This window comes from Terriglobus sp. 2YAB30_2, assembly GCF_052114765.1.
Classification (GTDB): Bacteria; Acidobacteriota; Terriglobia; order Terriglobales; family Acidobacteriaceae; genus Terriglobus.
Genome location: NZ_JBFRFJ010000012.1, coordinates 115,344 through 172,171, shown reverse-complemented (window position 1 = coordinate 172,171; position 56,828 = coordinate 115,344). Strand labels below are relative to the sequence as shown.

Sequence of the window (56,828 nt, the reverse complement as noted above, 5' to 3'; positions counted from 1 at the left end):
AGAAACCGCATCGAACGATGCTTCAACAGACTCAAACAGTTCAGAAGGTTCGCCACAAGATACTGCAAATACGCTGCTTGCTTCGCTGCTACCGTCGCCCTCGCATGCTCGTGGTTACACCTCCAGCAATTTGTCGATACACCCTAGTTGCTAGTTGGCCTATCGACAAGCGCGGGAGCCACAACGCTGGGTGCCCCATTCACGCAAAAGCGTGAGTGGGATATTCGAGCGAAGCTCGAACCGTCTTTTTGTTTGTCATTTCGTAGCGACCAGAGGAAGCGGAGAAATCCGCTTCTCTACCCCATACTTTTCTGTCCGTAACCAAAGTGAGAGAAGCGATCTCGCTTCGCGAGATATCCCCCCCCATTGCTACGCAATGGATGGGGCACCCGTCCGAGGTTCGCCTTCGATGCCCCTGGCGCTATTCAACTATTGAACTATTCAACCTGTTCCCAAACAGCGCCCTAGGCCCCGCCATTAAAAACCGGTAAATAATGAGGGGGATGTGCTGCAGGTCAGCTCCGAGCGAGTCGGCCTGGCCATCCGTGAGGATCGCTCCCTGTTCCATCGCGAACCAGTTGAAGCCGGTCGACAGCGCGGCCAGCAGAAAACTGGCAACCAGGCTGCCGCGAATCTTCTGGGGTGAGACCCAGGTGTGCACCACATACTGCACGCCGACGAGCGCTGCGGGAATCGCCACCAGCATGATCAACGCCGTGGCCCAGAGTGGGCGGGCATCGCGCAGACGTTGAATGATGGAGCCAAGAAAACCGCCCAATCCAGCGGCAAATACAGCTTCGGTCAGCATGGCGCCGAGCGCCTGGCCGGCGGCGGCGTGATGGTCAGAGATAAAGAAGATGGGCGCGCGTAGCGCTGCACTGAAGAGAGCTGCCTTCCAGTTCCACTCCCTGAGGAGGTGCTGGCCGGGGTTGCGGAGAATATCCACCAGGGCGCCGTGAAGCGTGGTGGAGGGTGGCGCTGAAGATTCCGTGATCATGCAGGCTACACACAGCATAGACGGAGGACTGTTACGCTAGCTTGCATGAGGCAGCGCGTCGCCTATTTTCCGGACTCTTTTCATGAAGTCAATGGCGTCGCCCATACCAGCCGCAACTTCCAGGCCTTTGCCGAACGTCACCAACTTCCCTTTCTGTGTGTCCGCGCCGGATCGCGGGAGATTGCTTTTGAAGAGCACGGCAGCGTGCAGACGCTGGAGCTGCGGCGCAGCTTCGCTTCCGTTCCCATGGAACGCGACCTGGCCTTCGATACCCTCTTCCTGCGCCATATGCGCACGGTGCGGCTACGGCTGGAGACCTTCCGCCCCGACATCATCCACATCACCGGTCCCAGCGAACAGGGCATCCTCGGCGCCATCTTCGCCTGGCGAATGGGCATTCCGCTGGCGGCAAGCTGGCACACCAACGTGCACGAATATGCTGCCCGCCGTGCTGAATGGCTGACGCGTTTCTTCTCTCCCCGCGCCAAAGAAGCGACCGAACGTACGGTACAAGACGCGGCATTGAACGCCACGGCCCGGTTCTATCGCCTGGCCAAGGTCCTCTTCGCGCCCAACGATGAGCTGTGCACGCTGCTCACCAACGCCACCGGCAAGCCCTGTCACCTGATGCAACGGGGGGTGGAGACCGCTACCTTCTCTCCCGCATATCGCACCCGTCCGCTCGACGACAAAGAGTTTGTTCTCGGCTTCGTCGGCCGGCTCTCCGTGGAGAAGAACGTTGCACTGCTGCCCGTCATTCAGCGCGCCCTCGAATCACGGGGCATCACCAACTTCCGGTTCCTGGTCATCGGTCATGGCTCAGAAGACGCTCTGCTCAAAGCCGCCCTGCCCCGGGCCGAGTTTCCCGGCGTCCTGAAGGGCGCAGCCCTTGCCACCGCCTACGCCGACATGGATGTGATGGTCTTCCCGTCGCATACCGACACCTTCGGCAACGTCGTGCTGGAAGCACTCGCCAGCGGAGTACCCGCTGTCGTCACACCGGACGGCGGCCCCAAGTACATCGTGCGTAACGACGAGACCGGCTACATCGCCACCGATGAAGGTTTCCCTGACGCCATCGAACGCCTTCTACGCGAGCCCACCACCCTGGCCCGTATGCGCCTTGCGGCACGCGAGTATGCCTTGCATTGCAGCTGGGATGCGGTGTTTGAGCGAGTGTACGACGCTTATGGCAAGTTGAATGGTGGAATAGTTGAATAGTCGAATGGTAGTTCTGGGTGAGCTATAAGACTTCGCCTCACCGCAGCATCACCATTCAACTATTCAACCAATCAACCATTCAACTAATAATGAATTTCCCCGATATACACGCCGTACGGCTCCAGCTTGACGGCATCGAGGTTCATTGGTCCCATGCCGTAGTCGCTGCGCATCAGGCTGCGCAGGAACTGGCCGCGGAGACCGAGCTTCGCGATCTCGCTCTTCAGATGCAGCGTGACCGGTTTATCAGAGAAGTTGCAGGCCACTACGACTGCCGGTGAGGTGGCAGTTACTCCCTGATGTTTGCGAACCCAGACGAGCGCGTTGTCTGCATCGTGGTTCAAGAAGATCTGCTGGCCTTCGCGCATGGCGCGCCGGCTGCGTCGTAGCGCAATCAACTGCTCGTACCACTTCAGCAGCGATCGGTCGTCTTTCTGCTCGGCCTCGACGTTCACCGTCATCGACGACGTCGGAATCGGCAGCCAGGTCTTTGCCGCTTTGCTGAAGCCGGCTTCCGCTCCGCCATCCCACTGCATTGGAGTCCGCTCGCCGTCGCGGCCCTTCTCTTTTGGCCAACCAAGAACGCCGATCGGATCTTTTACATCCTCTTTACGTTCCGGTGTTGCTGTGACCATGCCGAGCTCCTGCCCGTAATACAGCAGCGATGCGGAGCGCGAGGTCAGCAGAATCGTCGCCAGCACACGTGCAATCTCTTTGTTGTGTTGGCCATCTCCATAGCGATCCCAACTACGCGGATTGTCGTGATTGTCGAAGACCAGCAAAGGCGCGTTGCCGTGGAGCTGTGTCTGCGCCGCCTCCAGCTTCTCGCGGAAGGCAGTGACATCCAGCTTGTTGGTGAAGCCCACGCCTGTATCCATGGGCAGTTGCAGCTCGTCGTTCTTTGCGCCATACCAACCGGCGAGTTCTGCGGCACTCTTCGTGTAGATCTCACCGACCAGAAGACGCTGCCCCGGTGCATTGTTGATCACAGAGCGCAACTCCCGCAGCATGCCGTGTATCTCCGGCAACCCCATCTGCGGCGAGTGGTCGACGTTGGGGTCTCCGAAGGCATTCGTTCCCGGAGACTCCTTCGCATCAGCCAGCGATGGGTCTTCGAGCAAGGTATCGATGGCATCGAGCCGGAAGCCGGCGACGCCACGATTGAGCCAGAAACGCGCCACATCGAACATCGCCTGCCTCACTGCCGCGTTACGCCAGTTCAGGTCAGGCTGTTGCGGATAGAAGCAGTGGTAGTAAAACTGTCCGGTCTTCTCGTCGTATTGCCAGGCCGAGTGACCGAAGAGGCTCTGCCAGTTGTTCGGCGGTGCGGGCTTGCCGTCGGCACCCGCTCCTTTGCCATCGCGCCACACGTACCAGTCACGCTTTGGGTTGTCCTTGCTCGATGCCGATTCCACAAACCACGCGTGCTTATCGGAGGTGTGGTTGAGCACCAGATCCATCAGGACACGGATATTGCGGCGGCTTGCCTCCTGCACCAGGTTGTCGAAGTCCTCCATGGTGCCGTACTGCGGATCGATGGCCGTATAGTCCGAGATGTCGTAGCCGAAATCGACCTGCGGGGAGGGATAGATAGGAGTGAGCCAGATGGCGTCTACTCCAAGTGATTGCAAGTAATCCAGCCGCTGCGTAATCCCCTTCAGATCACCAATGCCGTCGCCGTTGGAATCCTGGAAGCTGCGGGGATAGATCTCATAGATGACAGCATGCTGCCACCATGGATCGGAAGACATGCCCGAGCCCGCCCAGCCAGGACGGGACAACATCTGCGCACCTGCGCTCAGGGAAGACGCCAGCGCAGCGACTGCCAACATGCGGCGAAGGAAGACCATAGAGCAGTTCTCCTAAAGGTGTAGAGCGAAGTGTCTTGCAGTCTGCGCCGTTTTCCTCCGAAGAAAACGGCATCCACAGATTTCTCCAACACCACAGTATTAGGAGAATTGCTCTAGCTATTCAACCTTACTTTTGTTGGACGCAATCTGCACGCGTCGCGTGGTTATGGGAAATCAATTCGATACCTTAGCCTGCCCGGCTGCCATCCGCTGCTGAAGGGTTGCAAGCTGGAGGTGAATGCGGTCCATATCCTTTTGCGTCACATGGTTCTCGCCGGCAGGAGCGTCGGCATAAAAGTGCACCAGGTGTTCCAGAACGGTTGGGGGCACGGGCTCGGCGTTCGGTTTCAGATATTCGTGCAACAGCCGCTCATGGGTCTGATCGGACAGGCGATATTGCCCGAGCCGCATTAGATCGCCAGTGTCGAGATTCGCACCGCCCAACGCCAGTGCAACAGTGGAGATCTCTGCCTTATCGGCTTGGCCATTGCCGGATGCAAGCTGCTTCAGATACTCGCCATAGCGGTCGACGGTCTGATTCACGCTTTTGATGTAGCCATCCTGCTGTGTCGCGTTGGGAATCGTCGGCTTTAGCACCTTCAGGGGACCGATCTTCGGCAGCAGCTTCACCAGAAAAGCCAGAAAGCGGGTTCCGAAGCTCGGCTTCGAGTAATCGCGCCCCCACGACTTTTCGAACTCCGTGCGCCGAAGCCGATAGATGAACTTGCGTTTGTTGAAGCCCGGATTCTCCTTCTCAATCTGCTTCGCATAGGCGGTCGCGGCGACGACCGTCATCTTTGGGATGAGCTCTGAGACCGCGTTGCGATAGGTGGTAATGGCATGGTCTTCATCGTGCAACAGGTCCTTGAGCTTCATTCCATAGGTCTCTTCAAAAGCACGGTCGAGCAACGGCTTCGCAACCTGAAAGCCGATGAAGTCACGGTAGTTGTCCTGGGAGTAGCGGCCATGCGCAACCTCTACAACGTCGAAACCAAACTCCGTACGGACATGCGCGACCTTGGCCTGTTCGTAGGTCACCACATCTCCATACTTCTTTTTCAGCTTTGGATTTTCTTCCGCGGTCAGCCGGTTGATATAAGGATGGCCCACCGCATCGGCCGTATAGTGCGCCAGCGCTCCCAGTGCAAACGCCAGCTCATCCGCATTGGAAGCATCGTGTAACAAAGCCTCAACGAAGGCGCCTGTCCTGACGTAATGGAGCATGTCCGAATAGAACTTGTTCCCAAATGGGTAGTAGCCCAGATCCTGGATTAAACAGCCTCCGTAGGCATAGGAGTGTGCTTCCCGCAGTTGATCGGCTGTCAGCCCGGGGTAGCGGGCCTGCAGCAGGGGGACCAGATAGGGTGTCCATGCCATGTCGACGACTTCCTCATGCGACAACACACTGTAAGCATTTGCCGCAGTTGCGCCTAGAAATGGAAGCAACAACGACAAACACACAACGCGGATAAACCCCTGGAAGGATCGAAGAGCCATGACGTTTTTCATGACATAAGATGCAGATTCCGGAAAAGGCGCATCGCAGGCAACACCAGCCTGAGGAGCATGTGTCTTATGAGATCGGAGGTGAACTATGTCTTCCACGATTCTCCCGGCCCTTTTCCTCGTTTCCGCGGTGGCTGTCGCACAACAGACCGCACCAAATAGCGTAGGAAGCCAGGGCACCAGCACCCAGGTTCAACAGGGCACACAAACCCAGGTGCAGGGTGCACAGAGGAGCAACAATACTACGGCCCAGGCAGTACAGGCCACTAACCTTGATGCGGAACTGAAATCGAGCCTCGATTCCAAGAAAGCGAAGCAGGGCGATCAGGTGACAGCCGTCACCAAGTCGGCGGCGGTCTTGAACAACGGCACCACCCTCCCCAAGGGTACGACCTTGATCGGCCACGTCACCGATGCTGCCGCCTACACCAAACAGGCGGGTACGGGTTCTGTGACATTGCTCTTCGATCAGGCCAAAACCAAAGAAGGCAATACCATCCCCATCTACGCCGTCGTACGCGATCTGAAGCCATCCCTGATGTCTCAGTACCAGATGAGCCAGACCGGCGGCAATGCTGATCCCGGCATGGCAGCGCCTGCACCGGCTCCTGACCCCTCGGGTGGCGGTGGAGCTGCTCCCTCGGCCGGCGGTGTGGTCGGCAATACCGTGGGCGGAGTGCGTGGGGCAACAACGAACACCGTGAACCGTGCCGGCCAGACGGTAGGCGGTGCGACGAATACAGTCGGCGGCGCGGCTAATGGAGCCGGAGAGGCTGTAGGCTCAACGGCCGGCCAGGTCTCCGGCGCTGGAACCGTTGGAGCAAACGGAGCCGTTCAGACAGCGATTCCGGGCGTGATGCTCTCCGGCGCTGCCGATGCCTCCAATTCCGGCACTGTGGCCGCTAGCGGACAGAACGTGCACGTCGACAGCGGCTCGCAGATGACACTTGCCGTCGCCGCACGGCAGTAAATCCCACGGAAACTGCGGTGGGGAGTGAACCGGCCGCGGCATTTGCAGTTTGACTGCGATGCCGCGGCCTCTATACTCAAACCACAGTTTCCAGATGGGTACACTTCAGACCAGCCAGTTCAAGATGACGGCGCTCCAGAACTACCTTCTGGACAACGCCTACGACGAGATGTTCGCCTCGCCCGAGGCGCTGCATCCTCATTACCAGTTATTGCTGAATCACTTTACGTCTCTCCCACACGCCGAGCTGCAGCGCCGCAAACAGGCTGCCGATCTTTCCTTTCTGAACCAGGGCATCACCTTCACGGTCTACGGCCGAGAGGAAGGCACCGAGCGCATCTTCCCGTATGACCTTCTGCCTCGGGTCATTACGGCGCAGGAGTGGGCAACGGTGGAACGCGGCCTGACGCAGCGGATTACCGCGCTGAATCTCTTTCTGCGCGATATTTACCACGAGGGACGCATCCTGGCCGATGGCATTGTGCCGCGCGAGGTCGTCTACTCCTGCAAGCAGTTCCGCCGCCAGATGGTGGGTCTGCAGGTGCCGCGCAATATCTATATCGCGGTCACCGGCACCGACCTCATCCGCCTGGAGAACGGGGAGTTCGTCGTTCTGGAAGACAATCTGCGCGTCCCCTCGGGCGTGAGCTATATGCTCACCAACCGGCGCGTGATGAAGCGTATCTTCCCGCAGCTCTTCCGCAGCTATAACGTACGCCCGATCGAGCAGTACACGCAGTTGCTGCTGGGCACACTGCGTTCACTGGCGCCTGAAGGCCGTCCTGAGCCAAATATCGTGCTGCTGACGCCAGGCGTCTTCAACTCCGCCTACTACGAGCACGCCTACCTCGCGCGCCAGATGGGCATTGAACTGGTGGAAGGCCGCGACCTGGTCACCCACGACAACGTCGTCTATATGCGGACAACCTCTGGTCTGCGCCGTGTCGATGTGATCTACCGCCGCGTGGACGATGACTTCATCGATCCGCTGGCCTTTCGGGGTGATTCCATCCTCGGTGTCGCCGGTCTGTTCAATGCCTATCGCGCCGGCAACGTAACCCTCGCAAATGCCTTCGGCACCGGCGTGGCTGACGACAAAGCGCTCTATGCCTACGTTCCCGACATCATCAAGTACTACCTGAGCGAAGAGCCGGTGCTGAAGAATGTGGAGACCTTTCTCTGCGCCCGCGAGAAGGAGCGCAAACATGTGCTCGCCAACCTGGACAAGTTTGTCGTCAAGGCCGTTGGCGAAAGCGGAGGCTACGGCATGCTGGTGGGGCCGCAATCCACCGCGGCGCAGCGCGAGGAGTTCGCGCGGCGCATCGAGGCCGACCCCCGGAATTACATCGGCCAACCGACGATCAGCTTCTCCCGCGCTCCATGTATGTTCGACGATCAGCTCGAGCCGCGCCACGTGGATCTGCGCCCGTATGTGCTCTACGGCGATAAGGTCAGCATCGTCCCCGGCGGCCTGACACGCGTGGCGTTGCGTAAAGGATCGCTTGTCGTCAACTCGTCGCAGGGCGGCGGCAGCAAAGACACCTGGGTGTTGAGCTAAGGAGAGATCATGCTATCCCGCGTTGCAGACAGTCTCTACTGGATGAGCCGTTACCTCGAGCGCGCTGAGCACACCACACGTCTGCTCGATGTGAATCTCAATCTCATGCTCGATGAGTCTTCTTCAGGCGCCGATCATCGCTGGCAGCGCATGGTGGCGGCTCTCGGCCGCCCGGCGGGAGAGGCATGGGACGACGACGATCCGTACAAGCTTTCGCACGCCCTTACCTTCGATATAACCAACCGCATCTCAGTGCTCTCCTGCATCATCGCGGCGCGAGAGAATGCGCGCCACGTCCGCGAGCAAATCTCCACCGAGATGTGGCATCGGCTCAACTCTCTCTATCTCGCCGTCACCCGGCCTGAGATGCACAGCGATATGCATGCCGAAGCCCTGCTGAACGGAGCCCAGGAACCGGGCGAGTTTCTGCAGTCCGTAATGGAAGCCGTCCATCAGTTCCAGGGCGTGACCGACTCCACTATGTCACATGGCGAGGGATGGCATTTCATCCAGGTAGGCCGCTACATCGAACGCGCCTCCGCCACCGCCATGCTGTTGGAGGCATATCACCACGATCTGTGGAAGCATCCGGAACGCATTCCCGAAGGCAACGAATACCTCGAGTACATGGGGCTGCTGCGTAGCGCCACGGCCTTTGAGGCGTATTGCAAGGTCTACACCGCCGACCTCACACCCGAGCGCATCCTTGAGTTTCTGCTGCTCGATGAGAACTTTCCACATTCGCTCCGCTTCTCGATCGAAAGCCTGGTCAGCGCACTGGATGCGATTCAGCGAGAGAGCGGCAAGTCACGCACTGAAAACCTCACACGGCTTGCGGGCCGCCTGCAGGCAAGCCTGCGCTACTCCAGCGTCGAGGAGATTCTGCGAGGAGATGTCGTAGGTTACCTGCAGGACATTCTGCGGGAATGCCGCGACATCCATTCCGCAATCTACGAGCTGTACATCGATTACTCGATTCAAACCGCACTGGCGGGCTAAGGGAAAAAGAAGGAAACGCGATGTACTATTCAGTCCGCCATCTGACGAAGTTCCTCTACAGCGACCCGGTAAGCGAGTCCATCATGGAGACGCGGATGCATCCGCGCTCGGACTCCAACCAGCGCTGCCTCAACTTTCAGCTCTCAGTCACACCGCGCTGCCGCGTCTTCAGCTACCGCGATCATCTGGCCAACAACGTCCATCACTTCGATATTCCCGGGCAACACACGCAGCTTGTGATTGTCGCTGAGTCTCTGGTGGAGATCGCCCCGATACCGCAAGTGCCTGCATTTCTCGCGCCGGATGCATGGAAGGAGCTCGATTATCTGATCGAGCAGGGCGACTACTGGGAGATGCTCTTCCCCAGCGAATTTGCGATACCGACGCCGGCGCTGGACGAGCTTGCGGAAAACCTGGAAGTGACGCGCCGCGACGATCCGCTGCTGGTACTGCATGAGCTGAATGAGCGGCTCTATAAGTACTTCGACTACAAGCCCAAGTCCACCAAGGTGGATTCGCCGATCGACGTCGCCATCAACCATCGCATGGGTGTATGCCAGGACTTCGCGCACATCATGATCGCGCTGGTACGTTCGAAGCTGCGAATTCCCTGCCGCTACGTCTCCGGCTATCTCTTTCACGGCAACGAAGATCATGACCGCTCGGTCGCGTCGGCCACGCACGCGTGGATCGAAGCCCTGGTGCCGCAGCTCGGATGGGTGGGTTTCGATCCCACCAACTGGCTCATCGCCGGTGACCGTCATATCCGCACAGCTATCGGTCGTGACTATGCTGATGTGCCGCCGACGCATGGAATCTTCCGGGGCCTTGCCAACTCAGAGCTGACCGTCGCTGTCCGCGTGACGCAGAGCGAAGGTACACCCCTGCTCGATCAGGAGCTGCCGGTGCCGGAAGATTGGTCGATCCTGGTGGAGAGGGCGCAACAGCCGCCATCACCGCCGTTGGTGAACCTCACACAGCTTCAACAGGCACAGCAGCAACAACAGTAAATACGGAGCCCATCATGCACTTCGTAAAGGCCGCACTCCTCTGCACGCTGCTGAGCGTGCCCGTTGTCGCCGCGACACCGACCCCGGCGGCTATGGACCGCGATCTGCTCGAAGTCTCCGTGACGAAGCTGCATACGCTCTACCGCACACATACTTATACCGTCCGGCAGGTCACGGAGTGGTACCTCGCGCGTATTGAGAAGTACAACCCAACATATAAGCCGATCCTCGAGCTTGACCGCGAAGGAGCTTTGAAGCGCGCCGACCAGGAAGATGCCGAGGCCAGGCCTCCGGCCGCGCTGGCCGCAAAGCTGAAGGCGCAGCCGCTCTGGGGTGTTCCCATTGTCATCAAGGCCAACACGAGCATCGAAGGCCGCGTGACCAGCGATGGATGGACCGGCTTCCTGCAACCCGGGCATGAGCTGATTGCGCCGCGCGACGCGCAGATTGTGGCGCACTTCAAATCCGCGGGCGCCGTCATTCTTGGCCACACCAACATGCCGGACTTCGCCGCAAGCGACACCAACAACAGCAGCGCCGGCGGGCGTACCGGCAACGCCTACAACGTGCGCTACTCTCCCGGCGGCTCCTCCGGTGGAACCGCGACCGCCGTCGCGGCGAACCTCGCGCTTCTGGGCCAGGGTACCGATACCTCAAACTCCATCCGCAATCCAGCCTCGACCGATTCGCTCGTCGGCTTTCTGCCCACACGCGGCCTGGTCAGCATTGCCGGCATCGCACCGCTGGACTGGCTGATGGACGATACCGGACCGCTGGCGCGCAATGTCACCGATGCCGCCATCGCACTGGAAGTGATGGCAGGCGAAGACAAGCTGGACGAGCGTACCGCCGGCTCAGCCGCCAAGGAGACGCCTCACTTCACGCAGTATCTGAAAGCCGATGCGCTGAAGGGCAAACGCTTCGGTGTGCCAAGTTTCATCCTCAACAACCAGGGCACCGCGCTCAGCTCGACAGGCGCTACACGCAGTCTTGCTCTTCGGCCGGAAACACAGGCTGCTTTTCTGAAAGCCATCGAGGGCCTACGCGCCGCGGGAGCGACCATCGTTGAGGACGACACCATTCTTCCGGCAAGTTTCGAGACCCTGCTTCGTGCCATCAGCACCGGACCCTATCGCGCTGAAGGGTTTGAAGATTTTCTGAGAGACTTCGGACCCACCGAGTACAAATCCCCAGCGGCCTTCGAACAGGCTACCGGTCAGAAGCTGCCGGGCTTTCTCTTAGGTCAGGGCCGTAGCAATGCGCCTGCGACTTCGCAACGCCGTCTGGAAGATGATCCGAAGGCCAAAGAAATCTTCTGGGATCCGCAGGCAAAGGCACTGGCTGCATACGACGAGACGCTCGAACGCCTTCACCTGGACGGCATGGTCTATCCCGCACTGCAGATGCCGCCGAACGATGAGATCGCTCCGCAACCTGACGGGAAGCCGTCCACCGGACCGCACAGCAACACCGGCTGGGTAAATCGAATCGGCGTTCCCGCCGTCGTAGTACCCGGTGGCTTTTATGACAATGGCCTTCCCTTTGGCCTCGAGATCAGCGGCAAGGCGTGGCAGGACGGTGCTCTGCTCGGCTACGCATATGCGTATGAACAGAAGACACACCACCGGAAGCCACCTGTGCTAGCGATGGAATAGACAATCTCGACTTGCTGGAGAACCTTATTTGGATTGGAACCGCATGTGAGTCCGCCCACAGCGGCGACAACGCCATGGCTTTAGACCAACAAGGGAAGCAATAATTTCAAATAAACCGCTCGCCGGGCGACGTTCCAACGTCACGCCGATGCAGTTTGAACATTCTCTACTACTCATGGATACAGGACGTGCTCCGATCTTCAAGTCTCTATTTCAACCGAGACGGATACAAGGCAAATAAAGCGATAAACCTAAGTGTCTTTGATGCGATGGAAGAGGGATGAGCACCCGGTAAATTTTTGTATTTTTGGTAACCAGGGCAGGAGAGGTACTACATTGCTTAGTTAGTAATCTACCAGATTCTACCGTTCGCTATCCAACACTGAATCAAGGGTTTCACCCCAGTCCACCCTGCGAGCGTGCTTATAGCTTTTATCCCGCTTCCGGATTACAGGCTGGGTCATCGATCCATCGGCATTGCAGAGTTTCAATGAGATCAAACCACGGTTGATCTTCGGACGCATCAGCACACGCGAACCGTGCCCCACTGGGCGTTCGCGACCTACAGCCAGGTAGAGGAACTTTTCATCCTCCCATGGCACATCCCCCTGCTTCACCAGGCGGTGCATGCGGCTGCGCTCGACTCTTTCGGCGAAGTGACACCAGTCGGGACTCACGAGAGGACAAGCGAAGGCGTGCGGACAGGGGGCAAGCATCTGTGCCCCGGCCTGCAGCAGAGCGGTCCGAGCCTCCAGGATTCGCTGCCATCCGGCGGGAGTACCGGGCTCTACCAGCAACAGCACGCCGGCCGTTGCCGACCATAGGCGCTCAACCAGCAGACGCTGGGCGAGAGCGGAGAGCTCCGAAAGAACATACGCACAGGTCACCAAGTCGAAGCGGTTGTTGATTGCAACCGAAGCCAGGTCCCCAGTCTGCCACTCTGCTGCGATGCCGGACGCCGCAACCAACGGCTCCCCGGCCTGGCGGATGGGACCGCTGCCTTCAAGTAGAAGAGCCTGCTGCAGCGATGGCCACACGTCGCCGGCAGCCAGCGCGGCTGTTCCGGGCCCGCTACCGGCATCGAGCTGCGTTGCCGGGGCAAACTCCGGATATACGTCTGCCGTCTCCGCCATGGCGCGGCGGACGGCGCTGAAGGTTGCGGGAAAGCGGACGGCGAGGTAGGCCGCGGCAGCCAGATCAGTACTCAAATGAGCGCTGGCAGTCGGTGCCTCCGTGCGGTACCGTTGTGAGAGCACTTCGGCCGCCTGCTGCAACCGCTTGAGCGGAAGCCCTTCTAATTGTTGTTCCACCGCTTGGCGGATCTTGGCAGGTACCTGCATCCTATTGAAAAATGGGACTTCGAGCTTCTTCCAGAGGGTAATAGCCGGAAAGTTGCATTGCTGGGCCCCTTAGCGAGACCTACGATGAAGAACGTTATGAAACACGAAAATCCTCCCCATACTGAGCATATCCCGATGAAGGGTGGACTTGCCCGGGCGCTGGAGCGCGGGGAGTTGACACTTCACTTTCAACCGAAGATCGACATGAAGCCGACGGAAGGCGCGACCGGCGTTGTCATAGGGTATGAAGCCCTGTTGCGTTGGCAGAACCCGATCGTCGGCTCCATCTCGCCGGGCGACTTTCTCTCCTGGGCTGAGCGCAGCAACGAAGTCCGCACCGTAGGCTACTGGGTTGCCGATCAGGCCCTGCGGCAGCTGGCCGCATGGCGGGCGAGCGGACTTGCGACACCGCATACGCGCGTCTCCATCAATCTTCTGGGTCGGCAGTTGAACGATCCCCTGCTGCTCGATGAGCTGCTCGCCGCCGTGGAGCGTCATCGTCTGAAGGCGGACGATCTCGAGCTTGAGGTCACCGAAGCCACCCTGGACGAAGAAGCTGCAGGCCTGAATGCGCTACGTCAGCTCAAGGATGCGGGTTTCCGCATTCATCTCGATGACTTCGGCGCGGGCTACTCTTCGTTGAGCTACCTGCATCGCTTCCCCTTCGACTGCGTGAAGATCGATCGCACCGTGGTTGCGGACATGGATCGTGAATCGCAGAGTCTGTCGCTGACCAAAACGGTCGTGGCTCTGGGCCAGAAGCTTCGCCTGCAGGTGATTGCCGAGGGCATCGAAACCGCGGAACACGTGAACATGCTGCTCGAGATGGGATGCCATCTCGGCCAGGGCTTCTACTTCGCTCGTCCCATGCCGGCCGTAGCGATTGAGCGCTGGCTGCTGGCGGAACCAACCCAGCAAACGGCGTAAAATCGCCGCATGTCCCGAACTCCGTCCACCATGGTGGCGCTGGGCACAGTTGCCCCGCCGTTTGAGCTTACCGATGTAATCACCGGCAAAGCCGTTGGCCGCGATGATGTTGGCGCAGACGCCAAAGGCCTGCTGGTGATGTTCGTCTGCCCGCATTGCCCGTATGTCAAACATATCGAGGCAGAGCTGGGCCGTATCGGCAAGGACTATCAAGGCAAGATCGGCATCGTGGCGATCAATGCCAACGACGTCAGCCAGTACCCCGAAGACAGTCCCGAACACATGAAGGAGCAGGCCAGCCTCAATGGCTGGACCTTCCCCTATCTCTATGACGAAATGCAGGAGGTCGCTCGCAGCTATGACGCAGCCTGCACGCCCGACCTCTTCCTCTTCGATGCCGACCAGAAGCTGGTCTATCGCGGTCAACTGGACGATAGCCGCCCGCGGCGGAAGGACTTTGGCAACGATCTTCCGGTAACCGGCAAGGACCTGCGCGCGGCGATCGATATGGTACTGGCAGGCAAGCGCCCTGACCCGAACCAGAAGTTCTCGATTGGCTGCAGCATCAAGTGGAAGGCCAAGTAAAGACAGCTCGGCGATGATCACGATCCGACCTGTCACCGAAGACGACGCAACCGAGCTAGCCCGGCTCGCAGGCGAGCTGGGCTATTCCACTACACCTACTGAGATCGCGGAACGCATCGCGCGCCAGGCAAAGGTGCCGGGACGCGCTGTCTTTGTCGCCCGCGATGGAGACCAGGTTGCGGGATACATCGATCTCTCCACTGAGATGCACCTGCACACGGCACCCAAAGGCCGCATCGATGGCCTGGTGGTCAGCGAGAGCGTCCGTGGCAAAGGTGTCGGCGCGCTGCTATGTCGCCATGCGGAAGAGTGGGCGAGACGGCAGGGCCTGAAGACAATGATGCTGACCTCGCGTTCTACACGCGAACGGGCACATGCCTTCTACGAACGTGACGGCTACCGGCGCACGAAGACCTCATACCTCTTCGAGAAAGATCTGTAGATCGGAGACCGCTACATCCGAGATTAGAACTGAACACTCAGCGCAGGGCGCGTGAGTTCTTTGCGATAAGTCGCCAGTGCTAATGCCGGGAAGTACATCCGGTACAGGTGATAGCTGAGATAGAAGACATTGGGGAAACCAGTACCCGTTGTCAGAGCTTCATCCCAATCACCATCGGCTCGCTGATTATCCAGCAGCCACTGCACGCCCTTCTGCACTTGCGATGAGCGGGTTTTCCCGCAAGCCATCAATCCCACCAGGGCCCATGCTGTTTGGGTGGGCGTGCTCTGTGCAGCAACAAAGCGGTCGACCTCGTAGCTGACACAGCTCTCACCCCAGCCGCCATCCTCGTTCTGCACTGACAGCAGCCACCGTGCCGCCTTTTCGACTGCGCTATGCGCACGGGCGTCTCCAGTGGCAATCAGACCGCGCATCGCCAGGAAGGTGCCGTAGACGTAGTTCACGCCCCAGCGTCCGTACCAGCTTCCATTCTGTTCCTGTGAGCTGAGCAGGTACTGCACTCCCTTTACGATTGCGGGATGCTTCGGCCCGAGACCGCGCTTACTCAGAGCCTCCAACACGCGGCCGGTGATATCGGCACAGGTGGGGTCGAGCATGGCATTGTGATCGGCGAAAGGAACCTTGTTCAGCAGTTGCCAGTCGTTATCGACATCGAAGGCGGCCCATCCTCCGTCTGCCGATTGCATGCCGAGAAGCCAGTCGATCGCGCGTTGCTCCGCACGTGCCTGGCGCTCGGGATTGGAGGCGCGGATATGCTGCAGCGCGAGCAGCACCATCGCCGTGTCATCGATATCGGGATAGAAGTCGTTGGCGAACTCGAAGGCCCATCCGCTGGGACGAAGGTTCGGACGCTTCGCCGACCAGTCGCCCTTGCGCCTCACCTCTTTACGCAGCAACCAGTCGGCCGCGCGCGTCATTGCATCGGGGTCGATATCCCCGGTCTCGCCAAGAGCGAAAGCAGCAATGGCGGTATCCCACACCGGCGATTTACAGGGCTGAAACTCGATGGAGTCTTCGCGCTCCAGCAGCAGATCATCGAAGTGGCGGATCGCCTCGATCATGTCGGGCTGGTCGCGCTCATAGCCAAGAGAATCCATGGCCATGATGGCGTACATCATCGAGGGATAGATGGCGCCCAGCCCTTCGGAATGCTGCAGATGTTCCAGCATCCATCGCTCGGCGGCTGCAATGGCACGGCCGCGGATCTTCTGCACACCGCGGCGCTCCCAATGCTTGAGCAGTTTGTCGGCATGAAGAAAGAGCTCGGAGGTGAGATCCTTGCGCGGCATCGTGATCGGCGAGCCGGGATAGATCAGCTCCTGCAGCGTCATACCGAAGGGAGCCGTACGCTGGGCACCCAATCCCTGAATGATGGAGAGCGGCACGATGATAGTGCGCGTCCACGACGACATCTCGTAGAGAAAGCTGCCGGGCACGATCATGATCTCTGCCGGCACGGTCGGCACGAACTCACGAGGGAAGAGACCGAAGAGACTCAGGTTGATCTTCGTGTAGCTGTTGCATGCCTGCAGCCCGCCAATCTCCAGAATGCGCTCGCGAGCGGTGCGCATACACGGCGAGCCCACCTCTTCACCCATGATCTTGAGTGCGGTATAGGCCTTCACCGTAGCATTCACATCGGCTTCGCCCTGGGCGAAGAGATTCCATCCGCCGTCGGCTAGCTGGCAGGCCTTCAGATAACGGATGAGCTTCGCTGTACGCTGGGCGCGCGGGGGAGTCCACGCGCCGCCCTCCTTCGGTGGGAAGAGCCATAGCTGCAGCAACACGTAATCGGAGGCCAGTGTGGAGTCTGCGGTGAGGTCGCCACACCAGTAGCCGTCGACATGCTGCTTCCGCAGCAGAGCCTCGGCCGTCAACGACAACTGCTGCTCCAGCTGGGCGATGCTCTGCTGACTAAGCTCTTCGCTTTGTTGCTCTAATTCAAGACTACCGACGCTTACGATGGCTGGAGCGGCGCTGCCGAACTGCTCTCTCATCAGGCCTTCCCTCTCCTGCTCTTACGCTCGGATGTCGGCTGCGGTTCCGCGTTACACATCTCTTTCAATCGCGTCATAATCTGTGCCCGGCGCTCGCCGGTACAGATGGCGTCATCGAAGCCGAACATCTCGGTAAACCAAAGGCCATCTACCGCCAGCCGCACGATCGTCGCGGTAATGGGATCAATGCCGTCGTTCTCCAGTAACGCCTGCCAGCGCGCGTAAGCCTGACGCATGGGTTCGACGAGCTTCATATCCGTGGAGGCAGCGGCAATCGCCGAAGCAAAAACGTCCAGACGCTCTGGGGAGAGGCCCGCATCCAGCGCCCAGCGGCCTTCGAGTGACGCCAGAACAAAAGCCAGCGTGTTGCGCCCGGGTCTGTCAGGAAGCTCTGCCTTGGCTGTCGCGAGATCGCGATCGAAGTACTCGATGGTGCGCGCCACCAGTCCGGCGACCAGCTCTTCTTTGGAGGGAAAGTGATACAGCAGACCACCTTTGCTGACATTGGCCTTCTCGGCAACGCGGTCGAGGGTCAACTGCTGTGAGCCCTCTTTGCGAATCAGCGTCTCGGCACTTTTAAGGATTGTGTCCCGCTTGCTCATCTCGGAATCAGTATACCGTCCAGACGGTACAGTAAACCTTTTATCCGTAAGCCTCTATGCTGGAGCGAATGTTTGCTGACCTATCTCTCGCCCATCGGCTGGAGCTCGCCGAAGGCCATGCCTGCCTGGATTTCGCCCATACCCGCAAACGCCTGAACCCCGAGAGCAGCACCGCCTGGGACGCGGCGCATGGCGCCATTGCGGTCTTCGATGGGCCTGACTCTCCACTGACCCAGACCTTCGGCCTGGGCATCACAAGTCCGGATAGCCACGAAAAGAGCCTCGAAGCGTTGGAGGAGTTCTTCTTCTCACGCGGTGCTGCCGCCAATCACGAGGTCTCACCGCTAGCCGGTCTCGCGCTGCACCGACGGCTCTGCAAACGCCGCTATCAGCCGATCGAGATGAGCAGTGTGATGTATCAGCCCGCACATTGCCCCGAGATCCCGGCAGTGGTCGATGTGCGCATTGTGAAGCAGGACGAGGCCGAGCTCTGGGGCCGCGTCGGAGCGGATGCCTGGTCGGCGGACCATCCGGAGTTTCGTGAGTTCCTGCTGGATATGGGAAAGATCTCGACCAACCGGGAGAATACCCACTGCTTTCTGGCCATCATCGATGGCGAGCCGGCGGCGACGGCGGTGCTGCATGTGCACGGCGGTGTAGCGCTCTTTGCCGGCTCTGCAACTTTGCCCGCGCTGCGACGGCGTAGCGCTCAATCGGCGCTGCTCAATGCACGTATGCGTCATGCCTGTGCGCAGGGATGCGATCTGTTCATGATGGTGGCTGAGCCCGGCAGCACCTCGCAGCGTAATGCTGAACGCAATGGTTTCCGTATCGCTTATACGAGGACGAAGTGGCAGCTTGTACCACCGGCAGTTGGTTAATTTTCTTAAAGCCCTCAGCGGCTAAAGCCGCACATCGTTCAGCTCTGATGTGGCACGGCTAAAAGCCGTGCCCTTAAGCAAGGCATTCGCGCGTTGCGCGAACGGAGAAACGAAGTCTAAGGCGGCACTACAAATATGTATTGGAACTCAGCGGACGTTCCTCCATCGCGAGATCCAAGGCTTGAGGATGATTTTTGTTTTGCTTAAGGGCACGGCTTCCAGCCGTGCCGTAATAGTCAGGCAAATAACGCGGCTTTAGCCGCTGAGGTCACGTCGCACCTCAAGCCTCTCGTATAGAATTCACTCCTAAAAGCGAAACGCTCCCCGAAGGGAGCGTTTCCTGTTTCTTGATCACGCTTACGCGGTGACCGGCTCGGCGATTTCCTTGAGACGCTTCTCGAGCAGAGCTTCCAGTTCTTCGAGCGCCTTGGAGAAGCCCTCGATGCCTTCCTTCAGCTTGTCGTGGGCCATGCGGTCCTCGGCGTGCATCTTCTCGAAGGTGGCCTGATCGATCGAGATCTTCTCGATGTCCTCGGCCTTGGCCTTCTCGGCGTCCAGCTTCTTCTCAAGCGGAGCGTCCTTGGAGTCCAGCTCTTCGAGCAGCTTGGGCGAGATGGTCAAAAGGTCGCTTCCGGCCAGCTCAATGATCTCGCCGATGTTGCGGAAGCTGGCGCCCATCACCTGAGTCTTGTAACCGAACTTCTTGTAGTAGTTGTAGATGCGGGTGACCGACTGTACGCCGGGGTCATCGGCGCCGGTGTAGTCCTTGCCGGTGTCCTTCTTGTACCAGTCGAGGATCCGGCCAACGAACGGGGAGATCAGCGTGACCTTCGCTTCGGCGCAGGCGATGGCCTGGTGGAGACCGAAGAGCAGCGTCAGGTTGCAGTGGATGCCTTCCTTCTCCAACTCCTCAGCGGCCTTGATGCCTTCCCAGGTGGAGGCGATCTTGATCAGGATGCGTTCGCGGCCAATGCCGGCATCTTCGTACTGCTTGATGATGTCGTGGGCGACAGCGATCGTCTTCTCTTTGTCGTAGGAGAGGCGAGCGTCCACCTCGGTCGATACGCGGCCGGGAACGATCTCAAGAATCTTCCTGCCGAAGGCGACGGCAAGCGTCTTGAAGGCTTCGGCGGCAATCGCCTTATCGTCGGCGTTGGCGCCGGCCTTCTGCTTGGCTTCCTTCAGCACTTCGTCCACAATGTGCGAATAGGCGGGCATGTTGGCCGCGGCAGTGATCAGGGACGGGTTAGTGGTGGCGTCAGTCGGCTTAAATTTCTCCATCGACTGCATATCGCCGGTGTCGGCTACGACGGTTGTGTACTGCTTGAGCTGCTCCAAAAGGGTCGCCATTGGAAAGTTCTCCTCGCACTTTAAGACTACACCTTCCAAAGGAATAGCAGGTGTGGTCCTACCAGTACATTGCTCTTCCGCTAAAATCCATTGCCTCACCTACATTTCCACATCGACCGCAATATCTTGGGTTGCTTTCTAATCCATCGCAAGCTACTGTGGAGGAACTTCACGATGTGCAGGGAAAGACCGGTGGAAACCCGGCACTGTCCCGCAACGGTTAAAGTCCGAGCACCTGCCGTGAGGAATACGCAAATCATCGTCCCCGCGGAGGGAACGGCGTGGTCAGCGGCTCAGGTGCCTTTCTCGTGCTGGCACCCTGACAGCCCTCCTCCCCGCCACGTCCGCAGAGGCCGGTGACAAGGAGCTTCTGAGCGATGGCCACCCTCTCCAACCATCCCATTTCGCAGGCTACGCTGCATGATATGCATCCCGGTTTTCCCGCACCTGCCTCGGAAACCGCGGTCATGCATGTGCGCAAGCGCAACGGCTCGCTGGAACCGGTCGACGTCAACAAGATCGTGCGCGCGGTACAGCGCTGCGCCCAGGGACTGAATGGAGTCGATGCGATCCGTGTCGCATCCAAGACCATCGGCGGCCTGTACGATGGCGCAACCACACGGGAGCTGGACAAGATCTCCATCGATACCGCCGCGGCACTGATCGCCGAGGAGCCGCAGTACTCCCGCCTGGCGGCACGCCTGCTGCTGGCAACGATTCACAAAGAGGTCGCCAATCAGAACCTGCACTCCTTCTCGCAGTCCATCGCGTATGGAAACGCCGAGGGGGTAGTAAACAACGCCGTTGCCGAGTTCGTGAATACGCATGCGCGCAAGCTGAATCACGCCATCGATGACGAGTTCAGCGACCGTTTCGAGTACTTCGGCCTGCGCACTGTATATGACCGCTATCTCCTGCGCGATCCAATCTCGCGCAGCGTCATCGAAACACCGCAATACTTCTTCCTGCGCGTCTCCTGCGGCCTTGCCGGCACACCGGCGGAGGCGATTGAGTTCTATCGCCTGATGGCCTCGCACGAGTACATGCCGTCTTCACCGACGCTGTTCAACTCCGGCACCAAGCATCCGCAGATGTCGAGCTGCTATTTGCACGACTCTCCCTCGGACTCGCTGGAGTCGATCTACGACGCCTACAAGTCGGTCGCGATGCTCTCGAAGTTCTCCGGCGGCATCGGTCTCGCTTTCCACCGCGTCCGCAGCGAAGGCTCGCTGATCCGCGCCACCAACGGCCTGAGCAACGGCATTGTGCCGTGGCTGCGCACACTGGACTCTTCTGTCGCCGCCGTCAACCAGGGCGGCAAGCGTAAGGGCGCCTGCTGCGTCTACCTCGAGCCCTGGCACGCCGACATCGAACAGTTCCTGGAGCTGCGCGACAACACCGGTGACCACGCCCGCCGTACCTACAATCTGAACACCGCCAACTGGATCCCCGACCTCTTCATGGAGCGCGTGGATGCCGATGGCATATGGTCACTCTTCGATCCGAAGGATGTTCCACAACTTCCCGACACCTTCGGCGATGCCTTCAAGGCCGCCTACGAACAGGCCGAGGCCGACAAGAAGTACCGCCGCCAGGTAAAGGCTCGCGATCTCTATGCCCGCATGATGCGTACGCTGGCCGAGACCGGCAATGGCTGGATGACCTTCAAGGACGCCTGCAACCTGAAGTGCAACCAGACCGGCGTCCCAGGCAACACCGTGCATCTCTCGAACCTGTGCACCGAGATCACCGAGGTGAGCAGCAAGGATGAAACGGCCGTCTGCAATCTAGGCTCTATCAACCTGGCGCTGTACCTCACTCCGGAGGCCAAGTTTGACTTCGCCAAGCTGGCCGAGACGGTTCGTATCGCTGTACCGATGCTCGATCGCGTGATCGACATCAACTATTACCCGGTCGAGCCAGCAGCAAAGTCTAACGCCAAGTGGCGTCCAGTAGGCCTGGGTCTGATGGGACTGCAGGACGTCTTCTTCCAGATGAAGATCGCCTTTGACTCACCCGAGGCTCGTGAGCTCTCGCGCAAGATTCAGGAAGAGATCTACTATCACGCTCTCGTAGCCAGCAATCAGCTCGCCGAGCGTTTCGGCGCTCACGAGGCCTTCGCGCAGAGCCGCCTCGCCGAGGGCAAGCTGCAGTTCGATCTCTGGAATATCGTTCCGGAAGATACCGCCCGCTGGGACGCGCTGCGTGAGCGCATCAAGCAATTCGGCGTTCGCAACTCGTTGCTGATCGCCATCGCTCCGACGGCCACCATCGCGTCGATTGTCGGTTGCTACGAGTGCATCGAGCCGCAGATCTCCAACCTCTTCAAGCGCGAGACGCTATCGGGCGAGTTCCTGCAGGTGAACAAGTACCTGGTGAACGACCTGAAGGACCGCGGCCTGTGGAACGAAGAGATGCGGCAGCGTCTGAAGCTGAGCGAAGGCTCCGTACAGGGCATCGACGAGCTCCCGGACGATCTGAAGCTGGTCTACCGCACTGTATGGGAGGTCCCCATGCGCTCGCTGATCGATATGGCGCGCGATCGTGGAGCCTACATCGACCAGTCGCAGAGCCTGAATCTCTTCGCCGAGAGCCCCAACATCGGCAAGCTGTCGTCGATGTACATGTACGCCTGGAAGAACGGCATCAAGACCACCTACTACCTGCGCTCGCGCCCGGCGACGCGTATCGCCAAGACCACCATCCAGGGCTCCAGCGCGCGGCAGACTGCTCCGGCAGCAGCACCTGCCGCTGCTACTACAACCTACACGCCCTCTGAGGCCATCTCCTGCTCGCTCGAGAATCCCGAGAGCTGCGAAGCCTGCCAGTAACCCCATCCATCCAGCCAGTCCTTCTCTGATACAGGAAGGACTGGCCCTGTACTCGAAGGAGTCTACCTATGTCTTCGTCTCCGTCTTCCGTTGAAGTTCCCGAACATATCCTCGATCCCGGTCTCTGCCTGACCCTGCGCCCCATGCGCTACCCGGTCTTCTACGACATGTTCCGCGACGGTATCAAGAACACCTGGACCGTGGAAGAGGTCGACTTCTCCACCGACCTGGTCGATCTACGCAGCAAGCTCTCCCCGGCCGAAATCCACCTCATCCAGCGCCTGGTCGCCTTCTTCGCCACCGGTGACGCCATCGTCTCCAACAACCTGGTGCTGAATCTCTACAAGCACATCAACTCGCCCGAAGCGCGCCTCTATCTCTCGCGCCAATTGTTTGAAGAGGCCGTGCACGTGCAGTTCTATCTCACGCTGCTGGACAACTACATCCCCGATCCCGATGAGCGCGCCGCCGCCTTCTCCGCCGTCGAGAATATTCCTTCCATCCACAAGAAGGCCGAGTTCTGCATGCGCTGGATGGACTCCATCCAGAAGCTCGATCACCTGGAGACCATACAGCACCGCCGCCAGTTCCTTCTGAACCTGATCTGCTTCGCCTCCTGCATTGAAGGTCTGTTCTTCTTCGCCGCGTTTGCGTATGTCTACTTCCTGCGCTCCAAGGGACTCCTGCACGGCCTTGCATCAGGCACCAATTGGGTATTCCGCGATGAGAGCGCGCACCTCGAGTTTGCCTTCGAGGTCGTCAACGTCGTCCGCAGCCAGCAGCCGGATCTCTGGGATGCACAACTGGAGCAGGACATCGTCGAGATGCTGAAGGACGCGGTCAACTCTGAGCTACAGTTCGCGGAAGACCTGCTCTCCGGGGGTGTCGCCGGCCTGAGCGTACGCGATATGCGCCAGTACCTCGAGTACGTCGCCGACTCACGCGTCTCCCGTCTGGGCATGCAGCCGATCTTCGGCAGCAAGAATCCCTTCGCCTTCATGGAGCTGCAAGACGTGCAGGAGCTGACCAACTTCTTCGAGCGCCGCGTCTCCGCTTACCAGGTCGCCGTAGCAGGAGAGGTCGACTTCAGCCATGAGGATTTTTAAAAACAGTTGAATGGTTGGATAGTTGAATGGTTGAATCGTAGGCCCTCTCAAACGAGAGGGCCTTTCCACTTGAACCTTTAGCGGCATGTGGCTTGATATTGCAGCCCGCCACAATCACACGATTCAACCATTCAACGATTCAACCATTCAACAAAACCCACCCACGCAGTAAAACCTCCGGCACAAACGTCCCTCTTGACCTTTATCGCAATTTGCGATATAAATATTGCGGATTGCAATAGCCATGAAACTGGCAGAGAAAATCCGCTACCTCCGCGAGGTGGAAGGTTCGCTTCGCGGGATGAACCGGTCGATGACGCAGCAGGAACTGATGCGGGCCATTGAGGCAGAGACCGGAGGCTCGCTGAGCCAGAGCTACCTCTCGCAGATCGAGAGCGGAGCCCGCCCCCATCTCACCAACACAACCAGGCAGGTGCTGGCGAAGTTCTTCAAGGTGCATCCCGGCTATCTGGTGGATGACCCTGAGGGATATCATGCCGACTTGCTCTCGGATGCGCGGGTGCTAGAGGACAAGATCGATCTCTGGCTGGTCAGCGGAGCTGAGCGTTTCCGGCGCGATCCGGAGCTGCGCGCGGCGCTGTTGAAGGTGGCGCGCAATGACCGCTCCCGGCAATGCCTGCTGCTACTGGCATCGATTCTCGACACGCCCCACCTGGTCGAGCGGCTGACAGAAATTCTGCGGCCGGCAGAGGTGGAGAGGAAACCCGCGAAGGCTGTCCCAAAGAAGGCGGCTCGCGGAAGAAAGGAATAACGATGAATTGGGATGTCATCTATCTCGTCTGCTTTGGTACCGGATTGGTTTTGAGTGTGCTGTCCGCAGTCGGTGGTTTTGGACATCTTCATCTGGGACACTTCCACCTCGGCCATTCGGCCGGTCTGCACCATGGCCATGGAGTCTCGCGCTTCAACGCCTTCACCGTACTCGCGTTTCTGTGCTGGTTCGGCGGCGCCGGATATCTGCTGCATCACTACAGCGTATTCATCGCTCCTGTAGTCCTGCTGCTGGCGGCAGGAAGCGGTCTGGTGGGGGCGGCGATTCTGTTCACCTTCTTTACAAAGGTGCTGCTGCCGCGCGAGCGGGAGCTGACCGCCGAGGATACGGATGTTCGTGGTGTTACCGGACGGCTGAGCGCAGGCATTCGCGATGGAGGTACCGGCGAACTGCTGTACACGCAGAACGGCGTGCGCTGCTCGGCGATTGCCCGCAGCGCGGATGGGCAACCGCTGCCGCGTGGCGCCGAGGTGATCGTGCTGCGTTATGAGCGCGGCGTGGCCTACGTGAAGCCATGGCACGATCTCCAGCTCGACCGTCCGGATTAGAGCGTTTCCCTGTTATTGGGTATCCCGGAAAGGGCGTGCAGTGGCGTTTTCATTGCGGAAAACGCCCATAGGATGCAGAGGCTTTGGACTACACCCACAGGGAAAACGCTCTAGGGCCAGCTTTTACTCAAGTTCTTCTACCTGAGCTGCAGAAGAAAGCTCAATGCCTGCCCGGCCGCAGCCAGCGACCGGGTGAACGGCAGATCATGCCTTACGACTGGCTATAACTCAAAGGAATGTTATGCCGGACTCGGTATTCATTATTGTTGGACTCATTGCCGTATCGACGCTGGTTCTTCTGGTCCTTCTGGCCAAGATGTTTCGTAAAGCCGGACCAAATGAAGCCCTGATCGTCTACGGTTTTCGTGGGCCGCGTGTCATCAAAGGACACGGCTCGGTGATCTTCCCGCTCATGGAAAGCTGCCGCGAGCTCTCGCTTGAACTGATGTCGTTCGACGTCGCTCCGCAGCAGGACATGTACACCAAACAAGGTGTCGCCGTAACCGTAGAGGCCGTGGCCCAGATCAAGGTGCGCAGCGATCAGCAGTCGATCCTTACAGCCGCGGAGCAGTTCCTGACCAAGACACCCGCACAGCGCGAAGGTCTGATCCGCCTGGTCATGGAAGGCCATCTACGCGGCATCATCGGTCAGCTCACGGTGGAGCAGATCGTCAAAGAACCGGAGATGGTTGCCGACCGCATGCGCTCTACCTGCGCTGAGGACATGAGCAAGATGGGCCTGGAAGTTGTCTCGTTCACCATCAAGGAGGTGCGTGACAAGAACGAATACATCACGAACATGGGCCGACCGGACATTGCACGTATCCGTCGCGACGCCGAAATCGCCGCAGCAGAAGCCGAGCGCGATACCGCCATCAAGCGCGCCAATGCTCTGAGGGAAGCAGCCATTGCCAAAGCCGCTGCCGACCAGGAGCGTGTGATCGCCGAAACCGCCTCGATGGCCAAACAGGCCGAGGCGCAACGCGACCTCGATATCCAGAAGGCGCAGTTCACTGAACAGAGCCGCCGCCAGGAAGCCCAGGCCGACAAAGCCTACGAGTTGCAGACCAACGTCATGCAGCAGCAGGTGGTCGCTGAGCAGGTGAAGGTGCAGCAGGTGGAGAAGGAACAGCAGGTGAAGGTGCAGGAGGCTGAGATCCTGCGTCACGAGAAGGAGCTGATCGCGACGGTGCTCAAGCAGTCTGAGATCGAGCGTAAGCGCATCGAAAACCTTGCCGCCGCCGAACGTGCCCGCCTGGTCGCCGAAGCTGAAGGCCGCGCCTCTGCCATCCGTGCGCAGGGTGAGGCGGAAGCCGCCATCATCTTCCAGAAGGGTGAGGCCGAAGCGAAGGCCATGAACGTGAAGGCCGAGGCCTATCAGGAGTGGACGCAGGCCGCCGTTGTCGACCGCCTGATCTCGAATATGGCTGAGGTGGTACGCGCCATGAGCGAGCCGCTCTCGAAGGTGGACAAAATCACCATCGTCTCCACCGGCGACGGCAATAACCTGGGCGCGAGCAAGCTCACCGGCGAGATGACCAAGATCGCCTCGCAGGTGCCGGCGCTGTTCGAAGCCCTGAGTGGTATGAACCTGAGCGACTTGATGAGCAACGTGAAGCAGATGAAGCCTCGCGACAACTCTCAGGGCAACACCCATGCGTAAGCTATAAAGTCCGCGGGGCCGCATCAAGCGGCTCCGCAGACTCCGATGGAAGGAGGAACCCATCATGCCGCTACTGGAAAGAGTCACCACCCTGCTGCGGGCCAATCTCAACGACCTGATCGATAAGGCCGAAGATCCCGAAAAGATGATCAAGCAACTCCTGCTCGATATGGAAAACCAGTTGCTCCAGGTAAAGACCCAGGTTGCAATTGCTATTGCCGACCTGCACCTGCTGGAGAATCGCAAGCGCGAACATGAAGAGTCCGCTGCCGGCTGGCGCCGCAAAGCCGAGCTGGCTATTGGACGCCACGATGAGGATCTGGCACGCGCCGCATTGGATCGCAGCCTGAGCTCACAGCAACTGGCTATAAGTTTCAACCAACAGATTGAGGATCAACAGGTAGAGCTGGACACCATGCGCAGCGCCTATCTGCAATTGCAGGCGCGTATGAAAGAGACGGAAGCACAGTGCGAACTGCTAATGGCCCGCAATCGCCGGGCCCGTGCTGTAAGCAAAGCTACCGCAGCTCAGACAAAGATCGCCGATGGAGCGGCTTTACGTTCGCTGGATCGGATGAAGGCGAAGATCCTCGGACAGGAAGCCGAAAACACCGGAGCACAGACCGTGCTCGGGATGAATACGGTAGAAGACCGCTTTCATAAGCTGGAACGCGAAAGCCAGATCGATGCATTGTTGCTGGAGCTAAAGGAGCAGCAACGATTGCCGGGGTAGTCGATGTACTGGTGTCTCAGACATCCATCCTTTTTCGTTGTCGTCTGAGATAAGACGAAGCACTGCTCCCGTTGCCCCATTCTTTTGCGCAGCAAAAGGGTGGGGTATCGCGCTATGCGCGACCGCTTTGCAGACATTTCTTCCAGCCGGGGTGCCCCACCCTCACGGAGTTAGGGTGGGCCAGGAGGCCATAATTCCTACTAAGACACAAGCTTGTTTTGTTTGTCATCCTGGACGGATCTGCTTTCCGTTCCCCAGTAAAAGCAGATTTCTCCGCTCTGCTACGAAATGACAAAACAAAAAGCAGCTTCCAGCTGCGCTCGAACGTCCCATGTCCCCGAGGGACACCACCCCAACGAACAAGTTCGTTGGGGACCCCGGATATGGGGCACCTGGTGTATGGGCGATCCTGATATCCCGACTTCCCCAGCAATTTTCCATGTACACTTCCGGCATCACCGCTATGTCGAGTCTCCAGGACACTCTTATCCTCGAACAACAAATTGCGCGCCTGCAGGCGCTGCTCGAGGCTTCGCGTCAGGTGCACTCCACCATTCAGGCGAGTGAGGTGCTGCAGCAGACTGCGCGTATCGTTGTGCGCGAGCTCGAGATGGAAGGAGCAGTCTTCCTGGCGCCGGACGGCACAGCAATGGCCAGCTACGGGGAAGCACCCGAATTGCCCTTCGATGGCTGTCCTCGGTTCGCCCTGCTCTCGAAGGAAGGCGCCAGCCTCGCTACGCTGATCGTCGCCACACCACAGAATGCGGATCTCTCGCTGTACGAGCAGGATTTCCTTGAAGGCCTGGTGTTGCAAACCGCCGTTGCGCTGGAGAACGCAACCTTCCACGAACGCAATCTGCAGTGGGCTCGCGTACAACAGGACCTGGACGCTGCCCGGCAGATCCAGCGTTCACTGCTTCCCAAAGCCATGCCGCAGATTCCCGGCTTCACCATCGCCGCACGCTCCACCACCTGCTACGAGGTTGGCGGCGATTATCTGGACACCATCGAGCTCCCTGACGGATCGCACCTTATGGTCGTTGCCGATGTCGCCGGCAAGGGACTAGCCTCCGCCATTGTCGCCACCATCTTCCGTGCTGCCTTCCGGTCGCTGGCCAGTCGCGCGGTATCTCTCGCCGAGATGGCGGCACAGGTCGGCCAGCAGCACTACGATGAAGGCAGTGAAGCACGACGCCGCTATGTGACGGCGATTCTGCTAAGACTCGATCCCAGGACAGGCGAAGGAGAGATTGTGAACTGCGGCCATAATCCCGGCATTCTTCTGGAGCCGGATGGTAGCCTGCGCATGATCGAGGCCTCCGGACCTCCGCTGGGCATGTTGCCCGGCATGACCTATACGGCAGAACCGATCAACGTTCCCGCAGGCGCCCGTGTGCTGCTTTACACCGATGGCCTCAGCGAGGTCTTCTGCGGCGAGGATGAGTTTGGCAGCGAGCGGCTGGCGACGGCCTTTCAGCAGCTTGAGACACGCGATCCGGAGGCGATGCTCGACGCAATCTGGGCGGCGCTCGCCGCCTTCTCCAACAACGCACCACCAACCGATGACATGACCGGCCTGGCCCTCTGCCATCTTGAGGCAGCAACCGCATGAAGAACGGAAGCGCCGTCGAAGTAACCCTGCCCTCCGAGCTCGGCTTTGAAAAAGTAGCCATGAGCACGGCCGCAAGCATGGCCCAGCTGATGGGCTTCAGCCCCGACCGTATTGAAGACCTGAAGACGGCCGTTGCCGAGGCCTGTATCAATGCGATCGAGCACGGCAACCAGATGAACGACACGCTCTCCGTAGGCGTGATTCTGTCACCCGGCGAAGATCATCTTGAGATCAAGGTTATCGACGATGGAGCAGGCATGACACAACAACCGGCCCCACCCGATATCGACCGCAAAATGGCCGGCGAAGAGGACCCACGCGGCATGGGCATCTTCCTCATTCAGTCGCTGGTCGATGAGGCCGAGTGGCACCAGGGACCTCCGGGAAAGAGCTTCGTACGGCTGGTGATCCGCCTCGACAAGGAGAAGAATTAGCAATGCAGGCCCCGACTAAAGTTGCTACGCGGACAGCGATCGCTACCTCCGGAGCTCCGGTGACCATCCTCGCCTTTGCAGGCGACATCGCCTCCACCTCCAAAGAGCCGATCCTCGAGGCCTACGGAGCGACCGACGCGCAGAAGCTTCTGCTGGACTTCTCCGGAACCGAGTATGTGAACTCCTCCGGCATCGCCATCATCATCCAGTTGCTGCTGGATGCCACTAAGACCGGTGGCCGGACCGTCGGCATCTTCGGCCTGACACCGCACTTTCAGAAGGTCTTCACCATGGTGGGCATCGGCAAATACGCCACGCTCTCACCGGATGAAGCCACTGCCCTGGGCCTGCTCTAAGGACTTAACTTCCATGCCGCGCCGATCTCTTCTCGCGATCCTCCTGTTGCTGAGCATGACGGCGCTGCATGCACAAACGCCTGTTTCAGCTCCCGATACCGCCGACCCCGCCCATTTGACGTGGACCGGCATGGATCGGCCGCTGAACATCTCCTCGTTCTGGTTTACCAACTCCACCCAGGATGACCCTGCCTTCGCGCAGCCTGGCTATGACGACTCGCACTGGCGGCCGCGCAAAAGCGGTGAGACGCTGAAGGCCTACTGGCAACGGCCGTCACACGTGGTCTGGTACCGCGCTCATATCGAAGCGCCTGCCGGGATCAAGGACCTTGCGGTCAGCGTCAACGGCATCCATGGTCCTTTTGAGCTGTATGCAAACGGGCGTCGCGTCGGCGGCGCCGGCAGAATCGGCAATCCGGGAGTCTTTGGCGACATGGTTCCCATCGTCTATCCGCTGCCCGCGGATATCGCACCGGATGGCCACCTGGTGCTTGCTCTGCGCACCGGCATTCTGTTCACCAGAGATTCGCAACAGGGTGGCATCAGCACCGACTCATCCCTGCTTCTGGGTGCAGCCGCACACATCAACGACACGCGTTCCCTCTCCATCTTCCAGAGCCTGGCCAGCAATTACACCAACCTGGTGATCGCATGTATCGCCGGAATCGTCGCCCTGGGACTCTATCTCTCAGCGCGCGGACGGGAGTACCTCGACCTCACGCTGAGCTACATGACGCTGGTTGTCTACAACATGCTCGAGATGTGGGAGTTCACAAGGCCGATTCAGCGCAGCGGCTTTGCCCTGCTGCTCACGGCGCTGCTCGCTACTGCTCCGGTTATCTTCAATCTTGAGTTCATCCGCCGCATTCTGGGACGGCCGCGATGGAAGCTCTTCGGCATCATCCAGGTTCTGCTGCTGGTCAATGGCGTCGTCATAGAGAACCTTTTCGTGCTGGCGCCCCAGATATTTTATTTCCTGGTCCAGGGACTCTTTCCAACCGTTCTTGCGATCGGCACCTATGCACTTCTCGACTTCGTTGTTCCGGTAATCATCTACCGCGCATGGTGCCGTGGAAACCGCGACGCCGGTCTGCTTCTGGTCGCCGTGCTGCCGTCGTCCGTGCTGGTTCTTGCGCAGATTACGCGAAGCGTCCTCGTCCTCACGAAAGTAATCGCGGGCGGCAGCAATCCTCTCGAACGAGTTCCCGGCATCACCTTCAATATCGGCTGGTCTGAGGTTACGTCTTTCTTCGCCAGCATCGTCCTGCTGCTCTTCATGGTGCTGCGCACCATCCGTCTGGCACGCGAGAAGGCTGAACTCTCCGCGGAGATTGAGGCAGCACATAACGTACAAACGCTGCTGCTGGCGCGCGCCACGCAACCGACACCGGGATTCGCGGTCGAGACGGCGTACCGTCCGGCTTCAGAGGTCGGCGGTGACTTCTTCCTGATCTCTCCAGGGCAGGACGGCTCGCTCTTCGCCATCGTCGGCGACGTCTCCGGTAAAGGCATGCAGGCGGCGTTACGTGTTTCGCTGATTTTGGGCGCGCTGCACCGCGAGAGCTCGCGAGAGCCGTCACTCGTGCTGCAGAACCTGAACAGTGCGCTGCTCTCGCAAGGGGACATCGGCTTCACCACCGCCTGTGCACTTCTGGTGGAAAAAGACGGACGCTTCCGATACGCCAATGCCGGACACCTGAATCCCTATCTCGACGGAGAGGAGTTGCCGAGTGCCGGAGCTCTTCCACTCGGCATCAGTCCCGAGGCAGAGTACGACACCGAACAAGGACACTTGGCCACCCGGCAACGGCTGGTGCTGCTGAGCGACGGCGTGCCGGAGGCGCGTTCGGCCGCAGGCGATCTGTACGGTTTCGACAAATTGGTAACGCTGACACGCTTGCCTGCCAACGATATCGCCGAAGTAGCGCATGCCTTTGGACAGACAGACGACATTACTGTGCTGGCGTTGGCGCTTGCGTAGGTGTCCATGGACATCTTTCAACGCTAGCGAAAGAGTCGGTATTCGAGCTTCGCTCGAATACATTCACCGTCCTGATAGCCCGGGTGCCCCACCCTCGCGACGCTAGGGTGGGCAAGCAAAACCCAAAATTTCTTTGTAAACAACCGAATTTGCCCGCGCGATTCCTTAATTAACGTGGCTTTCGAACCCACCCTAGCGTTGCGAGGGTGGGGCACCCGGATTATTTGTCGAGTTAGAAGAAAAATGGGGGCAACGGAGCACTCGCCTCAACCCGCAGATTAGCCCGTGCCCGCTCACACATAAACCACGCAATCGCGATAGCATACATAGCTGGTATGAGTGAAAAACGCTGGGTCCTTTTGATCGCCTCCGAGGTTGGGGGCACCGAATCTGTATCCGACCGCGCCATGGGGCGTTTGGTCGAAGCCATCTCCGACGAGGGCTACGACGTCGTCCGTACGACGACCCCCGAAGATGGCCTGTCGCTGGTCATCTCGGACCCCTCCTACTCCGCGGTTCTGCTGGACTGGGACCTCGAAGGCGACAGCCAGTTCGAAGAGCGCGAGGCTGTGCAAATTCTGCGCGCCGTACGCCGCCACAACAAAAAGATCCCGATCTTCCTCATCGCCGACCGCACCCTGGTCAGCGAGCTGCCGATCGAGGTTGTCAAGCAGGTGCACGAGTACATCCACCTCTTCGGCGATACCCCGGCCTTCATCGCCAACCGTGTCGACTTCGCCGTACAGCGCTACCACGAGACCCTGCTGCCGCCCTACTTCCGCGAGTTGAAGAAGTACACCGACCAGGGCGCCTATAGCTGGGACGCTCCCGGGCACATGGGCGGCGTGGCCTTCCTGAAGCACCCCATCGGCATGGAGTTTCACCGCTTCTTCGGCGAGAACCTCATGCGTTCGGACCTCGGCATCTCCACCGCTCCGCTGGGAAGCTGGCTCGACCACCTTGGACCTCCGGGAGACGCCGAGCGCAATGCAGCCCGCATCTTCGGCGCGGACTGGACCTTCTTCGTCCTGGGCGGCTCGTCGAACTCCAACCAGATCGTCGGTCACGGCGTCATCGCGCAGGACGACATCGTCCTCGCCGACGCCAACTGTCACAAGTCCATTTGTCACTCGCTGACCGTCACCGGAGCTCGGCCCGTCTATTTCAAGCCGACGCGCAATGGCTACGGCATGATCGGCCTGGTGCCGCTCAAGCGCTTCAGCCCGAAGAACGTGAAGGACCTTATCGCGAAGAGCCCGTTCTGCAAGGGCGCGGCCTCGCAGGAGGCGACCTACGCCGTCGTCACCAACTCCACCTACGACGGTCTCTGCTATGACGTGAATCGCGTCGTGAAGGAGCTGGCCGCCTCGGTTCCGCGTGTTCACTTCGACGAGGCCTGGTACGCCTACGCCAAGTTCCACCCCATCTACAAGGGCCGGTACGCCATGGGCGTACCGGAAGATATGGCGAACCGTCCGGCGATCTTCGCGGTGCAGTCTACGCACAAGATGCTGCCGGCCTTCAGCATGGCATCGATGATCCACGTCAGCCTCTCGGACCGCGCCCCGATGGACTTCGACCAATTCAATGAAGCCTTCATGATGCACGGCACCACTTCGCCGTTCTATCCACTGATCGCCTCGCTCGACGTGGCAGCGGCCATGATGGATGAGCCCTCGGGCCCGACGCTGATGGAAGACACCATCCAGGATGCCATCAGCTTCCGCAAGGCCATGTCTTCGGTCGCACATCGTCTGCGCGCCACGGAAGATAACGGCGACGGCTGGTTCTTCCGGCTGTTCCAGCCGGAGTCGGTCACCGATCCCGCCAGCGGAGAAACGCATCTCTTCGAAGAGGCTCCGGACGAGTTGCTGGCCACTAATCCCTCCAGCTGGACGCTGAAGCCCGGCCACGACTGGCACGGCTACCAGGACGCCGATATCGCCGACGAGTACTGCATGCTCGACCCCACCAAGGTCACCATCCTGACCCCGGGTGTCGACGCGCAGGGCACCATAGCCGACTGGGGCATCCCCGGCGCCATCCTGACCGAGTTCCTCGACTCGCGTCGTGTGGAGATCGCCCGTACCGGCGACTACACCGTGCTGGTGCTCTTCAGCGTGGGCACATCGAAGGGTAAGTGGGGATCGCTGCTCGAGAACCTCTTCGAGTTCAAGCGCCTCTACGACAGCGAAGCTTCGCTGGAAGAGGCGCTGCCCGAGCTGGTAGCCCGCTTCCCGCAACGTTACCGCAACTCGACCTTGAAGGAGCTCTCCGACGAGATGCACGAGGCCATGATCGAGCTGAACCTCGCCGGCCTGGTCAACGCCGCCTGCGACGAAGACTTCGATCCCGTGCTGACGCCGGCGCAGACCTACCAGAAGCTCGTCCGCCACGAAACCGAGCGCTTGCCATTCGCCAAGATGGCCGGCCGCATCGCCTCCGTGATGCTGGTTCCCTATCCTCCGGGTATCCCGATGTCGATGCCCGGCGAGCGGCTGGGCGGACCCAACAGCCCGGTCATCAAGCTGATTCTGGCGATGGAAGAGTTCGGCAAGCGCTTCCCGGGCTTCGAACGTGAAGTCCACGGCATCGAGGTCGACGGCAACGGCAACTACTGGATGCGCGCCGTGATTGAGAAGGGCGTCCGCGGCAAGAAGAAGAAATCGCGTCAGTCAGCGGCGAAGTAAGACATAAAACCCACATCCTGCCGGGTGTGGGTTTTATGTTTAAGGCCAATCGCTCCGAGGCTTTTTGGGTTTGTCATCCCGTAGGGAACTGCTTTGTCTTACTTCTGGGCAGAGTAAAAAAGCAGATTTCTCCGCTATCGCTACGAAATGACAAACAAAATGCTTACCGCTACCCAACAACATTCTTCAACGAACCAATCCCCTGGATCCGCACTTCCACCGTGTCACCGCTCTGCATCGGCCCAACGCCGGCCGGCGTTCCAGTAGGAATCAGGTCGCCCGGCTCCAGCGTCATCACCGCAGTGATGTAACGCAGCAACTCCGGAATCGGGAAGATAAAGTCGTGTGTCTCACCGTGCTGGCGAACTTCTCCGTTCAGCAGCGTCTCCACGGTGATGGAACCCTGAAGCGGATTCACCTCATCGGTCACCAGAGGCCCCACCGGGCAGGAGGTATCGAAGCCCTTCCCGCGCGTCCACTGTCCATCGGCCTTCTGGATATCGCGCATGGTGACATCGTTCACGATGGTGTAGCCGCGGATGTAGCCGCGCACATCCTCATCCGGCCCGATGCGGCTGGCTCGTTTGCCGATGACGATGCCAAGCTCTCCCTCGAAGTCCAGGCGCTGCGTAATAGCCGGCTTCCAGATGGCACCACCCGGAGCCAGCAAGGCCGACGGAGGCTTGAGAAAGAGCAGCGGCTCCCTGGGTACGTCATTGCCCATCTCGGCGGCGTGGTCACGATAGTTGCGTCCTACACAGAGAATCTTCGACGGCTCGACCGGCGCCAGCAGCCTGGCTTCATCCAGAGCAAGACTCTCCGGCACGCCGTTGGCCAGGCCTTCAAAGCTGGAAGCACGGGCGACGATCCGGTCTCCTTCAATACGTCCATAGGTGGGCTGTCCATCGGCGACAAATCGGCAGTACTTCATCGCATCTCCTCCGCGACTGGTTCGCTCTTACCGCTCTCATTGCCGGCACGGTCCACCGCCGCAACGCGATAGCGATACTGTTTGCCTTTTATAGCCGTCGTGTCAGTAAACTGCGGCGCGGTGACAGGCATGGCAGTCAGGCGAAGCTCTCCGGAGTCATCCACGCGATAGACCAGGTATCCTGCCAGGTCCATCTCAGTTCCCGGCTGCCAGGAGAGAGAGATGCCTGACTCAGAGGACAGGGCCTCCACGGACTGCGGCACCGCCGGCGGCGTGGTGTCCCGCAGGATACCCGTATCCAACTCCGTGACTGCGCCTGCCACCCAGATCTCGTCCGTACCCAGCCGCAGACGGCGGCGCCGCTCAAGGCGATATACGTAGCGCTGCCCTGCCTCTGCCGTCGCGTCAACAGCACCGCCAGGGTCTCCCTGCGTTACAGGCACGGCTAGGACAGTCTGTTGTTGCTGCGCTTGCTTGCGCTCGAGCGATGTCTTCTTTTTGGGTTGTGCTTTATCCGGCTCGATGCGCTCGATCCGGACCTCGTCAAAGGGCGTGGCCGACGGTGTCCAGCGCAGCAATAATCCCGTGCCTCCAAGTGATGCCTGCAAGCCCTGAATCTGCTCCGGAGCGTCTCCGCCGGCGACCGTTACTGGCTTCGACCATCCCGCCGCGCGGCCACCCGCATTTGTGATGCGAACCTGGTAGTGCACCTCCACGGATGCACCAGAAGCAAGATTCTGAGGCAACGTGTCTTGTAAGTTGTTGATCTTACTTATTGGCATTTTGATCACAGGCGCACACTCTGATGTGCCTTCGCTGCGGCAGATTTCCACGTTGGAGTCGCGGTCCAGGGGCTCATTATCGGTTGTCGTCTTCGGGAGCGTGAGATGGAGCGTCACTCGGGTTCCCTGTCGAACTGCTGAAAGATCGTTAGGAACGCGCGCAAGATGAAGTGACGGTGGTTTTGGCGGCCCGGGATTCGCACAGCCCATTGCCGCGAAAAGGGAGCAAGATGCACATAAATAAGCTTTTCTTTGCTTTAGTCGCATCCGTCTCGAAACCAGCACCACCACCTAGAGACTAGCATTCCGTTCTTGGTGTTTCCGCCGTAAGAAATTTACTGACTGGCCAAAATCCGATGTTCGCGACATAACGTATCCCCTTGCAGGAGAGAAAAACGCATGTCCCTTACCGCATCCCTTCCGGAAGATCCCGTCTCCTCGGACCCAATTTCAGGCGCTGCCGAATCTAGCATTCAGGAAAAACGCCTTGGCGAACGGGTCAAGGCGCTGCGCCTGAAGAAGTCCATGGGCCTGGTAGAGTTGGGGCGCCACACCGGTCTCTCGGCGAGTTTCCTCTCGCAGATTGAGACTGGCCGCGTGGTACCGACCCTGCGCAATCTGGCACGCATTGCCCTGGTCTTCGCCAAAGACCTCTCCTACTTCTTCGAGCCGGAGCCACGACCGCTCTTCCGCATTCACCGCGCCAATGAGCGTGTGAAGATGCCGCAGTCCGGCACGGAGAACCCGGCCTACTATTTTGAAAACCTGGGATACCTGGTTCCCGATCGCCAGCTCGACCCCTATCTTGCCGAGTTTCTGCCACCGCAGCCGGGCCGCGAAACGCGCGCTCATCAGCACCCGGGACATGAGTTCCTGTATCTATTGCAGGGCCAGTTGCAGGTCACGCATGGCGGTCAGATACATCTGCTTGAAGCCCATGATGCGATCTACTTCGATTCCGGCACCATCCATAGCTACCAGTGCGTGGGAGAAACCCACGCCCGCGCTTTGATCATCAGCATGCAGGGAATACAGCAGGTGGATCCAGCACAGCGGCCGCCCACGAACGGACCAAACGGTTCCAGGCGGCTGTCTGTGGTGAATCGGCCGCAACAAAGCGCCTGAAGCATCAGGACCCGATGCTCCACCCGATTCGAGCTTCGCTCGAATGTCCACTCACGCTTCGCGCCCAAATGTGCGGATGCGCCTTCTACGGGATCAGCTTTTCCTGCAGGCCGCCGGAACCAACGGCAGACCCCAGGAAGAGCTCTTCCACATCGAGCCAGTTATTTACCCGCCGGTAGCCCTTGATCAGCTTGTTGTGCGGCGAGGTGAACAGGATGCCTTCGCCTTTGAACCGCCGGAACTGACGGGGATTATCGTCGATCAGATAATCCGCGTCGATGATTCCCTTGTCGCCGCAGAAGACGATATGAGAAGGCGGGAGGAAGGGGAAGTGGCGCTCCAGCCAGCGGAACTTCGCCGCGAACGAGGTGGGCACTTCCATGGCGGCCGAGGCGATAAAGACCTCATACCGGGCCTGCAGCGCCTGAATCACCCGCTGCGCATCTTGCATGATGGGCAGGTCGGCGAAGAAGTCCTCACTGGACAGGTACTGCTGCAGCACATGGTGGCGGTCGACCGAGACGACGTCCCAGAGCCACTTGCCGGTGAGATCTTCTTTCGTAATCTGCTCAGCGTGGTCGCGGTTGTAGCGGGCAATGTGCTCACCGAGCGTGTCCGCCATCACCTCGTCCATATCGATTGCGATTCTTTTCAGCGACATAGAACTTCCCTAACGATCCTACCGCGCCCCGCCTGTGCAGGAAACCTCCGGGGTGTTAATGGGGCTCCTGCGGCCGGTGAATAAACTGCATCGGAGCGGTAACCGATACATCCAAACCCTAGCAACGAACCCTATTTTTGCCGGAACTTATGAGCGCTACAGCGACCCTGGACGAAACTACCTCCGCGCCTGCCGCCCCAGCACAGCCATGGCGTCCCAAGATCAACCCCTGGGTCATCGCCATGACGGTCACACTGGCCACGTTCATGGAGGTGCTGGATACCTCGATCGCCAATGTGGCGCTGCCGCACATCGCCGGTGGCCTGGGAGCCAGCCAGGATGAAGCGACCTGGGTACTGACCGCCTACCTGGTGGCGAACGCCATCATCCTGCCCGCCGGCGCCTACATGACGACCTTCATCGGTCGTAAGAAGTTCTACATGATCTGCGTGGCGCTCTTCGGCATTTCGTCAGCCCTCTGCGGTCTGGCGCCCTCGCTGCCGCTACTGGTCTTCTTCCGCATCCTGCAGGGTGTAGGAGGCGGAGGTTTGGCGCCATCGGAACAGGCCATCTTGGCCGATACCTTCCCACCCGAGAAACGAGGGCAGGCCTTCGCCATGTATGGCCTCGCCGTGGTCGTGGCTCCAGCCATTGGACCGACCCTCGGTGGATGGATCACCGACAACTACGACTGGCGATGGATTTTCTTCCTCAATGTGCCGATCTGTCTGGTGTCGCTCTTCCTTACAAGCCGCATCGTGGAAGATCCGCCGTATGTCCACAAGCAGGTCGCCGAGGCACAGAAGGGTGGCATCAAGCTCGACTTCCTGGGCTTTGCCCTGCTGGGGATGACCTTCGGTTCGCTGGAGTTCGTGCTCGATAAGGGACAGGAAGACGACTGGTTCTCGTCACGCGCCATCACCTTTTTCATCGTGCTCATGGTCACCGCCTTCATCACCATGATCTGGTGGGAACTGAAGCAGCTTCGCACCGGTCACCGGCCGATCGTGAACCTGACGCTCTTCAAGCGTCCCAACTTCTCCATCAGCTTCATCCTGATGTTCGTTCTTGGCTTCACGCTCTACGGAACTACCATCCTGATTCCGCAGTTCGTGCAGACGCTGCTTGGCTACACAGCAGAGCTCGCCGGCAAAGTACTGTCACCCGCGGGCTTCATGATGATGGCGATGATGCCGGTTGTCGGCTTCCTTTCAAGCAAGGTCGATCCACGCAAACTGATCGCCTTCGGCTTCACCTCGCTGACCCTATCCCTGATCAACATGGCAAGGCTGAACCTGGATGTCAGTTATGGAACGCTGGTCATCATGCGTATGTTCCAGGCCTCCGGTCTCGCCTTCCTGTTCATCCCGATCAATACGATCGCGTACATCGGCGTGAAGCAGAGTGAGAACAACGACGTCTCCGGTCTGACGAACCTTGCCCGAAATGTGGGTGGAAGCTGCGGTACCGCCTTTATGGCCACCATGCTCACGCGCCGCATCGCTGCGCATGAGAACTCGATGATCCGCAACCTGACACCTGGCGATAGGAATTTCATGGACCGTGTGCACTCCTTCGCCGACTCCTTTGCCGGTGGCAACGGAGGCTCGGACTCTCAGGGGGCACTGCATACGGCTCAGGCTTATATCTACAACCTGCTGCACCGTCAGGCATCCGCTCTGGCGTACATCGACGTCATTCGCTACCTCACGATCTTCTGCGCTCTCATGCTGCCGCTGCTGTTCCTGATTCCGCGGCCGCCGAAGGGCGCCAGCCCATCGGCAGGACACTAAAACCACAGTTCGAGATCCCATTCATTGCGGGATCTTCGAGCAAAGCTCGAAATGGTGGGAGCCGTGGCCTTCAGGCCACGGTTTACTGAGCTAAAAAAGATGGGCTTTAAAGCCCTGGGCCTTTTCTATCCAAGAAAACAAAAGCCCATTTATTTCTTATGCTTTGTCAGCGGGCTGAAGCCCGCTGCTCCCACCTACCGATCAACCTCATAAGCAAAAAGAGGCGGCCACACGGGCCGCCTCTTTCGTTTCGAACCGCCGACGTCAGAACTTGTAGATCAGATCTACACCAAAGAAGAACTGGTTCCGTGCAGCCCCTCCGTCGTATCCACGCCGGTCCCACGAATGATCGAAACGAACTTCAGGCCGAAGCAGAATCGTGCTTCCGATGTACTGCGTTGCGTAAAAGGTGTTCTCGGTATATTTGCCCGCGATTCCGGTCCGCTGTCCCTTCTTGTCGTTCAACAGGTCAGAACGAAAGCCGAGATAGAGCTTCGGATTCATCTGTCGGTTGACGTAGTTCACCACCGCATACTCCGGAGCCATACACCGCAACTGACCCGCCGCGCAAAACGCTCCGTTAGCGCCGGTCTCTGTCGCAACCGGATTGCTGACATTGCCGGCGACATTCGGCACCTCGCGCTCGTACATGTACCAGGCCTCGGTCGCCGTATGCCACTTCGCATTGAAGCGGTGGTACCACGTCGCGTCGTAGTGCTGCAGGTTGTTGTAGGCATACTTGCCATCGTTGATACCGTTGGCGCAGGCATAAAAATTGTCGTGATTACTCCTGGTGGAGTAGTTCAGACAGGCAATCGCTGAGGGCTTACGATCGTCGGACCACGGAGCAACATCATGCCCCGCGGACACACCCAACTGCACCATCCACTGTTTATTCAGCTTCAGCGAACCGATGATGCCCGTATCCGTAAAGGGATCGATGGTGTAGAGCAGCGAGTGCGTCATGTTGTAGTTATTCGGCGCGAGCTGCGCTTCGATGCCCGGCACAGAGAGGAAACGGCCGATACGGATATTCAATCCCTCCTTCACTGGGAAGTAGAGATCGGCGTACTCCAGTGCCGGGTCGAAACCGTACTTCTTGTTGCGCTGCAGTAACTGCTGGCTGAAGTAGTCCTTCGCTGTGGTGAAGCGATAGTCGATACCGTAGAACGCAGTGAAGTGATATCCGAAGTCGAAGTGTTTCTTCTGCACGGTATCGGGAAGGCGTTCTACATAAACGACGGCCTGATTCAGCTCAAGACGATTGGGAAAGATGTCGTATGAGACCGGAAAGCTCGTCGTGCTCGATGTACTTGCGTTCACGCTCGGCGCAATCCAGCCATAAATTTTAGTGCGTGAGTTCTGTTTCTTCAGTGCTGTCATCAACGGATAAGCGTTGCCATCCGGTACACCGATCGCGGGGGAACCACCATAGCCCCAATCGGAATTTGGGAACGGTGGGGAGTTCAACGGTGTATCCAGCGCTCTGCGCTCCGGCGCGGGTCCTCCCGGCAGCTTCCCTGTCCAGTCGGCTTTGTAATAACCACCGAGCCGCTGAAAGAAATTTCCGGATAATACATCCTGCTGTTGCCCCTCTTGTGCCTGGCTGCCCGCAGCACCGAGCAAAACAAAACCCGCGCATAGAACGCGGGCCAAACCGATATTCCGACAACCGTAATTCATAATGCTCCTGCCGCCCTGGCGGATCCTCAGGGCAGCAGGTATGAGACTAGGTCTGTACTCAGTAAAAAAGCCGTAGAGAAGTCGCTAAAAGATCGTAAGGACTAGCGCCTTACAGCAAGTCCGGATTGCGTTCCGGGAACTGGCGTTGGTGCCAATAGGGATACGCTGCGGTCACTTTGCTGGCTTCATTCAGCTTCGTCAACTGCTCCGGAGTAAGCTTCCAGCCAACAGCTTTGAAGTTCTGCTTCAACTGCTCTTCGCTGCGTCCACCGATGATGACGGTCGATACGGTTGGCCGGTGTAATACCCAGTTCAACGAGACCTCAGGGACAGAGGTTCCGGTCTCCTGCGCAATCGCCTCGATGGCATCGACGACGTTATACAGATGTTCGTCAGAGACCTTCGGGCCCGCTTCGATCATCTTCTCGTCGTTCAGGCGGCTGGTTGTGGGCTTTGGCTTATTACGGCTGTACTTTCCGGTCAGACGCGCCCATCCCAGCGGAGACCACACAGCCGTGCCGACCTTCTCGCTCTGGCCTAGCGGCATCAACTCCCACTCGAAGTCGCGGCCAATCAGCGAGTAATAGCTCTGCTGCACGACGTACTTCGCCCAGCCGTAACGCTCGCTGATAGAGAGAGACTTCATCAACTGCCAGCCGGAGAAGTTCGAGCAACCGATGTAGCGGATCTTACCTTCCTCGACGGCTCTGTTGAGGGTGTACAGCGTCTCCTCAATGGGCGTCATGGCATCGACCTCGTGCATGTAATACACATCGATGTAGTCCGTTCCCAGGCGCTTGAGGCTGCCTTCGATCGATTGAATGAGATGACGCCGCGATTGGCCGACATCATTGATGCCCTTGCCAAAGCGGAAGGTCGCCTTGGTGCCGATCACAAGCTGTGAGCGATCCAGATGGCGGATCGACTCACCCAGTACCTTTTCGCTCTCACCGTCGGAGTACACATCCGCGGTGTCGAAGAAATTAATTCCGGCATCGACGCAGAGGTCGACGATACGTTTCGCCGCGTCGCCCTCCATCAGACCCCATTCCTTGAAGAACTCGCTGTTACGCCCGAAGGTTCCCGCTCCGAAGCAAAGTTCGGAGACACGCAGACCAGAGTTGCCCAGCAGTCTGTATTCCATGCAGATTCACTCCTTATGCACAAGGGATGCACCACAGACGCCATCGGACGCATCCCCGGTTTTCCGTTATCCTCGACCGAGTCATGTCCCGTTCTGAATCTCCCACGACGCGTCCCGGCTATTTGAACCGTAACAAACAGAGAGTCATCGGCAAAGCTGCCTGGGTCGACTCCAATGCACCCAACCAGAACACCTACAAACTACGCTGCGAGCGTCACGCCTGCGGCTTCGAGTACGGAGCCGACGGCATCGATATCCACAAACGCAAATGCCCCCGCTGCCAGGATGGCAAACCCGGCCAGCCTGCACCGGAGACGCTGCCGGCCCTCTTCTGAGACAAGTCATGGAACTAAGACAAGTCATGGAACCGGGCGATGCCCTGCAGCGTATTGTTCTACCATGCGCCTGTTGATTGCATTCCTGTTTCCGTGGCTCACGTTCTTCCTGATCGGACGGCCGTTTACCGGGTTGCTGTGCCTGCTGCTGCAGATCACCATCCTCGGTTGGATTCCGGCAACGATCTGGGCTGTCTATGCTTTGTCGCAGTACAAGACCGACCGCAAGATCGCGCGTGCTTTGGCCCACCGCTGCTAGAGGCACCCATGCACTGGGTACCCCATGTCCGGGGTCCCCAACGAACTTGTTCGCTGGGGTGGTGTCCCTCGGGACATGGGGCACCCAGTGCATGGGTTGGTCAAATCTCTACTCCATAACAAACGGCGCAGGCCGCCGCTTTACAACCTGCGACTTCACGATCGATGYACTCGTCTGAGCTTTGTCGATGATGCGGTTAAGAACCTCGTCCAAATGCTGGATCGACCGCAGATAGACACGCGCGACAAAACAATCGTCACCCGTGACACGATCACACTCTGCAACCTCAGGAATCTCCTGAAGCAGCCGCTCCACTGCCAGCAGCTTTCCGGGCAGTGGACGGATACGAACGATCGCCACCATGGGATACCCCATGGCTTCCGCATTCAGATCGAGGGTGAAAGCCCGAATCACGTCGTTCTCCTGCAGCTTCTGCAATCGCTCGGCTACCGCAGGCGAGGACATACCCACCTCGTCGGCAAGACTCTTCAGCGACATTCGTGCATCCACAGAGAGTAGCCGTAGCAGTTCCTGGTCAGTCTGATCCATACATCCCTCACGCCCCTCAGAATCGAAGGAAAAACAAGTCTATCGCTTTCGAAAGCTGTCCAGAATAGAGGAAAGATTGCGGAATGCTATGTATTCCGGAGCCTCAACCTGACAGAATCAAGGGATGGATACACAGCGATTAGGAACTCTGGAGATGTCCGTTGCCATGACAGTCTCCGGCACTATCGGATGGTTTGTCCTGGGCTCGGGAGAGAGCGTTCTTCGTGTGGTGCTATGGCGCTGCATCTTCGGCGCCCTGACACTCTTTCTTGCATGTGCCGCCATGGGGCTGCTGCATCATCTGCGGAATAAGCGCGTCCTTCTGTTGGGATCGCTCGGTGGCGTAACGATTGTCCTGAACTGGCTGCTGCTCTTCAGTGCTTACTCTCGCAGCTCCATCTCGATTGCGACCGCAATCTACAACACCTATCCCTTCATGCTGTTTGTACTGGGTGCGATCTTCTTTGCGGAGAAGATGACGGCGAGCAAGCTGCTGTCGCTGATTGCCGCATTCGCGGGCGTGCTTCTCATCGTGATGGCAGACACAAAGGTTGGCGGTTTCGGATCGCATTATCTGGCGGGCGTCGCCATGGCCTTAGGTGCTGCGCTTTGTTATGCCGTCTGCACCATTCTGATCAAAAAGCTGAGCGGAACTCCGCCTCACATCATCGCGCTGATCCAGGTTGTTGTCGGCATGATCCTGATGGGCCCAATCGCGCACGCTGCACCGTCTACTTCCAAAGGCTGGGGCATGGTCGCTACCATCGGCATTGTGCATACAGGCCTGGTCTACATCCTGCTGTACGGCGCGATTCAGAAGCTCCCCACCCATCTGACGGCAGCTCTGTCCTTCATCTATCCGGCAGTCGCGATTCTGGTCGATATCATCGCACTCGGACGTCGGTTGCATCCGATGCAGATCGCCGGAGCCTGCATCATCTTTCTAGCGGTTGCGGGCATGACCTTTGGATGGAGCTTCAGACGGAGTGAACCTCAGCCAGCCTTATCCGGCTGTGACTGATAGATCTCTTCCACCCGCTCCACCGTATCGATCTCATCGACCGGCTTGTCATCGCGGATGCGCAGAATGCGCGGGAAGCGCAGCGCAAATCCGCTGTTGTGACGGTCACTGCGCATTACGTTGTTGAAGGCGACTTCAAGGATTTTCTTCGGCTCTATCGTGCGGAAGTGACCAAAGTCCTCGAGCGTGTGCTCCTTCATCCACTCGGTAAGCTCCAGAATCTCGGCATCGGTTAAACCGGAGTAGGCCTTGCCTACGTTCAACAGCTCCCCGCCTTCACCGCGCACGGCGAAGGTGTAGTCGCTCAATAGGCCGGCTCTCTTGCCGTGGCCGAACTCGCAGCCGGTGACGACCACATCCAGCGTAGCCAGTTCGCGCTTCAGCTTCATCCACATCAGGCCTCGGCGGCCGGGCTGATAGGTGGAGTCCATCGCCTTCAGCATCACGCCCTCATTGCCGCGTTCACGTGCCTCGCGGTAGGTGCGGTCGATATCATCGGCGTTCTCCACCACAAACGACGGCGACAGGATCAACCGCTCCACGTCAGGCTCCTCGCTGGCAAACAGGCCTCCGGCAGCCTTCTCTACCGGAGACCGGGTAACCGCCGAGATGCGCTCCACCGCTGCTTCCAACTCATTGCGGCGGGCGCGCAACGGAAGGTCGAGTTTGAGTTCGCCGCCGGCATACATCAGGTCGAAGACCATGAAGACAACCGGCACCTGGGCGCGCATGGCATCGTTGACCTTCTTGCGTCCGATGCGAGTACCCAGCACGGCGAACGGCAACGCTCTCCGCCCGGCAATGTCCCAGCCGAGGATCTCGCCGTCCAGAATCAGAGGTTCATTCACCTTCTCGAAGGCTTCGACCAGTTCGGGATAGCTCTCCGTGATGTCGTCGCGGTTGCGGGAGTAGATCGCCACCCGCCCGTCGACACCGCAGTGCACCTGCGCTCGCATGCCGTCGTACTTGTCTTCGACCAGGGCCTCGATCCGCAACGCCTCCACCGGCAGATGCTCGGCCATCGGGACATCAGGATCGGGTTCTTTGGCTTTGAGCTCGACATCCGCCGCCTCCGCTAACTCCTTCGTCGAAGCAAAGCGCTCCACCGCCTCCTCTGGCGTCTCCACCGGTGAGGCCAGCATGAAGCCGAGGGGATGAAACAACCGCATCCGCGCCTCGGCCAGGGTTCCGGCGAAGGCCCGCTCGACGGCCCCGGACAGGTCAGCCTCAAGCATGACGGCGTTTCGGACCGCCCGCACCTCGGTACCCGAAACCTCGGCGATCGCCTCCTCCACCAGGCTCTGTTTCACACCGATGCGCATATCGCCAAGCATCAGCTTGAGCAGGTACTTCGCCTCCAGCGGAGTCGCCCGACGCAGCAGCTCCGTCAGGACATGCTTCCGGGCAGCCGTCGACTTCGCCGATGAGGAGGCCCCAAAGGCTGCTTCTACCTCGTCCAGCACGATCTCCGGCTCCGCCAGCCGGGGCCATAGCTCGGCGGCCGCGGCGCCCAGGTCGCCATGCTTGCGGTAGACGGCCGACATGGTGACGTCAGCCGCGCCAGAGATCGCCTTCACAATGCCGCTCAGCATGGCTCCGCCCGCGTTCAGCTTGCGGTTATCGGCTTCTGAAAACGGGAGTCCGGCCAGGTACTGCGCAAACCGACCCGCCTGCCGGCTGCTCTCGGCCTGCACTTTGGCGATGGCGGCAGCAATCGCGGCCCGCTTTTTCAGGCGACTGGAGGTTCCGGCCAGCTCCTCCGCCAGCAACGCGAGTTCGGCAAACCGGGACATACGCCCTATGATGCCCGAACAAACCGGAGTATCCTAGAGACAGGCATATGCGCAGCCACCGTTCCAACCCGGCCCGCCACGACTTCGCCTAGCTGCGCCAAGTCTGCTGCCCGCTGCGCCGATCTACCGCGCCTCCTCATCCAATTAGAAAGCGTTACCCCTAAGGGCATACCTATGTTTGATCGTCTCCAACAACTCGAAGACCGCTACGACGAGCTCTCGCGCGATCTCGCCGACCCCGGCATCGTCACCGACCAGCAGCGTTACCAGAAGACTGCCAAGCAGCACCGCGACATGGAACCCACCATTGACAAGTTCCGTGAGTACAAGCAGGTGCAGCAGGGCATTGCAGACGCCAAGCTCATGCTCGACGAAACCGACGCCGACATCCGCGCCATGGCCGAGGAGGAGCTCTCCACCCTGGAGAGCCGGCTTCCCGCCATTGAGGACGAGCTGAAGGTTATGCTGCTGCCCAAGGATCCGAATGACGAGAAGAACGTCATCATCGAAATCCGCGCCGGCACCGGCGGCGATGAAGCTTCGCTCTTTGCGGGCGAGCTCTTCCGCCTGTACCTGCGCTTTGCGGAACAGCACCGCTGGAAGGTCGAAATCCTCTCCGAGAGCGAGTCGACTGTCGGCGGCATGAAGGAAGTCGTCGCCATCTTTGAAGGCGACCGCGTGTACTCGCAGATGAAGTACGAGTCCGGCGTACACCGTGTGCAGCGTGTCCCCGCCACCGAGACCCAGGGTCGCGTTCATACCTCCGCCGTCACCGTCGCCGTCCTTCCAGAAGCCGAGGAAGTCGACATCAAGGTTGAAGCGAAGGATCTTCGGGTCGACACCTTCTGCTCCTCCGGCCCCGGCGGACAGAGCGTGAACACTACCTACTCGGCCGTCCGCATTACGCACATCCCCACCAACACGGTGGTGAGCTGCCAGGACGAGAAGTCGCAGATCAAGAACCGCGAAAAGGCCATGCGCGTTCTTCGTGCCCGCCTCTATGAGGTGGAGATGGAGAAGCAGCATGCAGCCCAGGCCAGCGCCCGCAAGCAGCAGGTTGGCTCCGGCGACCGTTCGGAGAAGATCCGCACCTACAACTTCCCGCAGAATCGCCTGACCGATCACCGCATCGGCCTGACCCTGCACCAGCTTGACCTGATCATGGAAGGCAAGCTGCAGCCTGTGATCGATGCCCTGATCGAGCACGATACGGCAGAACGCCTCAAAGCCGAAGCCACAGCAGCCTAGGGCATTTTCCCTGTTGCTGGGTATCCCGGAAGAATGTACAGCGGCGTTTTCATTGCGGAAAACGCCCATAAATGTGGAGTCCCTACACTACACCTACAGGGAAAATGCTCTAACGAAAGGACGCCCACGTTCGCACGTTGTGCAGCGTGGGCGCATCTCCCCCGATGAACCTTCGTGAGGCACAGCTCGCAGCCCGTACCCAGCTTGCGCACACGGAGAGCCCGGTGCGCGACGCCGAACTGTTGTTGCTGCACATCCTCGGCATCACCAAGGCACAACTGCTGATCGCCCCCAAGCGCGAGCTGACGTCCGCCGAGTTCGCCGCTTACCAGGCATTGCTTGCCCGCCGCGCCGCCCATGAACCCGTTCAGTACATCACCGGCATGCAGGAGTTCTACGGCCTTCCCTTCCGCGTCACCCCGGCGACCCTGATCCCCCGCCCGGAGACAGAACTACTGGTCGAATCTGTGTTGGCGCAGATTCCGCAGCATCACGCGGTCCGCATCGCCGACGTCGGGACCGGCACTGGATGCATCGCCATTGCGCTTGCCGTGCATCTGCCTTACGCGCATGTGACCGCGCTCGATCTCTCCGATGCCGCCCTGAGTGTCGCGCGGGAGAATGCCGCCATCAACCATGTGAAGAAACGAGTCATGCCGCTGCACTCTGACCTGCTCAGCAGCGTTGCCGGACAGGCCTTCGACGTCGTCGTCTCCAACCCTCCGTATGTCCCCTTCAGTGACCGATCCACCCTTGCGCCGCAGGTTCGTGACTTCGAACCGGAGACCGCCCTCTATGCAGGAGAAGATGGACTGGAGATCTATCGCCGCCTGATTCCCCAGGCATACAAGGCGCTACATCCAGGCGGTCTGCTGGCGTTGGAGATCGGTTATGGACAGGATGCAGCTCTGCGGTCGCTGCTCTCCGAATGGAATGAAGTGACAATTCTCAACGATCTGCAGGGTATTCCCCGCACCATCCTGGCAAAGCGCCGCTAAAGCCATCAATTGGATGACACGCCCTGAGCTTCCAACGACGTAAAGGCCACCACACGATTCCGGCCTGACTGTTTGGCGGCATAGAGCGCCTGATCGCATCGCCGTAGCGCGGCCTGGTCATCTTCTCCGCGTTCACAAACGGTCACTCCGAAGCTCGCCGTCAGCCGCAGTTGCGAGTCGAACTCAAATCGCAGGCTTCGCAGTCTCTCGCGTAGACGCTCCGCCACAACGCGGGCGCCCTCCTCGTCCGTGTTTGGCAAAATGGCGACGAACTCTTCTCCACCAAAGCGGCCCAGCGCATCGGCAGGCCGCAGCATCTCAGACAGCGCCTTCGCGAACGTGGATAAGACCGAATCGCCTGCCGGATGACCATAGCGATCATTGATCTGCTTGAAGTGGTCCACGTCCAGACAGATGAGAGCAATGCGTCCACCATTCATCTCCGCGCGTCTCAGCTCACGGCCGAGACGGTCTTCCAGACCCCGGCGATTCAATGCCGAAGTCAACGCATCGGTCAACGACAAAGCATCCAGCTCATTGCTCAACTGCAGTGCAGCCATCCACAGGTAGCCGATGGCGATACTGGCGCATAGAAGAACAACCTTTGAGAGCCGCGAAGCGCCATCGACCATAAAGGCCTGGTCATCGGCCGGAAGGTTCAGAAGTTGTCCGCGAAGGATGGGCAAAACCATCCGCACGAGGCAGAAGAAGGAGAAGAGAAAGAAGCTGCCTGCCAGGAATCGTGCCGGCAACTGCAGCAAGCTTGGCGCACGATGCAGCAAGGTAGCGCCGCTACGGGCCGTTTGCAGCGCTAGCGCAAGAACCAAAAGCTCTGCCCGCGTCCTCATCGGCAGATGCATGATCTGGGAATAGATGGAAAAACCGACTGTCCCCACAAACAGCAGGACGTCGACCCAGCGTTCGGTATGACGAAGCTCCAGGAAACGGGTCATGGTCTCGTCCATTAAGGCGAAACCAGTGATGATCAGGCCGTTCGAGAAAATGAATGCCACCGTGGGGATCTGATTGCGATAGAACAGGATCACCATCGCCAGAGCGATGAGCAGCATGCTGGCACACAACCGGAGAACGCCACGCAGACGAGGCATGGAATGGGCCGCCAGACCCAATCCAAGCATCAGCATGCCCAGCAGCAGGACGTAGGATTCCACCATCCAGCGCAGGCTTAGAGGGACATTCATACCCACAAGGATATAGTCGGCAAATTATTTTTCTTCGTGATATTCCTGCTCGGTATTTACATCCCAAAGGGAGTTCTTACTGGTCTCACCGGCCAGAATGGCGTCCACGGCGGCCATCGCCGTCAGCATGGAATGGTCCTGGTTGTTGTACTTGTGCATGCCGTTACGGCCCACCAGGAAGAGGTTTTCGTAACGATCCATGTACCGGCGGATCTCGTCGAACCGGCCATAGCTGCCGAAGTATGCCGGATAGGTCTTTGGAACCCGCACCACATGACCGTCGCGCACATGCTCCCGGCGGATCATGCCAATCTTCTCCAGCTCCATGGCGCCGAAAGCCTTGAGCTCCTCGTCTGACATCTTCCACAGCGGATCGGTGTCGTAACAGAAGTACTCCAGCCCCAGCCACACCTTCGACGGATCAGCGACCAGATAGGGGCTCCAGTTGTTGAAGATCTGTAACCGGCCAATCTGGACATCCGGCTCCTGGATATAGATCCACGTATCTTTCAGAAGGCTGCCGTCAGGCTCGGTCTGCTGCAGCTTGTCCACCAGCAGGCCAACCGTGATGAAGTCGCGGTATTGCAGGCCATCAGCCACTTCGACGACGTTCGCGGGAGGCTCCACATCCAGCGAATGCACCAGCTCCCGCACCGGCACGGTGGAGAAGAAGTGGTCCCCGGCAAAGGTCTGGCGCTCGCCTGCGCGGTTTACCGCCTCCACGCTGACAACGCGGTCGCCTTCGGTGTTGACCTTCACTGCACGCCACCCCATATGCAGCTCACCGCCACCCTGCTGCACCAGACCGGCAACGTGTTCCCAAAGCTGGCCAGGGCCAAACTTGGGATAGAGGAACTGCTCGATCAACGAGGTCTCAGTCTTCTTCTGCTCGATGTCTCCTTCAGTCCTGCCGAAGGTCTTCTTCAGGAAGTGCTTTACGGCGGCCGTCAGGCTCAGGCCCTTGATGCGCTGCGCTCCCCACTCCGCGCTGATCTCCTCGCACGGCACACCCCATACTTTTTCGGTGTAGCTCTTGAAGAAGGTCAGGTAAAGCTCGCTGCCGAAGCGGTTCACCAGGAAGTCGCGCAGACTTTTCTCCTGCTTAACGGGAAACAGACGCGACGAAAGATAACTGAAGCCGATGCGTACCAGGCGGACTGGCCCCAGCTTGCGAAGTGTCGGTCCACTCAGGCTCAGCGGATAGTCAAAAAACTGCCGCATGAAGTAGATCTCACTCTTGCGCGGGCGCACCAGCATGACGAGGTCTTTATCCTCGCCTTCGCGCCGTTCGTGCATAGGCAGATGCCGTGTCTTGTTCTGGTAGCTGATCGCAGCTTCGGCTTCGGCCTCATGCTCCACCGGCATCAGCTCGAGCCACCAGCGCATCACCTTGTCACTCTTTGAAAAGAAGCGGTGACCGCCGATGTCCATTCGGTTGCCGTTATAGCGCACGGTGCGCGATATGCCGCCAACGCAGTCCCCTGCTTCGAGAACAATGGGTTGGATATCCGATTGCCGTATCAGTTCCAGGGCGGCAGTCAGACCAGCAGGGCCTGCGCCCAGGATCACGGCTTTCTTTCTCATTCCACTTCTATCCTACGGATGATTCCGAAACTCTGTCGATTTGTTGTACCTGTGACGCCGCGGCCGCAGAAAAGGACGCAAGCACCGAACTCAGTTTCTGCGCGGAGACCGTCTAGAATGGCTTTAGACATGCACACCCTGGTCACAGGCGCCTCCGGATTCTTTGGCGGCGTTCTCAAGCGCAGACTCCTTCGTGAAGGCCATACCGTCGTCAACATTGATCTGGAACGCGATGAGGATACCCTGCCTGGACTAACCTCCATTCAGGGAGACCTTCGCGATAACGCATTGATGCAACGGGTCTTCGCCGAACACCACTTCGACGCCATCTTCCATGTCGCGGCACAGTTGGCGCATGGCGCCCGGATCGACGAGCATCTCCTCTGGACCTCAAACGTCGACGCCACCCGGCTGCTCGCGGACCTGGCCGTCGAGCACGGCGTAAAACCGTTCGTCTTCACTTCCACGAACTGCCTGTGGGCCGCGAATATGGGCCGCCCCATCACAGAAGAAGATGCACCTGCTCCGGTGGAGATCTATGGCCGCTCCAAATGGGAAGCCGAGAAGGTCCTCTCGAGCTACACCGAGCGCCTGAATGTGGTGACACTGCGCTGCCCCACCATCATGGATTCCGGCCGCCTGGGCCTTCTCGCCATCCTGTACGAGTTCATTGACGACCACAAAACTGTCTGGGTCGTCGGTTCTGGCAACAATACCTATCAGTTCATCTACGCCGACGATCTCGCTACGGCCTGCATCCAGGCAGCCGGCTACAACGGCAGCAATACCTTCAATGTCGGCTCAGATAATGTGAAGTCGATGCGCGCGGTCTATGAGTCCGTCATCGCTGCCGCGGGATCGCGCAGCATAGTGCGCTCCCTACCACAGGGGCCGACGATCGCCGCCATGATCGCGGCGCACAAACTCAAGCTCTCGCCCCTTGGGCCGTATCACTACAAAATGATCGCCGAGAGTTTTCTGTTCGACACCACACGCATCAAACGCGAGCTCGGCTGGCGGCCCACGCTCACCAATGAGGAGATGCTGTTACGTGCCTACAGCTACTACTCACAGAATCGCAAGGAGATCGCGGCACGCACCGATGTCTCCGCGCACCGCAAACCGGCGAGCATGGGTATTATTCGACTGTTAAAGTGGCTGAGTTAGACCTCCAGAGATACAACCTCTCCCGACAACACTCCATCCCACGTCCCTAACGGAACAGCCTGCACGACTTTCTGCAATGGGATTTCAGTTGTTTGGAGGAAAGTCTGCGTGGGCACCTGGGTTACGACGAGACCTCTCGTCCATGTCCCGACAACTCTGCGGATCACAGCCGGCTGGGCACAGGCATGGATTGATGCCCACCCTGCTCTGTCTTTCACGGGGCTTAGCCTCTTCTACGTCATCATCACCGCGCTGCTCTCTTCCATGAAGCTGCTGTGGCTCGACGAGTTGATCACGTATCACATTGCGAGCCTGGGTTCAGCCCACGCAATCTGGCACGCCCTCAGCCAGGGCGCCGATCCGAATCCGCCACTATCTCATCTGGCGGTCCTGGGTTCAACGCGCCTCTTCGGCAATCACGAGTTCGCATTGCGCCTGCCAGCCATCGCCGGTTACTGGTTGGGGTTGTTGTCGCTCTATCTCTTCCTGCAGCGGCGGATCTCCCCCACATGGGCGCTCGCGGGAACCTTCCTGTCTATGGCGACCGGCGCCTTCGAATATTCCTATGAATGCCGCAGCTACGGCATCTTCTATGGTTTCGCAATGATGGCTGTACTGTGCTGGTCGCGAACCATCCAACCGAAGACGCGCAGCCGTGGCACCCTTGCTCTGATTGGCATGGTGATCGCGCTGGCGCTCGGCGTCTCCACCAATTACTTCGCGGTGCTCGCGTTTCTTCCCGTGGCAGCGGGTGAGGTAGTTTTCACCCTGCAGCAATTTCACGCAGAACGATGGCGTATGCCAAATCTTCGCTATGCCATTCGTCCCCGAATCTGGATGAGCATAGTGCTGGCCGCTGCTCCTCTCGCCTTCTATCGGGGCCTGATTAAAGCAGGAATTGCAACCTATGCTCCGCATGCATGGAACAAGGTCTCTATCGATCAGGCCTTCGATTCATACACCGAGATGGTAGAGGCAGTACTGTATCCGCTGCTCGCGCTGTTTCTGCTTGCTGGCATCGTCCGCGTCCTTTCTCGCTTCTGTTCAACCTGCCGTGCTTCCATGCGGCCAAGAGTTCTTGGCCATCTGGCGACGGAGTACCGCGTACGACATGGGAGAAAAGCATTTCCAACGCATGAGCTGATCGCGGCGTTCTTCCTCATGCTGTATCCGTTTCTCGGTTACGCGGTCGCTTCTATCAAAGGCGGCATGCTCTCTCCGCGCTTTGTGATCCCGGTATGTTTCGGCTTTGCCATCGCGGGGGTTGCGGCGGCGCATCGGCTCTTCGGGCATATGCGCTACGCAGCCATCATCTTCCTCATCCTCTTTGTGGCATGGGTGACGACCCGCGAGTCCATCATCGGCTATTGGTATACAGAGCAGAAGCAGAGCTTCTATAAGGTCGTGGACCACCTTTCGACCATCGCTGATAACCAACCAATCGCGATTCCCGATCCGCTCATGGTGCTTACCTTCCAACGCTATGCGCCACCGTCGCTTGCCTCTCGCATCGTCTTCCCTGTCGACTTCGACGCGATCCGCCGATTCCGCGGAGAAGACTCACCGGACCGCAACCTCTGGACTGGACGGAACAGCTACTATCACGTCCCCATTGTTCCTCTGGCCGGCTTCCTGCAGCAGACAGGACACTTCATCATCCTTGGCCACGACAAGAACTGGATGGTGCGGGACCTGCAGGAACACCGTTATCCGGTAGACGAGATGCCGATCAACACGCGTGCCGGAGCGATTGGAGGATTTACACCGCTGATGCACGGTGTACCGAAGTTCTATGAAGCTTCAGGAGATCGCTCACCGGCCAGCGGATACGGACGTTCCACCACAATCATTCCGTTTCACGGTGAAACGAATCAGCCGCATGAGGATGATTTAGAACGCCCGATTCAAGATGTTCAGACTCGATAGAACACGAGAACAGCGCGTTGGAGCGCTGAAGGCGCGCTCTATATCAGCCTGGGGCAACGCCCCAGGTCTCAGGCAGCCAATGGAAAAAAGGGCTGAAGGCCCGATCTATAGTTCTTCAGTCACAAATCGAACGTCCATCTCCTCCAGCTAGAAAAGACGATTTGAGCTTCGCTCGAACATCCCACCCATTGCTTTGCAATGGATGGGGCACCCAGAGTATGGGCTGCCGCAACAATTTTGTTTGTCATCTTCTGCAAAAACAAAAAAGGCCGGGCAATATGCCCGGCCTTTTCTTCCTACTCTTACGCCGGAACCTCTTCCGACTCGACGACCTCGAAGGTGAGGGCGTCTTTGCCTGCATCGACACGCACCTTGTCGCCGTGCCGCACTTCGCCATCTAGGATCTTGATGGCGAGCGGATCCTGCACCAGGCGCTGGATCGCACGCTTCAGCGGACGGGCTCCATAGGCGCGATCGTAGCCCGCGGCAAAGAGCTTCTTGTGCGCCTCCGGTGTCAGCTCCAGATGGATCTTCCGTGCATCCAGCAGCTTCTGCAGGTCGGCAAGCCGCAGGTCCACGATATGCGTCAACTGCTCCTCGCCGAGCGGATGGAAGACCACGATGTCGTCCACACGGTTCAGGAACTCCGGGCGGAAGTGCTGCTTCAGCGAATCGATCACACGGCTCTTCGCATCCTCGAAGCCATCCTCACTGTCAGCCCATGCCGTCGACAATGCACTTGCACCGATGTTCGACGTCATGATCAGCACGGTGTTCTTGAAGTCGACCGTGCGGCCCTTTGAGTCCGTCAGGCGGCCGTCATCCAGCACCTGCAACAGCACATTGAAGACATCCGGGTGCGCCTTCTCGATCTCATCAAAGAGCACCACGGCATACGGACGCCGGCGGATCGCCTCCGTCAACTGTCCACCCTCGTCGAAACCCACGTATCCCGGAGGAGCGCCGATCAGCCGCGCGACCGCATGCTTCTCCATGTACTCCGACATGTCGATGCGCACCATCGCCTGCTCGTCGTCAAAGAGGAACTCCGCCAGGGCACGCGCCGTCTCCGTCTTACCCACGCCCGTGGGGCCGAGGAAGATAAAGCTGCCGATGGGGCGCTTGGGATCGGACAAGCCCGCACGGGAACGGCGAATCGCATTCGCCACCACCGTCAAAGCCTCATCCTGCCCGATGACGCGCTCGCGCAGCCGCTGTTCCATATGGACCAGCTTCTGTACTTCGCCTTCGAGCATCTTCGCGACAGGAATACCGGTCCACTTGGAGACGATCTTGGCGATATCTTCCTCGTCGACCTCTTCCTTCAACATGCGCTGCGCGGTATCACTACCATCCTGCAGCGTCTCAAGCTCCTTCAGCTCGGCCTCTGCCTTCGGCAGATCGCTGTACTGAATCTGCGCTGCCCTGCCGAGATCGCCTTTGCGGGTCTGCTCTTCGATCTGGAAGCGCAGGCTTTCGATCTTCTGCTTCAGCTCGCTGATGCGGCTGATGGCATCCTTCTCCTTCTGCCACCGCGCCCGCAGGCCGCTGGCCTGCTCCTTGATGTCGGCCAGCTCCCTCTCGACCTCCTGCAACCGCTCCTTGGAGTTCGCATCCTTCTCCCGCTTCAGAGCCTCGCGCTCGATCTCGAGCGAGGTCGCCCGACGCTCCAGGGCGTCGATCTCCACTGGCACACTCCCGATCTGGATGGCCAACGAGGCAGCTGCTTCATCGACAAGATCAATCGCCTTGTCCGGAAGGAAACGGTCGCTGATGTAGCGATGTGAGAGCACAGCCGCCGACACGATCGCCGAGTCCTTGATGCGCACCTTGTGGTGCGACTCGTAACGCTCCTTCAGGCCACGCAGAATCGCGATCGTATCGTCTACATTGGGCTCACCGACATAGACGATCTGGAAGCGGCGCTCCAGCGCGGCATCCTTCTCGATGTATTTGCGGTACTCGTTCA

At 59.2% G+C, this 56,828-nt stretch carries 47 protein-coding genes, 1 pseudogene and 1 riboswitch (1 of these 49 only partly in view); of the genes and pseudogenes, 31 read left to right on the top strand and 17 right to left on the bottom strand.

Translation table 11 applies throughout. From position 1 onward, the window contains the following. A pseudogene (locus AB4Y89_RS17955) lies at window positions 1-147 on the top strand (IS5-like element ISAs34 family transposase); the annotation flags it as partial. A gap of 274 nt (window positions 148-421) precedes the next feature. On the opposite strand, the gene AB4Y89_RS17950 reads toward AB4Y89_RS17955, so the two are convergent. Next, window positions 422-997 carry a hypothetical protein gene (locus tag AB4Y89_RS17950; RefSeq protein ID WP_442302314.1) on the bottom strand — a complete coding sequence of 192 codons (576 nt, stop codon included), beginning with the start codon at window positions 995-997 and terminating at the stop codon, window positions 422-424. A 45-nt stretch (window positions 998-1,042) separates the two neighbouring features. Between AB4Y89_RS17950 and AB4Y89_RS17945 the strand changes: the two genes are divergently transcribed. After that, on the top strand, window positions 1,043-2,218 hold the full coding sequence (locus tag AB4Y89_RS17945) for a glycosyltransferase (protein WP_442302313.1): 1,176 nt from the start codon (window positions 1,043-1,045) through the stop codon (window positions 2,216-2,218). 83 nt (window positions 2,219-2,301) lie between these two features. Here AB4Y89_RS17945 and AB4Y89_RS17940 read toward each other — a convergent pair whose 3' ends face one another. Together AB4Y89_RS17940 and AB4Y89_RS17935 are read right to left on the bottom strand one after the other, a co-directional pair. Beyond that, window positions 2,302-4,068: a glycoside hydrolase family 13 protein gene (locus tag AB4Y89_RS17940; RefSeq protein ID WP_442302312.1), complete on the bottom strand. Its 1,767-nt coding sequence runs from the start codon at window positions 4,066-4,068 to the stop codon at window positions 2,302-2,304. A 174-nt stretch (window positions 4,069-4,242) separates the two neighbouring features. Then, window positions 4,243-5,565, bottom strand: coding sequence for a zinc dependent phospholipase C family protein (locus tag AB4Y89_RS17935; RefSeq protein WP_442302311.1), 1,323 nt, complete (start codon window positions 5,563-5,565; stop codon window positions 4,243-4,245). A 97-nt stretch (window positions 5,566-5,662) separates the two neighbouring features. Between AB4Y89_RS17935 and AB4Y89_RS17930 the strand changes: the two genes are divergently transcribed. The 5 genes from AB4Y89_RS17930 (at window position 5,663) to AB4Y89_RS17910 (ending at window position 11,766) form a co-directional block, all read left to right on the top strand. Continuing rightward, a complete protein-coding gene (locus AB4Y89_RS17930; RefSeq protein ID WP_442302310.1) occupies window positions 5,663-6,544 on the top strand; it encodes a hypothetical protein in 882 nt (293 codons plus the stop codon). Window positions 6,545-6,638: 94 nt separating this feature from the next. Continuing rightward, complete coding sequence (locus AB4Y89_RS17925; RefSeq protein WP_442302309.1) at window positions 6,639-8,102, top strand: circularly permuted type 2 ATP-grasp protein; 1,464 nt, start codon at window positions 6,639-6,641, stop codon at window positions 8,100-8,102. A 9-nt stretch (window positions 8,103-8,111) separates the two neighbouring features. Beyond that, on the top strand, window positions 8,112-9,101 hold the full coding sequence (locus AB4Y89_RS17920; protein ID WP_442302308.1) for an alpha-E domain-containing protein: 990 nt from the start codon (window positions 8,112-8,114) through the stop codon (window positions 9,099-9,101). Window positions 9,102-9,121: 20 nt separating this feature from the next. Then, complete coding sequence (locus AB4Y89_RS17915) at window positions 9,122-10,111, top strand: transglutaminase family protein (protein ID WP_442302307.1); 990 nt, start codon at window positions 9,122-9,124, stop codon at window positions 10,109-10,111. Between the two features lie 14 nt (window positions 10,112-10,125). Then, on the top strand, window positions 10,126-11,766 hold the full coding sequence (locus AB4Y89_RS17910) for an amidase (protein ID WP_442302306.1): 1,641 nt from the start codon (window positions 10,126-10,128) through the stop codon (window positions 11,764-11,766). A gap of 362 nt (window positions 11,767-12,128) precedes the next feature. Here AB4Y89_RS17910 and AB4Y89_RS17905 read toward each other — a convergent pair whose 3' ends face one another. After that, window positions 12,129-13,076 (bottom strand): small ribosomal subunit Rsm22 family protein, encoded by a 948-nt coding sequence (locus AB4Y89_RS17905; RefSeq protein ID WP_442302305.1) that lies wholly within the window; start codon window positions 13,074-13,076, stop codon window positions 12,129-12,131. A gap of 126 nt (window positions 13,077-13,202) precedes the next feature. Between AB4Y89_RS17905 and AB4Y89_RS17900 the strand changes: the two genes are divergently transcribed. Genes AB4Y89_RS17900 through AB4Y89_RS17890 form a run of 3 tightly spaced genes read left to right on the top strand, consistent with a single transcriptional unit; the run spans window position 13,203 to window position 15,060 of the window. Continuing rightward, the gene (locus tag AB4Y89_RS17900) at window positions 13,203-14,033 is read left to right on the top strand and encodes a putative bifunctional diguanylate cyclase/phosphodiesterase (protein ID WP_442302304.1); all 831 of its coding nucleotides are present in this window, start codon (window positions 13,203-13,205) and stop codon (window positions 14,031-14,033) included. 9 nt (window positions 14,034-14,042) lie between these two features. Further along, on the top strand, window positions 14,043-14,618 hold the full coding sequence (locus tag AB4Y89_RS17895; RefSeq protein WP_442302303.1) for a thioredoxin family protein: 576 nt from the start codon (window positions 14,043-14,045) through the stop codon (window positions 14,616-14,618). A gap of 13 nt (window positions 14,619-14,631) precedes the next feature. Then, window positions 14,632-15,060 carry a GNAT family N-acetyltransferase gene (locus AB4Y89_RS17890; protein ID WP_442302302.1) on the top strand — a complete coding sequence of 143 codons (429 nt, stop codon included), beginning with the start codon at window positions 14,632-14,634 and terminating at the stop codon, window positions 15,058-15,060. A gap of 23 nt (window positions 15,061-15,083) precedes the next feature. Here the strand turns inward: AB4Y89_RS17890 and shc are convergent, their stop codons facing one another. Continuing rightward, on the bottom strand, window positions 15,084-17,078 hold the full coding sequence (gene shc / locus AB4Y89_RS17885) for a squalene--hopene cyclase (RefSeq protein WP_442302301.1): 1,995 nt from the start codon (window positions 17,076-17,078) through the stop codon (window positions 15,084-15,086). Beyond that, complete coding sequence (locus AB4Y89_RS17880; protein WP_442302300.1) at window positions 17,078-17,680, bottom strand: TetR/AcrR family transcriptional regulator; 603 nt, start codon at window positions 17,678-17,680, stop codon at window positions 17,078-17,080. Before AB4Y89_RS17880 ends, shc begins: the two co-directional genes overlap by 1 nt. A 68-nt stretch (window positions 17,681-17,748) precedes the next feature. Here AB4Y89_RS17880 and AB4Y89_RS17875 point away from each other — a divergent pair, with 68 nt between their 5' ends. Then, window positions 17,749-18,561 carry a GNAT family N-acetyltransferase gene (locus AB4Y89_RS17875; protein ID WP_442302299.1) on the top strand — a complete coding sequence of 271 codons (813 nt, stop codon included), beginning with the start codon at window positions 17,749-17,751 and terminating at the stop codon, window positions 18,559-18,561. 357 nt (window positions 18,562-18,918) lie between these two features. On the opposite strand, the gene AB4Y89_RS17870 is transcribed toward AB4Y89_RS17875, so the two are convergent. Then, window positions 18,919-19,911 carry a transaldolase gene (locus tag AB4Y89_RS17870; protein ID WP_442302298.1) on the bottom strand — a complete coding sequence of 331 codons (993 nt, stop codon included), beginning with the start codon at window positions 19,909-19,911 and terminating at the stop codon, window positions 18,919-18,921. A 168-nt stretch (window positions 19,912-20,079) separates the two neighbouring features. Continuing rightward, window positions 20,080-20,156, top strand: a riboswitch (adenosylcobalamin-variant (AdoCbl-variant) riboswitch). Between the two features lie 132 nt (window positions 20,157-20,288). On the opposite strand from AB4Y89_RS17870, the gene AB4Y89_RS17865 reads away from it, so the two are divergent. The 11 genes from AB4Y89_RS17865 (at window position 20,289) to AB4Y89_RS17815 (ending at window position 34,658) form a co-directional block, all read left to right on the top strand. Continuing rightward, complete coding sequence (locus AB4Y89_RS17865; protein WP_442302297.1) at window positions 20,289-22,742, top strand: ribonucleoside-diphosphate reductase subunit alpha; 2,454 nt, start codon at window positions 20,289-20,291, stop codon at window positions 22,740-22,742. Between the two features lie 68 nt (window positions 22,743-22,810). Next, a complete protein-coding gene (locus AB4Y89_RS17860) occupies window positions 22,811-23,848 on the top strand; it encodes a ribonucleotide-diphosphate reductase subunit beta (RefSeq protein WP_442302296.1) in 1,038 nt (345 codons plus the stop codon). Window positions 23,849-24,092: 244 nt separating this feature from the next. Then, entirely contained in the window at window positions 24,093-24,620 is a 528-nt protein-coding gene (locus AB4Y89_RS17855; RefSeq protein ID WP_442302295.1) for a helix-turn-helix domain-containing protein, read from the top strand. Window positions 24,621-24,622: 2 nt separating this feature from the next. Further along, window positions 24,623-25,189, top strand: a complete 567-nt coding sequence (locus AB4Y89_RS17850; protein ID WP_442302294.1) for a hypothetical protein — start codon at window positions 24,623-24,625, stop codon at window positions 25,187-25,189. 241 nt (window positions 25,190-25,430) lie between these two features. Further along, window positions 25,431-26,852, top strand: a complete 1,422-nt coding sequence (locus AB4Y89_RS17845; protein ID WP_442302293.1) for a flotillin family protein — start codon at window positions 25,431-25,433, stop codon at window positions 26,850-26,852. 64 nt (window positions 26,853-26,916) lie between these two features. Continuing rightward, a complete protein-coding gene (locus AB4Y89_RS17840; RefSeq protein ID WP_442302292.1) occupies window positions 26,917-27,585 on the top strand; it encodes a PspA/IM30 family protein in 669 nt (222 codons plus the stop codon). 439 nt (window positions 27,586-28,024) lie between these two features. Next, window positions 28,025-29,197 carry a PP2C family protein-serine/threonine phosphatase gene (locus AB4Y89_RS17835; RefSeq protein ID WP_442302291.1) on the top strand — a complete coding sequence of 391 codons (1,173 nt, stop codon included), beginning with the start codon at window positions 28,025-28,027 and terminating at the stop codon, window positions 29,195-29,197. Continuing rightward, window positions 29,194-29,631 carry an ATP-binding protein gene (locus tag AB4Y89_RS17830; protein WP_442302290.1) on the top strand — a complete coding sequence of 146 codons (438 nt, stop codon included), beginning with the start codon at window positions 29,194-29,196 and terminating at the stop codon, window positions 29,629-29,631. Before AB4Y89_RS17835 ends, AB4Y89_RS17830 begins: the two co-directional genes overlap by 4 nt. A gap of 2 nt (window positions 29,632-29,633) precedes the next feature. Further along, a complete protein-coding gene (locus tag AB4Y89_RS17825; RefSeq protein ID WP_442302289.1) occupies window positions 29,634-29,987 on the top strand; it encodes an STAS domain-containing protein in 354 nt (117 codons plus the stop codon). Between the two features lie 13 nt (window positions 29,988-30,000). Then, on the top strand, window positions 30,001-31,968 hold the full coding sequence (locus tag AB4Y89_RS17820) for a SpoIIE family protein phosphatase (protein ID WP_442302288.1): 1,968 nt from the start codon (window positions 30,001-30,003) through the stop codon (window positions 31,966-31,968). A gap of 335 nt (window positions 31,969-32,303) precedes the next feature. Beyond that, window positions 32,304-34,658 (top strand): Orn/Lys/Arg decarboxylase N-terminal domain-containing protein, encoded by a 2,355-nt coding sequence (locus tag AB4Y89_RS17815; protein WP_442302287.1) that lies wholly within the window; start codon window positions 32,304-32,306, stop codon window positions 34,656-34,658. Between the two features lie 169 nt (window positions 34,659-34,827). Here AB4Y89_RS17815 and AB4Y89_RS17810 read toward each other — a convergent pair whose 3' ends face one another. Together AB4Y89_RS17810 and AB4Y89_RS17805 are read right to left on the bottom strand one after the other, a co-directional pair. Beyond that, window positions 34,828-35,589, bottom strand: coding sequence for a fumarylacetoacetate hydrolase family protein (locus AB4Y89_RS17810; protein WP_442302286.1), 762 nt, complete (start codon window positions 35,587-35,589; stop codon window positions 34,828-34,830). Next, window positions 35,586-36,335: a fibronectin type III domain-containing protein gene (locus tag AB4Y89_RS17805; protein ID WP_442302285.1), complete on the bottom strand. Its 750-nt coding sequence runs from the start codon at window positions 36,333-36,335 to the stop codon at window positions 35,586-35,588. Before AB4Y89_RS17805 ends, AB4Y89_RS17810 begins: the two co-directional genes overlap by 4 nt. A 435-nt stretch (window positions 36,336-36,770) precedes the next feature. Here AB4Y89_RS17805 and AB4Y89_RS17800 point away from each other — a divergent pair, with 435 nt between their 5' ends. Continuing rightward, window positions 36,771-37,496 (top strand): helix-turn-helix domain-containing protein, encoded by a 726-nt coding sequence (locus tag AB4Y89_RS17800; RefSeq protein ID WP_442302284.1) that lies wholly within the window; start codon window positions 36,771-36,773, stop codon window positions 37,494-37,496. 85 nt (window positions 37,497-37,581) lie between these two features. On the opposite strand, the gene AB4Y89_RS17795 is transcribed toward AB4Y89_RS17800, so the two are convergent. Continuing rightward, complete coding sequence (locus tag AB4Y89_RS17795; protein ID WP_442302283.1) at window positions 37,582-38,157, bottom strand: 5' nucleotidase, NT5C type; 576 nt, start codon at window positions 38,155-38,157, stop codon at window positions 37,582-37,584. 149 nt (window positions 38,158-38,306) lie between these two features. On the opposite strand from AB4Y89_RS17795, the gene AB4Y89_RS17790 reads away from it, so the two are divergent. Beyond that, complete coding sequence (locus tag AB4Y89_RS17790; RefSeq protein ID WP_442302282.1) at window positions 38,307-39,950, top strand: DHA2 family efflux MFS transporter permease subunit; 1,644 nt, start codon at window positions 38,307-38,309, stop codon at window positions 39,948-39,950. Between the two features lie 264 nt (window positions 39,951-40,214). Here the strand turns inward: AB4Y89_RS17790 and AB4Y89_RS17785 are convergent, their stop codons facing one another. Together AB4Y89_RS17785 and AB4Y89_RS17780 are read right to left on the bottom strand one after the other, a co-directional pair. Then, window positions 40,215-41,633 carry an outer membrane beta-barrel protein gene (locus tag AB4Y89_RS17785; protein ID WP_442302281.1) on the bottom strand — a complete coding sequence of 473 codons (1,419 nt, stop codon included), beginning with the start codon at window positions 41,631-41,633 and terminating at the stop codon, window positions 40,215-40,217. Window positions 41,634-41,742: 109 nt separating this feature from the next. Continuing rightward, window positions 41,743-42,777 carry an aldo/keto reductase gene (locus AB4Y89_RS17780; RefSeq protein WP_442302280.1) on the bottom strand — a complete coding sequence of 345 codons (1,035 nt, stop codon included), beginning with the start codon at window positions 42,775-42,777 and terminating at the stop codon, window positions 41,743-41,745. Window positions 42,778-42,860: 83 nt separating this feature from the next. On the opposite strand from AB4Y89_RS17780, the gene AB4Y89_RS17775 reads away from it, so the two are divergent. Both AB4Y89_RS17775 and AB4Y89_RS17770 read left to right on the top strand, forming a co-directional pair. Next, window positions 42,861-43,112 (top strand): hypothetical protein, encoded by a 252-nt coding sequence (locus AB4Y89_RS17775; protein ID WP_147650334.1) that lies wholly within the window; start codon window positions 42,861-42,863, stop codon window positions 43,110-43,112. Between the two features lie 64 nt (window positions 43,113-43,176). Continuing rightward, window positions 43,177-43,371 (top strand): YqaE/Pmp3 family membrane protein, encoded by a 195-nt coding sequence (locus AB4Y89_RS17770; RefSeq protein ID WP_147650335.1) that lies wholly within the window; start codon window positions 43,177-43,179, stop codon window positions 43,369-43,371. Between the two features lie 108 nt (window positions 43,372-43,479). Here AB4Y89_RS17770 and AB4Y89_RS17765 read toward each other — a convergent pair whose 3' ends face one another. Continuing rightward, on the bottom strand, window positions 43,480-43,920 hold the full coding sequence (locus AB4Y89_RS17765) for an Lrp/AsnC family transcriptional regulator (protein WP_442302279.1): 441 nt from the start codon (window positions 43,918-43,920) through the stop codon (window positions 43,480-43,482). Window positions 43,921-44,074: 154 nt separating this feature from the next. Between AB4Y89_RS17765 and AB4Y89_RS17760 the strand changes: the two genes are divergently transcribed. Further along, entirely contained in the window at window positions 44,075-44,941 is an 867-nt protein-coding gene (locus tag AB4Y89_RS17760; protein WP_442302278.1) for a DMT family transporter, read from the top strand. On the opposite strand, the gene AB4Y89_RS17755 is transcribed toward AB4Y89_RS17760, so the two are convergent. Then, window positions 44,914-46,734 (bottom strand): ATP-dependent DNA ligase, encoded by a 1,821-nt coding sequence (locus tag AB4Y89_RS17755; protein ID WP_442302277.1) that lies wholly within the window; start codon window positions 46,732-46,734, stop codon window positions 44,914-44,916. The genes AB4Y89_RS17760 and AB4Y89_RS17755 overlap by 28 nt on opposite strands. Before the next feature lie 174 nt (window positions 46,735-46,908). Between AB4Y89_RS17755 and prfA the strand changes: the two genes are divergently transcribed. After that, window positions 46,909-47,982 carry a peptide chain release factor 1 gene (prfA, locus tag AB4Y89_RS17750; RefSeq protein WP_442302276.1) on the top strand — a complete coding sequence of 358 codons (1,074 nt, stop codon included), beginning with the start codon at window positions 46,909-46,911 and terminating at the stop codon, window positions 47,980-47,982. Between the two features lie 164 nt (window positions 47,983-48,146). Beyond that, window positions 48,147-48,980: a peptide chain release factor N(5)-glutamine methyltransferase gene (prmC, locus tag AB4Y89_RS17745; RefSeq protein ID WP_442302275.1), complete on the top strand. Its 834-nt coding sequence runs from the start codon at window positions 48,147-48,149 to the stop codon at window positions 48,978-48,980. Between the two features lie 5 nt (window positions 48,981-48,985). On the opposite strand, the gene AB4Y89_RS17740 is transcribed toward prmC, so the two are convergent. Together AB4Y89_RS17740 and AB4Y89_RS17735 are read right to left on the bottom strand one after the other, a co-directional pair. Continuing rightward, the gene (locus AB4Y89_RS17740; RefSeq protein ID WP_442302274.1) at window positions 48,986-50,182 is read right to left on the bottom strand and encodes a diguanylate cyclase; all 1,197 of its coding nucleotides are present in this window, start codon (window positions 50,180-50,182) and stop codon (window positions 48,986-48,988) included. A 24-nt stretch (window positions 50,183-50,206) separates the two neighbouring features. Further along, entirely contained in the window at window positions 50,207-51,766 is a 1,560-nt protein-coding gene (locus AB4Y89_RS17735; protein ID WP_442302273.1) for an NAD(P)/FAD-dependent oxidoreductase, read from the bottom strand. 117 nt (window positions 51,767-51,883) lie between these two features. On the opposite strand from AB4Y89_RS17735, the gene AB4Y89_RS17730 reads away from it, so the two are divergent. Together AB4Y89_RS17730 and AB4Y89_RS17725 are read left to right on the top strand one after the other, a co-directional pair. Further along, complete coding sequence (locus AB4Y89_RS17730; protein ID WP_442302272.1) at window positions 51,884-52,933, top strand: NAD-dependent epimerase/dehydratase family protein; 1,050 nt, start codon at window positions 51,884-51,886, stop codon at window positions 52,931-52,933. A gap of 108 nt (window positions 52,934-53,041) precedes the next feature. Next, window positions 53,042-54,859: an ArnT family glycosyltransferase gene (locus AB4Y89_RS17725; protein WP_442302271.1), complete on the top strand. Its 1,818-nt coding sequence runs from the start codon at window positions 53,042-53,044 to the stop codon at window positions 54,857-54,859. Between the two features lie 302 nt (window positions 54,860-55,161). On the opposite strand, the gene clpB is transcribed toward AB4Y89_RS17725, so the two are convergent. After that, window positions 55,162-56,828: the 3' portion of an ATP-dependent chaperone ClpB gene (clpB, locus tag AB4Y89_RS17720; RefSeq protein ID WP_442302270.1), read on the bottom strand. The gene runs 955 nt beyond the window's last position; the window shows 1,667 of its 2,622 coding nt (coding positions 956-2,622); its start codon lies beyond the right edge, outside the window; the stop codon is at window positions 55,162-55,164.

Bases quoted from the DNA above. Each gene is read 5' to 3' on its own strand.
- AB4Y89_RS17950 (WP_442302314.1), bottom strand. From the start codon at position 997: ATGATCACGGAATCTTCAGCGCCACCCTCCACCACGCTTCACGGCGCC.
- AB4Y89_RS17850 (WP_442302294.1), top strand. From the start codon at position 24,623: ATGAATTGGGATGTCATCTATCTCGTCTGCTTTGGTACCGGATTGGTT.
- AB4Y89_RS17780 (WP_442302280.1), bottom strand. From the start codon at position 42,777: ATGGAATACAGACTGCTGGGCAACTCTGGTCTGCGTGTCTCCGAACTT.
- AB4Y89_RS17835 (WP_442302291.1), top strand. From the start codon at position 28,025: ATGTACACTTCCGGCATCACCGCTATGTCGAGTCTCCAGGACACTCTT.
- AB4Y89_RS17880 (WP_442302300.1), bottom strand. From the start codon at position 17,680: ATGAGCAAGCGGGACACAATCCTTAAAAGTGCCGAGACGCTGATTCGC.
- AB4Y89_RS17755 (WP_442302277.1), bottom strand. From the start codon at position 46,734: ATGTCCCGGTTTGCCGAACTCGCGTTGCTGGCGGAGGAGCTGGCCGGA.
- AB4Y89_RS17825 (WP_442302289.1), top strand. From the start codon at position 29,634: ATGCAGGCCCCGACTAAAGTTGCTACGCGGACAGCGATCGCTACCTCC.
- AB4Y89_RS17915 (WP_442302307.1), top strand. From the start codon at position 9,122: ATGTACTATTCAGTCCGCCATCTGACGAAGTTCCTCTACAGCGACCCG.
- AB4Y89_RS17785 (WP_442302281.1), bottom strand. From the start codon at position 41,633: ATGAATTACGGTTGTCGGAATATCGGTTTGGCCCGCGTTCTATGCGCG.
- AB4Y89_RS17735 (WP_442302273.1), bottom strand. From the start codon at position 51,766: ATGAGAAAGAAAGCCGTGATCCTGGGCGCAGGCCCTGCTGGTCTGACT.
- AB4Y89_RS17790 (WP_442302282.1), top strand. From the start codon at position 38,307: ATGAGCGCTACAGCGACCCTGGACGAAACTACCTCCGCGCCTGCCGCC.
- AB4Y89_RS17800 (WP_442302284.1), top strand. From the start codon at position 36,771: ATGTCCCTTACCGCATCCCTTCCGGAAGATCCCGTCTCCTCGGACCCA.
- AB4Y89_RS17830 (WP_442302290.1), top strand. From the start codon at position 29,194: ATGAAGAACGGAAGCGCCGTCGAAGTAACCCTGCCCTCCGAGCTCGGC.
- AB4Y89_RS17810 (WP_442302286.1), bottom strand. From the start codon at position 35,589: ATGAAGTACTGCCGATTTGTCGCCGATGGACAGCCCACCTATGGACGT.
- AB4Y89_RS17815 (WP_442302287.1), top strand. From the start codon at position 32,304: ATGAGTGAAAAACGCTGGGTCCTTTTGATCGCCTCCGAGGTTGGGGGC.
- AB4Y89_RS17920 (WP_442302308.1), top strand. From the start codon at position 8,112: ATGCTATCCCGCGTTGCAGACAGTCTCTACTGGATGAGCCGTTACCTC.
- AB4Y89_RS17795 (WP_442302283.1), bottom strand. From the start codon at position 38,157: ATGTCGCTGAAAAGAATCGCAATCGATATGGACGAGGTGATGGCGGAC.
- AB4Y89_RS17865 (WP_442302297.1), top strand. From the start codon at position 20,289: ATGGCCACCCTCTCCAACCATCCCATTTCGCAGGCTACGCTGCATGAT.
- AB4Y89_RS17925 (WP_442302309.1), top strand. From the start codon at position 6,639: ATGGGTACACTTCAGACCAGCCAGTTCAAGATGACGGCGCTCCAGAAC.
- AB4Y89_RS17820 (WP_442302288.1), top strand. From the start codon at position 30,001: ATGCCGCGCCGATCTCTTCTCGCGATCCTCCTGTTGCTGAGCATGACG.
- AB4Y89_RS17890 (WP_442302302.1), top strand. From the start codon at position 14,632: ATGATCACGATCCGACCTGTCACCGAAGACGACGCAACCGAGCTAGCC.
- AB4Y89_RS17875 (WP_442302299.1), top strand. From the start codon at position 17,749: ATGTTTGCTGACCTATCTCTCGCCCATCGGCTGGAGCTCGCCGAAGGC.
- prfA (WP_442302276.1), top strand. From the start codon at position 46,909: ATGTTTGATCGTCTCCAACAACTCGAAGACCGCTACGACGAGCTCTCG.
- AB4Y89_RS17935 (WP_442302311.1), bottom strand. From the start codon at position 5,565: ATGGCTCTTCGATCCTTCCAGGGGTTTATCCGCGTTGTGTGTTTGTCG.
- AB4Y89_RS17730 (WP_442302272.1), top strand. From the start codon at position 51,884: ATGGCTTTAGACATGCACACCCTGGTCACAGGCGCCTCCGGATTCTTT.
- AB4Y89_RS17930 (WP_442302310.1), top strand. From the start codon at position 5,663: ATGTCTTCCACGATTCTCCCGGCCCTTTTCCTCGTTTCCGCGGTGGCT.
- AB4Y89_RS17740 (WP_442302274.1), bottom strand. From the start codon at position 50,182: ATGAATGTCCCTCTAAGCCTGCGCTGGATGGTGGAATCCTACGTCCTG.
- AB4Y89_RS17870 (WP_442302298.1), bottom strand. From the start codon at position 19,911: ATGGCGACCCTTTTGGAGCAGCTCAAGCAGTACACAACCGTCGTAGCC.
- AB4Y89_RS17845 (WP_442302293.1), top strand. From the start codon at position 25,431: ATGCCGGACTCGGTATTCATTATTGTTGGACTCATTGCCGTATCGACG.
- AB4Y89_RS17945 (WP_442302313.1), top strand. From the start codon at position 1,043: ATGAGGCAGCGCGTCGCCTATTTTCCGGACTCTTTTCATGAAGTCAAT.
- AB4Y89_RS17760 (WP_442302278.1), top strand. From the start codon at position 44,075: ATGTCCGTTGCCATGACAGTCTCCGGCACTATCGGATGGTTTGTCCTG.
- AB4Y89_RS17775 (WP_147650334.1), top strand. From the start codon at position 42,861: ATGTCCCGTTCTGAATCTCCCACGACGCGTCCCGGCTATTTGAACCGT.
- AB4Y89_RS17900 (WP_442302304.1), top strand. From the start codon at position 13,203: ATGAAACACGAAAATCCTCCCCATACTGAGCATATCCCGATGAAGGGT.
- AB4Y89_RS17855 (WP_442302295.1), top strand. From the start codon at position 24,093: ATGAAACTGGCAGAGAAAATCCGCTACCTCCGCGAGGTGGAAGGTTCG.
- AB4Y89_RS17860 (WP_442302296.1), top strand. From the start codon at position 22,811: ATGTCTTCGTCTCCGTCTTCCGTTGAAGTTCCCGAACATATCCTCGAT.
- AB4Y89_RS17910 (WP_442302306.1), top strand. From the start codon at position 10,126: ATGCACTTCGTAAAGGCCGCACTCCTCTGCACGCTGCTGAGCGTGCCC.
- AB4Y89_RS17940 (WP_442302312.1), bottom strand. From the start codon at position 4,068: ATGGTCTTCCTTCGCCGCATGTTGGCAGTCGCTGCGCTGGCGTCTTCC.
- shc (WP_442302301.1), bottom strand. From the start codon at position 17,078: ATGAGAGAGCAGTTCGGCAGCGCCGCTCCAGCCATCGTAAGCGTCGGT.
- AB4Y89_RS17770 (WP_147650335.1), top strand. From the start codon at position 43,177: ATGCGCCTGTTGATTGCATTCCTGTTTCCGTGGCTCACGTTCTTCCTG.
- AB4Y89_RS17840 (WP_442302292.1), top strand. From the start codon at position 26,917: ATGCCGCTACTGGAAAGAGTCACCACCCTGCTGCGGGCCAATCTCAAC.
- prmC (WP_442302275.1), top strand. From the start codon at position 48,147: ATGAACCTTCGTGAGGCACAGCTCGCAGCCCGTACCCAGCTTGCGCAC.
- AB4Y89_RS17895 (WP_442302303.1), top strand. From the start codon at position 14,043: ATGTCCCGAACTCCGTCCACCATGGTGGCGCTGGGCACAGTTGCCCCG.